The sequence below is a fragment of the Pseudomonas sp. B329 genome (assembly GCF_023127835.1).
GTDB classification, from domain to species: Bacteria; Pseudomonadota; Gammaproteobacteria; order Pseudomonadales; family Pseudomonadaceae; genus Aquipseudomonas; species Aquipseudomonas synxantha_A.
Genome location: NZ_SPKP01000007.1, coordinates 1 through 57,671, shown reverse-complemented (window position 1 = coordinate 57,671; position 57,671 = coordinate 1). Strand labels below are relative to the sequence as shown.

Genomic DNA, 57,671 nt, shown 5'->3' with positions numbered 1-57,671 from the left:
TGGCACCAGAATGAACCAGGGGTAATTGGCGTCATTGGACAGCAGCAGGCGACAGAGCGGGAAGTCCCCAATGGCCAAGGTGTCTTGTTGCAGGCGTTGATCTAAGGCGAACACGTGGGCACTCCGTTCGGCAGGTCGGGACAGGCGCCCAGCATACCTTTGAACGTCTGAGGCTTCACGGCCAATCCTGGCACTGTTGAGGCAGGCGGGTAAAAATGCACCTTTTGGAGGCAGAAAAACAGTTGATCTACGCTAGACCGGGCCTCAACAGCACGCACCAAAATGACCCACTGGTGCGTCAAAGGGATCCGCCAATTACCCACTGAGAGGGGTGAACCGGTAACGTTTTACCCAAGCGCAGGTTTTGCGTAGCACCAAAGAGTGGTAGCACCCTGGGCGCCGAGCCCAAACCAAACGGCGTAAAAGGCCCGTGCTTATGCGGTTTTTACATTCCCATCACGCCTTTCACGAAAAAATGACATTCGGTCGCCGGTTTGAGCACGCTTGTTGCATTCACCCCCGTATCGTCGGCAACGGCACCCGTCTGGAAGCAGGTGTTTCGCGATAAAAGTAGTGGCGTTTCAGTGTGTATCAAGGAAGTGTTCAAACTTTGAAAGAAGTCTGAAAACAGCATTGAAGTTGTCAGCCTGGATACATTTCTGGCTGTGAATTTGCGACATGGATCTAGCGATTTACGACAGCCTCGTAAAGAAGCTGAAAGGATAATTGAGTAAGTATCGTCAATAGAGCCTGCGTGAGATAACTTTGCGCCGGCAAAAAAAGAAAGAGCCGCCCAGATAAAAATACAGGTGGGACGGCAGTACTCTTCCTAAAACCAAAGGAGCAAATCACGATGCGCGTGATGAAGTGGAGCATGATCGCCCTGGCTGTTTCAGCAGGCACCTCGCAGTTCGCAATGGCGTCCGCCCAGGACGATTCCAAGGGCTTTATTGAGGACAGTACGGCCAGCATTCTGACTCGTACCCTTTATTTCAGCCGTGACTTCCGTAACAACGATTCCGGCCAGAGCCGTCGTGAAGAGACCGGCCTAGGTTTCCACGGCCTATTCAGCTCGGGCTACACCCAAGGCACCATCGGTGTCGGTGTCGATGTCATCGGCTTGATGGGCATCAAACTGGACAGCGGCAAGGGCCGCGCGAACACTGGACTGTTCCCTAACGGCTCCGATGGCCGCGCGCAGGATGAATACTCTAAAGGTGGCGCCGCAGTAAAATTTCGCATTTCTAACACAGTGCTGAAAGTCGGCGATCAATACACTACCGCCCCCGTCTTTGCCTCGGATGACAGCCGCTTGCTGCCGGAACTGCCGCAAGGCATCTCCATCACCAGCAACGAAATCAAAGACCTGAAACTGGAAGCCGGTCACTTCACGTCGATTGTTGCTCAGGACCAAACCTACAGGGACAGTATCTCCAGCTCCGAGCCAGGCTCAAGCCGCGGCCTGCGAGACGCCAATTTCGTGGGTGGCGTTTACGCCTGGACTCCAGAGTTCACCACCAGCCTCTACTACTCGAAGGTCGAAGACTACTGGAAGAAGCTCTACGCCAACGTGAACTGGACTCATGCGCTTAGCGATGACCAGTCCGTGGCGGTCGATTTCAACATCTACGACACCAAGAGCGACGGCGCAGGCCTGGTACGTGCTGATAAAGACGGTACTACCAAACTCGACAACCGTGCGTTCAGCTTGCAAGGTGCGTACACCATTGGCGCTCACACCTTTACCCTCGCAGCCCAAAAGGTCAGCGGCGACGGCCAGTATGGCTACGGCGTAGACGGCGGCGGCACGGTTTTCCTGGCCAACTCCATCGCCCGTTCCGACTTCAACGCTGAAGGCGAGAAGTCGTTTCAAGCTCGCTACGACATCAACATGGCGACCTTTGGTATTCCTGGCCTGAGCTTCATGACTCGTTACGTAACAGGTAGCGGCGCCAACACCAACCTCACTAGCAACGGCAAAGAGTGGGAGCGCGATATCGAGGCTAAATATGTGATCCAAAGCGGTGCGGCCAAAGATCTGAGCCTACGTCTACGTCAAGCGACTTATCGCTCCTCGGATAACGTCTACGGATCGCCGTCTCTGGACGAACTGCGTCTGATCGCACAGTACCCGCTGAACATCTTGTAATTGCCGGTTTAATTACAACGATGGCTTGAGGCTTCGGCCTTAAACAAAAAGCCGCTCCTGCGTTTAACAGGGAGCGGCTTTTTTATTGCAGTTTTGTTTCAAACAACAAAACAACTAGCAAGCTAAGTAACTAGTTTATCAAAGCTGACCTTTCGGCCAACTTCGATAGCAGTACGCCAAGTTATTTCGGCGCACTTTCCTGCATCACGCGAATAACCCGTTGTGGAACCGGAATATCAATCCCTGCCGCTTTCAAACGGTCACGTGCCAGTTCATTAAACATAAACACCACGTCCCAATAATCCGGGGTGTTGGTCCAGCAGCGCAGCGAAACGGTGATGGAGCTGTCGCCCAGGGTCGATACCACCGCTACAGGCGCAGGATCAGCCAGCACGCGGGGATCTTTGGCCAGCTCCAGCAACACTTCACGGGCTTTTTGCAGGTCGGCCTCGTAGTCCACGCCCACATCAAAAACCACCTTGCGGGTCGGCTGGCGGTTGGTATTGGTGATGATGCCGTTGGACAGGATGCCGTTCGGCACGATCACTGTCTTGTTGTCACCGGTACGGATCACGGTGTGGAAGATCTGGATGCTATCGACGGTACCCGAGGTGCCCTGCGCTTCGATCCAGTCACCGATGCGGAACGGACGAAACAGCAGAATCAGCACACCACCAGCGAAGTTCGCCAGGCTGCCCTGCAATGCCAGGCCGATCGCCAGGGTTGCCGCACCGATGGCAGCGACGAACGAGGTGGTTGCCACGCCGATCATCGAAGCCACGCTGACGATCAGCATGACTTTCAGTGCGATGTTCGCCAGGCTGGTGACGAAGTGCTGCAGCGCCAGGTCGGCGTTGCGCACGGCCAGCAAACGGCCTACACGATGGGTAAAGACATTGATCAGCCACCAGCCAATGGCCAGGGTGATCACTGCCAGTAATACCCGGCTGCCATATTCCATGATCATGGGGATCCAAGACTGAGAGGTCTTGATCAGGTGATCCATTTCAGCGTTCAAATCCATCTACTTTCTCCTGTGGTGCGGCGATAGGGCTCTATTGACTGCCTGAAAACGCAATTGAGCCCCGAAGGGCTCAATTGTAGGCACTGATTCTGGGGCGTGGGACGTCAAAAACACCCACAGGTTCCCCAAAGTGCCATCAGTCGCGGAAGTTATTGAACTGCAGCGGCATATCGAAAGTCTTGGCACGCAGGGCCGCAATAGCCTCTTGCAGATCATCGCGTTTCTTGCCGGTGACGCGAACCTGCTCGCCCTGAATGGCGGCCTGGACCTTGAGCTTGGCGTCCTTGATGTGGGCGACGATCTTCTTCGCCAGTTCCTTGTCGATGCCTTCCTTGAGCACGGCTTCCTGCTTCATCAGCTTGCCGGAAGCATAGGCGTCCTTGACTTCAAGGCACTGCACGTCGATCTTGCGCTTGACCAGGGCCAGCTTGAGGATCTCGATCATCGCTTCCAGCTGGAAATCGGCTTCAGCGGTCAGGTTGACGGTCAGTTCCTTTTCCTTGAATTCGAAGCTGCCCTTGCCTTTCAGGTCATAGCGACGGTCCAGTTCCTTGACGGCGTTCTCGACGGCGTTGGTGACTTCGTGTTTGTCCAGTTCAGATACCACGTCGAACGAAGGCATGTGATTTCTCCAATATAAGGGGCGGGCTCAGTAGAGATGGAGCGCGCCCGAGCTAAAATTCCGGGGCATTATAGCGGTTCTTTCGCGCCGTTCACCGCTGGCGACCTTATGGAGCACACACTGATGTCGACCCCCTGGCATATTCTTGGCGCCGGCAGCCTGGGCACCCTGTGGGCCACGCGGCTGGCGCGCGCGGGGGTGCCCGTCAGGCTGATCCTGCGCAATGAGGCACGCCTTGCCGACTATCGAGCTGGCCAAGGGCTGACCCTGGTCGAGCACGGTGTGGAACAGACTTACCCGGTAGTCGGCGAAGCGCCTGACAGCCTGGAGCCGATTCATCGCCTGCTGGTCGCATGCAAAGCCTACGACGCCCAAAGCGCTATCGCCCAGTTGCAACATCGACTGGCGCCCGACGCCGAACTGATCCTGCTGCAAAATGGCCTCGGCAGCCAGGACGCAGTGGCTGCACAAGTGCCGTCGGCCCGCTGTATCTTTGCCTCGAGTACTGAAGGTGCGTTTCGCGAAGGCGACTGGCGGGTGGTGTTTGCCGGGCATGGCTACACCTGGCTGGGGGATGCGAGCCACCCCACGCCACCGCTGTGGCTGGACGACCTGCAAGCAGCCGGCATTCCCCACGATTGGGCCAGCGATATCCTCACGCGCCTGTGGCGCAAGCTGGCGCTCAATTGCGCCATCAACCCACTGACCGTGCTGTATCACTGCCGCAACGGCGGTTTGAGCGCCCACCACTGCGAGGTCGCCACGCTCTGCGCCGAGCTGGCCGAACTGCTGGAGCGCTGCGGCCAGCCTGCGGCTGCACAGGACTTGCACAGCGAAGTCGAGCGAGTGATCCAGGCCACCGCCGCCAACTATTCCTCCATGTACCAGGACGTCGCCAACGCCCGACGTACCGAGATCAGCTACCTGCTGGGCTACGCTTGCCAGGCCGCGGCCCGCCATCAGTTGGCAGTGCCGCATCTGCAACAGGTGCACACGCGCCTGGTGACGCATTTGCTCGCACGCGGATTGGCCAGCGACTGAGGCACGCGCTACCCTGCCTACCTGTCTATCACCTGGGAAAACCCTGATGCCATTGCGCCAGCGTCTTGAAAATCTACCGGTAGGACAGAAACTGCTGGCGGCCCTGCTAGTACTGTTGACCACCGTATTGCTGGTGGCCAACCTGACGTTTATCAGCGCTGCTTACTGGATCTCCCAGGAAAGCATGGCCCCCCAGGCCTTGCAGGCCATCGGTCGGCTGGTGTCCAACCCGTCGCTTGCCGCACAGGCGCTTGAATCCCCGGCCAAGGCCGAGGCACTGCTCAACGAACTGACCAGCTATTCACCGTTGCGCGCCGCCGCCCTGTATGACGGCGAAGGCAACCGCCTGGCGCAGATGCAACACGGCGACCGCCTGCACCTGCCGGACCACTACCGGCATATTGAAGCGTGGCGTGTTACCGAGTTTCGCAGCAACCAGGTCATCACCCTGCCCCGTGGCAACCAGCCTTCCGGGCATTTGTTGCTGGTGGCCACAAGTGAGCTGCCGATGGCCTTCTATACCGGCACGCTGACCGCGAGCCTGGGCATCCTGATCTTCAGTGTGTTGCTGTGGCTGGTCATCGCCCGGCAGATCAAACGCCTGATTACCCGCCCCATCCATGAACTGGAAGAGCTTTCGCGCCAGGTCACCCGCGAAGAGAACTACGCCCTGCGCGCAGGGCCCGGCAACCATGATGAAATCGGCAGCCTGGCCGAAGCCTTCAACACCATGCTGTCGCGTATCGAAGCCCGCGAGCAGCAACTCAAGCGCGCCCGCGACGACTCCCAGGCCGCCTACGACCAGGCCCAGGGTTTGGCCGAAGAAACCCGGCATACCAACCGCAAGCTCGAACTGGAAGTTCAGGTGCGCAGCAAGATCGAGAAAAAACTCACCGGTTTCCAGAACTACCTCAACAGCATCATCGACTCGATGCCCTCGGCGCTGATCGCCCTGGATGAACAGCTCTACGTCACTCAGTGGAACCAGGAAGCCACTGCTCTCTCCGGCACGCGCCTGGACGAAGCCCTGAACCAGCCGATCTTTCTGGCCTTCCAGCCCCTCAAGCCGTACCTGCCACAAATCAAGGCAACGGTGGAGCAACACTCGGTGGAGCGGATAGAACGGGTCACCTGGATCAAGGACGACGAGCCCAAGCATTACGCCCTGACGTTCTATCCATTGATGGGCGGTGCCGGGCGCGGCGTGGTGATCCGGATCGACGACATCACCCAGCGCCTGTCCCTGGAAGAAATGATGGTGCAATCTGAGAAGATGCTCTCGGTCGGCGGCCTCGCAGCCGGTATGGCCCATGAGATCAACAACCCTCTGGGCGCCATCCTGCATAACGTGCAGAACATTCGCCGCCGCCTGTCCCCCGACCTGCCCAAGAACCTGGAGCTCGCCGAACAAGTGGGGATTGAACTGGACACGGTCAATCGCTACCTGCAAGGCCGCGAAGTCCCGCAGTTGCTCGACGGCATCCAGCAAGCTGGCGCCCGCGCCGCGAAAATCGTCACCCACATGCTCAGCTTCAGCCGGCGCAGTAATCGCCAGATGGCCCCCTGCGACTTGCCGGCCTTGATCGACCAGGCCGTGGAAATTGCCGGCAACGATTTCGACCTCACCATCGGCTTCGACTTCAAGGGCCAAGCGATCATCCGCCAGTTCGACCCGCAACTGGGCCCCGTGCCCGGCACCGCCAACGAGCTGGAACAAGTGCTGCTCAATTTGCTGAAGAACGCCGCCCAGGCCATTCACCTGCGTGAAGACGACAGCGAACCGGGGCGCATTATCCTGCGCACCCGCCTCAACCCGCCGTGGGCAGAAATCCAGGTGGAAGACAACGGCATCGGCATGAGCGAAAACGTGCGCAAACGCACGTTCGAGCCGTTCTTCACCACCAAGGAAATCGGCCAGGGCACCGGGCTTGGGCTGTCGGTGTCGTATTTCATCATTACCAACAACCACAAGGGCCAGATGGAAGTGCATTCCACCCTGGGCCAGGGCACGTGCTTTACCTTGCGCCTGCCGCTTGCCGGCAGCCAATTGCCCCCCACTGAACTTACCCAACTGGAGCACTGACCATGGGCTTTCGCCTGTCGAAGATCTACACCCGTACCGGCGACAAGGGCGAGACCGGCCTCGGCGACGGCCGCCGCGTGCCCAAGGACCACCCACGCGTGGAGGCGATTGGCGAGGTGGATACGCTGAACAGCCAGTTGGGCTTGCTGCTGGCCAACCTTGAAGAGCAAAGCGGTAAGCATCCGGCGCTAATGGATGTGATTGAGGTGCTCACACCTTGCCAACATCGCCTTTTCGACCTGGGCGGCGAGCTGGCGATGCCGGTGTACAAGGCATTGAATGCGGCGGAAGTGGATCGGCTGGAAGCGGCGATTGATCGCTGGAATGAGGAGGTTGGGCCGCTGGAGAACTTCATCCTGCCTGGCGGCTCGGCGTTGATCGCCCAAGCCCATGTGTGTCGTAGCCTGGCGCGCAGTGCGGAGCGGCGGTGTCAGCACCTGAATGCGCTGGAGCCGCTGGAAGGCGTGGGATTGGCGTATATCAATCGGTTGTCGGACTTGCTGTTTGTGGCGGCCAGGGTGATTGCCCGGCGCCAAGGTGTTGCTGAAGTGTTGTGGCAGGCGGCTGCCAAGCCACACTGAGATTTATCGGGTGACTGGCAAGACCTCATCGGGAGCAAGCCCCCTCCCACATTTTGAATTGTGAATACATTCAAGTGTGGGAGGGGGCTTGCTCCCGATAGGGCCCGTCAGCGCAACATCAAACCTGCGGCCAGAACGCCCGAATCCCAGCCACGCCTTGCGCCCCGGCTTCCCAGGCCTGCTCCCGCTGCGCAGGCCCAACCCCGCCCAGCAGAAACACCGGCTTACTGAACCCGGCGATCAACTGCGCCGCCTGCTCCCAACCTAAAGGCTGCGCATCCGGATGCGTCTGGGTCGGCTGTACCGGCGACAGCGTGACAAAGTCCACGTCCATCATCTCTGCCAGTGCCAGCTCTTCGGCGTTGTGGCAAGAAGCCGCCAACCAGCGATCCTTCGGCAGCGGCCGGCCTTTGCTCGCATACTTACGCAGTTGCGCCGAGGTCATGTGCCAGCCGGCGGCAGGGAAATCCCCCAGCCATTCGAACGGCCCTTTAAGCATCAGTTGTGCCTTGCCGGCACACAAGCCAACCGCATCCACCGCCAGATCGCGGTATTTGGGGTCATAACCGTTGGGCGCACGCAGTTGAACCAGCTTGATGCCACCAGCGATGGCCTGCTGGATACCGCGCAACAACATCGGGGTTTCCAGCTCACCGGGGGTGATCAGGTACTCGGCCGGCAGGCGCGCAGCAGCAACAATCGGCGCATTCGCCGCCGGGAACTCGTAGTTGAGCAAGTCCCGCGGCGACACCCATTCCAACGGCTGCCCTTCGGCCCCATGAGGCTCGCCGGTAAACGCCGAGACTTCCCAGACATCCAGCAATACCTGCTTGTCCGGGTAGTCGTGCTGCACCTTGATCAGCGGCCGCGCCGTGGTGACCTGGATGCCCAGCTCTTCCTGCAATTCACGGGACAAGGCCGTGGAGACCGACTCATCGGCCTCCACCTTGCCGCCGGGAAATTCCCAGAGGCCGCCTTGATGCTGGGTATCGGCACGGCGCGCCAACAGGATCCTGCCGTCGACACCGCGGATCACCGCTGCTGCTACATGCACTCGTTTCACCACCAGTTTCCTCTTGGTATCAGGTACGGTATTCCGCGTTGATCTTCACGTACTCGTGGGACAGGTCGGTAGTCCAGATGGTTTCGCTGCACTCGCCGCGGCCCAGTTCGATGCGGATGGTGATTTCTTCCTGCTGCATCACCGCCGAGCCCTGGGCTTCGGTGTAGGTTTCGGCACGGGCACCGCGGCTGGCGATGCATACATCGCCCAGGAACACGTCGATCTTGCTCACGTCCAGGTCCGGCACGCCGGCACGGCCAACGGCGGCCAGGATACGCCCCCAGTTCGGGTCCGATGCAAACAGTGCGGTCTTGATCAGCGGCGAGTGAGCCACGGTGTAACCCACATCCAGGCATTCCTGATGGTTGCCGCCGCCATTGACTTCAACCGTGACGAACTTGGTCGCGCCCTCGCCGTCGCGCACGATGGCCTGGGCCACCTCCATGCACACTTCAAACACGGCCTGTTTCAACGCCGCGAACAGCGGGCCTTCGGTGGACGTGATTTCCGGCAGATTGGCCTGGCCAGTGGCGATCAGCATGCAGCAGTCGTTGGTGGAGGTGTCGCCGTCGATGGTGATGCGGTTGAACGACTTGTTGGCGCCATCGAGCATCAGGCGCTGCAGCACATCGCGGGAGACTTTGGCGTCGGTGGCGATATAACCGAGCATGGTGGCCATGTTCGGACGGATCATGCCTGCGCCCTTGCTGATACCGGTCACGGTGACGGTCACGCCGTCATGCACGAACTGGCGGCTCGCGCCTTTTGGCAAGGTGTCCGTGGTCATGATGCCGGTGGCCGCAGCCGCCCAGTTATCCACAGACAGGTCATCCAGCGCAGCCTGAAGGGCGCCTTCGATTTTTTCCACTGGCAGCGGCTCACCGATCACGCCGGTGGAGTACGGCAGCACTTGGCTGGCGTCCACGCCGGCCAGTTGCGCCAGCTTGGCGCAGGTGCGCGCAGCCGCCACCAGGCCAGGCTCGCCGGTGCCGGCGTTGGCGTTACCGGTATTGGTCAGCAGGTAGCGAATCGACCCGGCCACCCGTTGCTTGGCCAGGATCACTGGCGCGGCGCAAAAAGCGTTGAGGGTGAATACACCTGCCACGGTCGAGCCTTCGGCACAGCGCATCACTACCACATCCTTGCGCCCCGGGCGCTTGATGCCGGCCGAAGCGATACCGAGTTCAAAACCGGCGACCGGGTGCAATGTGGGCAAAGGACCAAGACCAACAGCCATGTATGCGCTCCTTGAAATAGATGATGTCTGTGCCGTCGCTATCGACGGTGGGAATTAATGGCAAAACGCCGCGACGGCTGGTGCCGGTCGCGGCGCAGGGGTGTTGCAGCGTCAGGCGAAAATCTTATTCGATCTGGCCGTGGCAGTGTTTGTATTTCTTGCCCGAACCGCAGAAGCACAGCTCGTTGCGGCCCAGTTTCTGATCATTGCGAACCGGGCTTTGAGCCAGGGCCACGTCGACTTCTTCGCCCAACGCTTCAGGCGCGTCCAGGCCCGGAGCCTCGTCATGCTGGAACTGCATGCGCGCAGCCAGCGCCTCGGCTTCCTGACGCAGGCGTGCCTCTTCCTCGATCGGGTCTTCGCGACGCACCTGAACGTGGGACAGCACGCGAATCGAATCGCGCTTGATCGAATCCAGCAGCTCGGAGAACAGCGTGAACGACTCGCGCTTGTACTCCTGCTTCGGGTTCTTCTGGGCGTAACCGCGCAGGTGGATGCCGTGACGCAGGTGGTCCATGGTCGACAGGTGGTCTTTCCACAGGTCGTCCAGCACGCGCAGCACGATTTGCTTCTCGAAGGTGCGCAGTGCTTCGGCACTCGCCTGCTCTTCTTTCTCGTTGTACGCGGCCAGCAGTTCGGCCATCAGTTTTTCGCGCAGGGTTTCTTCGTACAGGTGGTCGTCTTCGTCCAGCCATTGCTGAACCGGCAAGTCGACACCGAAGTCGCTCTTCAACGCCGCTTCCAGGCCGGCAACATCCCACTGTTCAGGCAGGGACTGTGGCGGGATATGGGCGCTGACGGTAGCGTTGAGCACGTCCTGACGGAAGTCAGCGATGGTCTCGCCAATATTGTCGGCGGCCAGCAACGTGTTACGCATGTGATAGATCACTTTACGCTGTTCGTTGTTGACGTCATCGAACTCGAGCAGTTGCTTGCGAATGTCGAAGTTGCGGCCTTCGACCTTGCGCTGGGCTTTCTCGATGGCGTTGGTCACCATGCGGTGCTCGATCGCTTCACCGGACTGCATGCCCAGGGCCTTCATGAAGTTCTTCACCCGATCAGAGGCGAAGATGCGCATCAGGCTGTCTTCCAGCGACAGGTAGAAACGGCTGGAACCGGCGTCCCCCTGACGGCCGGCACGGCCACGCAGCTGGTTGTCGATACGGCGCGATTCGTGACGCTCGGAGGCGATCACCTGCAAGCCACCGGATTCCAGCACGGCCTGGTGGCGCTTCTGCCAGTCAGCCTTGATCTGGGCGATCTGCTCAGGGGTCGGGTTGTCGAGCGAGGCCACTTCCACTTCCCAGTTGCCGCCCAACAGGATGTCGGTACCACGACCGGCCATGTTGGTAGCGATGGTCAGCGCGCCAGGGCGACCGGCCTGGGCAATGATCTCGGCTTCCTTTTCGTGGAACTTGGCGTTGAGTACCTTGTGCTCGATGCCTTCCTTGTTAAGCAGGTTGGACACGTGCTCGGAAGTTTCGATAGTGGCGGTACCCACCAGGATCGGGCGGCCCTTGGCCATGCCGTCCTTGATGTCGTTGATGATCGCCGCGTATTTCTCTTCGGCAGTCAGGAACACCAGGTCGTTGTAGTCTTTACGCGCCAACGGTTTGTTCGGCGGAATGACCATCACGGCCAGGTTGTAGATCTGGTGGAACTCGAACGCTTCAGTGTCGGCCGTACCGGTCATGCCGGACAGTTTGTTGTACAGACGGAAGTAGTTCTGGAAGGTGGTGGACGCCAACGTCTGGCTTTCGGCCTGGATGTTGAGGTGTTCCTTCGCTTCGATGGCCTGGTGCAGGCCTTCGGACAGACGGCGACCGGGCATGGTACGACCGGTGTGTTCGTCAACCAGCACGACCTGGCCGTCCTGCACGATGTATTCGACGTTGCGATGGAACAGCTTGTGGGCGCGCAGGCCGGCGTACACGTGGGTCAACAGGCCCAGGTTGTGCGCGGAGTACAGGCTCTCACCCTCGGCCAGCTCGCCGATCTGGGTCAGCATCTCTTCGACGAACTGGTGACCGGCTTCGTTGAGTTCGACCTGGCGGGTCTTCTCGTCGATGCTGAAGTGACCTTCTTTGGTCACCACGCCTTCGACTTCCTCGATGTGCTGCTCCAGGCGCGGGATCAACTTGTTGATCTCGGTGTACAGGCGCGAGCTGTCTTCGGCCTGACCGGAGATGATCAGCGGCGTACGGGCTTCGTCGATGAGGATGGAGTCGACTTCGTCGATCACGGCAAAGTTGAGTTCACGCTGGAATTTTTCTTCCATGCTGAACGCCATGTTGTCGCGCAGGTAGTCGAAACCGAATTCGTTGTTGGTGCCGTAGGTGATATCGGCGGCGTAGGCAGCGCGTTTCTCTTCCGGCGGCTGGAACGGCGTTACCACGCCGACGGTCAGGCCGAGGAATTCATACAGCGGGCGCATCCAGTTGGCGTCCCGGCGGGCCAGGTAGTCGTTCACCGTCACAACGTGCACGCCCTTGCCGGACAGTGCGTTGAGGTAAACGCCCAGGGTTGCCACCAGGGTCTTGCCTTCACCGGTACGCATTTCGGCAATCATGCCTTCATGCAAGGTCATGCCGCCGATCAACTGGACGTCGAAGTGGCGCATGCCCATAACGCGCTTACCGGCTTCGCGGGCGACCGCGAAGGCTTCGGGCAGCAGCTTGTCGAGGGTTTCACCTTTGGCTATGCGGGCCTTGAACTCTTGGGTCTTGGCGCGCAATTGCTCGTCCGACAGAGCAACCATCTGCTCCTCGAAGGCATTGACCAGCTGCACCGTCTTGAGCATGCGTTTGACTTCGCGCTCATTCTTGCTTCCAAAAAGTTTCTTTAACAAAGGCGCAAACATATCGGCAGGTTCTTCCACACATAGGGATGGAGGGCGCACCGTGAGTGGCCCGAGCAGCCCTCACGGCCGCATTGCGAACGCGCATTCTACCCGGAATCGTGGGTGAGGAAAGTAACGTTGTTTCCCGATGCAGGCGCGGCGCTATGAGAGGGCTTGTTTAAAATAAGGGCTTTTGCGCGAACTTCAACCCATAGAGCGCAGAAGTTACTTATTGATTTCATGGGTAAAGCCCAGCCAAGGCATGGCCGCGGGGCGTACCGGCGCTTTCTGGTAAGATAACCGCTCTGTTACCTAAGGTGTCTAAACATGGCATTTCGCCCTCTTACAGCCCGCGCTCCCGGCGTGTTGCTTCGCGAAGCCAAGCCGTTGAAAGCCATCTTTGGCCATGCGCAACGCTTGGGCCGTTTGCAGCGCCTGCTTGAAAGCCAGTTGCAACCGGCCGCACGTGAGCATTGTCATGTGGCGTCCTGGCGAGAAGGCAATCTGCTATTAATTGTCACTGATGGCCATTGGGCCACACGCTTGCGCTATCAGCAAAAACGCTTGCAGCGCCAGTTGATGGTCTTTGACGAGTTCGCCGGTTTGACGCGCATTCAGTTCAAGGTACAGCCGCCCACCGTGCCGCAAGGCGCAGTGGGGCATACGATGGACCTGTCGGAAAATGCGGCCGAAACCCTGCAGGCAACCGCCGAAGGGATCAGCGACCCAGGCTTGCGCGCAGCCCTGGAACGGCTGGCCGCCCATGCCCGGCCCAAAGCCTGAACACTACTTGCGTTTGCTGCCGCCCAGCAACGAGCCCAACAGGCCACGCACCAACTGGCGCCCCATTTGATTGGCCGCCTGCTGCATGGCTGACTTCAGCGCCTTGCCGGCAGTAGTCCCCAGGAATGCACCGGCCTTGTCGGTAAAGCTCGGTTCTTCGGCGGTCGGTGCGGTTTCCTCGGTGGGCCCAAGTTCCTTGCGAGCCATCAGCACTTCATAGGCCGACTCCCGGTCAACCGGCTTGTCATAGCGGCCCAACAGCGGCGAACTGGCGACCAACGCCGCACGCTCTGCTGCGCTGAGCGGCCCGATCCGCGATTGCGGGGGAGCAACCAGTACGCGCTGGACCACTTCCGGGGTGCCCTTTTCCTGCAAGGTTCCCACCAACGCCTCACCCGTCCCCAACTCTGTGAGCACCGACAAGGTATCGAAGGTCGGGTTGGGCCGGAAACCGTCGGCCACCGCCCGCAGGGATTTCTGCTCTTTGGCGGTGAACGCACGCAAACCATGCTGAATGCGCAAACCCAGTTGCGCCAGCACCGTATCCGGCAAGTCGCCCGGCGATTGGGTGACAAAGTACACGCCGACGCCTTTGGAGCGGATCAAGCGTACGACTTGCTCCAGACGTTCCTGCAAGGCTTTTGGCGTATCCGCGAACAGCAAATGCGCCTCGTCGAAAAACAGCGCCAGCAGCGGTTTGTCGGCATCGCCACGCTCCGGCAATTGCTCGAACAACTCTGCCAGCAGCCACAACAGGAAGGTCGCGTAGACCTTCGGCGCTTCATGCACCAGCCGGCTGGCATCGAGCAGATGAATGCGCCCGCGGCCATCGCTGGCCGGTTGCAGAATATCTTCCAGTTGCAGGGCCGGCTCGCCAAACAAGGCTTCGGCGCCCTGCTGCTCCAGCACCGCCAGGCGCCGCAACAGCGCCTGGCTGGAACCGGTGGTCATCAACGCCGCGTCGTCACCCAGCAGCTCCGGGTGATAGCGCAGGTGATTGAGCAGTGCCTTGAGATCCTTGAGATCCAGCAGCAACAGACCTTCGCGGTCGGCCACCTTGAAGGTCGCATAGAGCGCCGATTGCTGGCTGTCAGTCAGCTCCAACAAGCTGCCGAGCAACAACGGGCCCATTTCGCTGATGGTGGTGCGCAGCGGATGGCCGGACTGCCCGTGGATATCCCACAGGGTGACCGGATACGCCTGGGCCGTGTAATCCAGGAACGGCATACCGGCAATGCGCTCGGCCACTTTGCCCTGAGGGTTGGCGGCGGCGCCCAGGCCACAGAGGTCGCCCTTGATGTCAGCGGCGAACACCGCCACGCCCGCATCACTGAAGGCTTCGGCCAGGCGCTGCAAGGTGACGGTCTTGCCGGTGCCGGTGGCGCCGGCGATCAACCCGTGACGGTTGGCCAGGCGCATGGACTGGGCGATGGGCTGGCCGTCAAGGCCGGCACCGATAAGCAGTTGTGTGGAGTCAGGCATTTCGTCACCTATGGTTAATCTTTAGTGCCGCGAGGTCGATATAGACGGATGTAAGCCCGACAAAGACTAAAAAATGGTCAGATAATTCCGATATGGACCAACGGAGCTATCACCAGAAATACCACACCTTTTTTAACGCTGCCATTTTGCGCCTCCCCTATAGGACGCGCCTCGGATATTAAGACCTTAGCGGACCCTACAAGCCATGAATAAAAATCTGCGCTTCAGCCACAAGATCCTGCTTGCAGCCTCCCTTATCGTCATCGCCGCCTTCGCGTTGTTTACCCTTTACAACGACTACCTGCAGCGCAATGCGATTCGTGACGACCTCAATAACTACCTGCACGAAATGGGCGACGTTACCGCCAGCAATATCCAGACCTGGCTCACCGGGCGTATCGCCCTGGTGGAAAACGCTGCGCAAAACATTGCCATCAATCCTGAACCGTCCGTGGTTGCCAGCCTGCTGGAACAGAAAGCGCTGACGTCTTCGTTCATGGCGACCTACGTGGGTGACAGCCAGGGCACCTTCACCATTCGCCCTGACACCAAGATGCCCGACGGCTTCGACCCGCGTGTTCGCCCCTGGTACAAGGGCGCCCAGGCCAGCAATGGCTCAACCCTGACCGAACCTTATATAGACGCGGCCACCGGGCAACTGATCATCTCCGTGGCCACCCCCAGCGCCAAGGGCGGCCAAAGTATCGGTGTGGTAGGCGGCGACCTGAGCCTGCAAACCCTGGTGGATAACATTGGCGCGCTGGATTTCGGCGGCATGGGTTATGCCTTCCTGGTCAGTGCCGACGGCAAGGTGCTGGTGCACCCGGACAAAACCCTGGTGATGAAGACCCTGGCTGACGTGTATCCAAAGGACACGCCGAAGATCAGCAGCGACTTCAGCGAAGTACAAGCCAACGGCAAAACCAACATCGTGACCTTCACCCCGATCAAGGGCCTGCCATCGGTGAACTGGTACCTGGGTGTGTCGGTGGATAAAGCCAAGTCGTTCGCCATGCTCAGTGAGTTCCGCACATCAGCCGTGATCGCCACGATCATCGCGGTGGTGATCATCATCGCCTTGCTGGGCATGTTGATCCGCGTGCTGCTACAGCCGTTGCACCTGATGACCCGGGCCATGCAGGACATCGCCGACGGCGAGGGCGACCTGACCCGGCGCCTGATCATCCAGAACAACGATGAGTTCGGCACCCTGGGTACGGCCTTCAACCGCTTCGTGGAGCGCATCCACACCTCGATTCGCGAAGTCTCGTCAGCCACCGAGCAGGTCAATGAAGTGGCGCTGCGCGTGGTCAGCGCCTCCAATTCGTCGATGGTCAACTCCGACGAACAGGCCAACCGCACCAACAGCGTCGCCGCCGCCATCAACCAACTGGGTGCCGCCGCCCAAGAGATCGCGCGCAACGCTGCGCAAGCCTCCAATCAGGCCAGCGACGCCCGGCATTTGGCTGAAGACGGCCAGCAAGTGGTTGAGCGCAATATCAAGGCAATGACGCAGTTATCGAGCATGATCAGCGCCTCCAGCAGCAATATCGAAGCACTTAACAACAAAACAGTGAATATCGGCCAGATCCTGGAAGTGATCACCAGCATTTCCCAGCAAACCAACCTGCTGGCGCTCAACGCCGCCATCGAAGCGGCGCGCGCCGGGGAAGCCGGGCGTGGCTTTGCGGTGGTGGCCGATGAAGTGCGCAACCTGGCCCATCGCACTCAGGAATCGGCGCAACAGGTGCAAACGATGATCGAGGAGCTACAAGTGGGCGCGCGCGATTCGGTCAGTACCATGAGTGAAAGCCAGCGTCACAGCCTGGACAGCGTTGAAATCGCCAACCTGGCCGGTGAGCGCTTGAACAGCGTGACCCAGCGCATTGGCGAGATCGACGGCATGAACCAGTCGGTCGCCACCGCCACTGAAGAACAGACCTCGGTAGTGGAGTCGATCAACATGGACATCACCGAGATCAACACCCTCAATCAGGAAGGGGTGGAAAACCTGCAATCGACGCTGCGCGCCTGCTCGGACCTGGAACAACAGGCCTCGCGCCTGAAGCAATTGGTGGGTAGCTTCCGGATCTGAGGTCCCCCACCTTAATCCACCTGTAGGAGCGAGCAAGCTCGCTCCTACACAGTGCATTTTTCCGCTCCCGCCACCTTCATCCTGCGAATCTAAACCGAACATCTATCCTTACCTCAGGTCCATCTAGGGAGAGCAATGGATCGGAGGGATGTTCATCGTGCATATCGCTGACATAACCATGTTCTACGCCCCGGCAAGCGGTGGCGTACGCACTTACCTCGATGCCAAGCATCGACGTCTGGCGCTCAAGCCCGGGATTCGCCATAGCCTGTTGATCCCCGGCGCGCACTTGAGCGAACAGGACGGGGTCTTCAAAGTACCGGCCCCTGCCCTGCCCTTTGGCAAGGGTTACCGCTTCCCCCTTCGCCTGGCGCCCTGGCGAAATGTCCTGCACGATTTACAGCCCGATCTGATCGAAGTCGGCGATCCATACCTGACTGCCTGGGCAGCGCTGGATGCCCGGCGTCAGTTGGATGTGCCGGTCATCGGCTTCTACCACTCCGACCTGCCGCTGCTGGTGAGCAACCGCATGGGGCCCTGGTTTACTCCCAACGTTGAAGCCTATGTCAGCAAACTCTATGGGAATTTTGACCGGGTGCTCGCCCCCAGCCAGGTAATGGCCGACAAACTCAGTGGACTCGGGGTAAAAAACGTCTTCGTCCAACCTCTGGGGGTTGACCTGCACACCTTCACCCCGGATGCGCGCGACCCCGGCCTGCGTGCCGAACTGGGAATTGGCCAAGATACACGGCTGTTGATCTTCGCCGGACGCGGTTCCAAGGAGAAGAACCTGCCGGTACTGCTCAACTGCATGAAGCGCCTGGGCGAGGGCTACCACTTGTTGCTGGTGGGCTCCGGTATGCCAGCCAGCGTGCCGGACAATGTAACTGTGATAGATGGTTTCCGCCCCGCTCACCATGTCGCCCGGCTGATGGCCAGCGCCGACGCCTTGTTGCATGGCGGCGACCAGGAAACCTTCGGTCTGGTGATTCTGGAAGCCATGGCCAGTGGCATCCCGGTCGTCGCCGTCGCGGCCGGGGCCTTTACCGAGATTGTCGATGAGCGCTGTGGCCTGCTGTGTGCCCCCAACGACCCCAAGGCGATGGCCGATTCGGTGCGCGAACTGTTCAGCACCGACAGCCGGCGTTTGGGCGCCCAGGCTCGGCGCCATGTCGAGCAGCATTACGCGTGGGACACGGTGGTTGACAGCCTGCTGGGGCATTACCACGCGGTGCTGGGCAGTCATAAGCCGATGCTCGCCCATGGCTGAACCTGCGCTGATGCTGGTGCTGCACGACGTGGCACCGAGCACCTGGGCCGACTACCGGCCCTTTGTGGACGCCGTCGATGCCTTGGGCAACGTGCCCATCACCTGGCTGGTGGTGCCGGACTTCCATCACCATGATGCCCTGGCAGCCCACCGCGATTTTCGCCAGCTGCTCGACAGCCGCGTCGCCAAGGGCGACGAACTCGCCTTGCACGGCTATTACCACTGCGACGACCAACCTGCGCCGCGTTCGCCGAAAGAGTGGTTCATGCGGCGCATCTACACCCATGAAGGCGAGTTTTACCAGTTGTCCGAGGCCGAGGCGTTGCGGCGTCTTACTGCCGGCATCGAAATATTCCAGCGCAATGACTGGCCGTTGCACGGCTTTGTCGCCCCGGCCTGGTTGATGAGCGAAGGCACCCGCCAGGCGTTGCGCCAGTTACCGCTTTGCTACACCAGCGACCCGCAGCATCTTTATCGCCTGCCTGACTTCACCCCTATCGATGCCCCGGGTCTGGTCTGGAGTGCCCGCAGCGCCTGGCGCCGCAGGCTGTCCAAAGTGCTCAGCGACCGGCGCGAACAGCGCTGGCGCGAGGCCCCGCTGATCCGATTGGGATTGCACCCGGTGGACATGCGCCACGAGTTTTCCCGTCGTTACTGGCTGCAAACCCTGCAACGCCTGCTCAACGCGGGTCGTCGCCCCCACACCAAGGCCGCCTGGCTGAAGACGCAGTCATGGGCCGATTGATCTGGCTGCTGTTGGCCCTCTTGGTCGCACTGTTGATACCCGTATGGCTGGGCGGCGGCGAAACGGTTGCGCGCCTGCGGCAGTTTCCCTTGCCCCAACTAGTGGGGATGTTTGCCATGATTATCGGCTGCTGGCTGATCAACAGCCTGCGTCTGCGCCTGTTGCTGGGCGAGCAAGGCAGCCAACTGGGACGGCTCAAAAGCCTGGGGGCAGTGATATCGACCGAGTTCGCCATGTGCGCCACGCCCGGCGGCAGCGGCGGACCGCTGACCCTGATGGCGTTGTTGGCGCGCAATGGCATACGCCCTGCCCGTGCGAGCGCGGTATTCGCCATGGACCAGTTGAGCGATTTGCTGTTTTTTCTGTGCGCCTTGGCGGGAATCGTTTTGTATGCGCTGTTCCATAGCCTCAACCCGCGCCTGGAATGGTTGCTGGGGCTCAGTGTCATATCGATGATCGGCGGGATCATCAGTGGCCTGGCGGTGGTGCGTTTTCATCGTCGTCTGATTCGCCTGGCCGGCGCGATGCTCAAGGCCATTAGGGTAAGGGCCCCCACCCGTCGGCGCTGGGCTCGCAGGTTGCTGCGTTTTCTCGCGGCGTTCACTGCCACACTGAAATTACCCTGGCCCTTGTTGCTCGGTGTGTTCGCGCTGACCAGCCTGCATTGGTTGTTGCGCTACAGCGTGTTGTACCTGGCGCTGCGCGGTTTGGGCGGGGATGTGCAGTGGGCCTTGAGCTTCCTGATCCAGATGCTGTCCCTGACGGCGGGGCAGTTCAGTCTGTTGCCGGGCGGGGCGGGAGCGGCAGAGCTGACATCAGCGGCCTTACTGGCCCCCATGGTCGGCAAGTCCACTGCGGCAGCGGCAATCCTGATCTGGCGGGCGGTCACCTATTACTTCTATCTGCTGGCCGGCGCCCCGGTCTTTGTGCTGATGGTCGGCAAACCGCTGTTCAAGCGTCTTTTACAGGATCGACAGGCGGCTCGTCCTGCGCCTGCAGCTGTTCCCACAAACGGGCCGCATCGGGAAACTCAGTACCATCCTCGGCGCCCAGCGCCTGCGGGTCGTAGCGACTCAGACAACCCTCGCCCACCGTAGCGGGCGCCCTGGAGGTGGCTTTATCGAGTGGATCGGTCATAGAGGCCTCCTTGATAGCAGGAATAAAAAAGGGCCTGAGGAGTTTTACTCCCAGGCCCCTGCTTATTCAACCAAACCCGAACGATCAGAACACCACGGTCTTGTTGCCGTGTACCAATACCCGATCTTCCAGGTGGTAACGCAGGCCACGGGCCAGCACCATCTTCTCGACGTCCCGGCCAAACCGCACCATGTCTTCGATGCTGTCACTGTGGCTGACACGCACCACGTCCTGTTCGATGATCGGGCCGGCGTCCAGCTCTTCGGTGACGTAGTGGCACGTCGCGCCAATCAATTTCACGCCGCGCAGGGAAGCCTGGTGATACGGCTTGGCCCCAACAAACGATGGCAAGAAACTGTGATGGATATTGATCACCTTGCCGGCGTATTCGCGGCACAGTTCAGGTGGCAGGATCTGCATATAGCGCGCCAGCACCACCACATCCGCTTCGTGCTGCTTGACCAGGCGCGACACCTCGGCGAATGCCGGCTCCTTGTCTTGCGGGTTGACCGGTACGTGGTAATACGGGATGCCATGCCACTCGACCATGCTGCGCAGGTCGTCATGGTTGGAGATCACGCAGGCGATCTCGCAGTCCAGCTCGTCGCTGTGCCAGCGGTGCAGTAGATCTGCCAGGCAGTGGGATTCGCGGCTGGCCATCAGCACCACGCGTTTTTTCTGTTCCGTGTCGGTGATGTGCCAGGTCATCGAAAACTCTTCAGCGATGGGCGCAAACGCCTCGCGGAAAGCTTCCAGGCCAAAGGGCAGCGTATCGGCACGAATTTCGTGACGCATGAAAAACCAACCGCTGAGATCGTCCGAGTGATGGCTCGCCTCGGTGATCCAACCATTGTGGGAAGCCAGAAAGTTACTGACCTTGGCAACGATGCCAACCCGGTCCGGGCAAGCAATCACCAGCCGAAAAGTGCGCATTAGGGGGAAACTCCAGAACTTCGCAAAGGCCGCTATTCTAGCGATTGCGCAGAAAAACTGCAGTATTCCTTGCGCCTTATTCTGCAGCCGCCTGGTGGCAACAGCCCTTAATAGCGTAAGGCTTTACCATCGCTATATGACCGTACAACGGCACGCCCAGACAGTTAGCGAAAAATTAAGGTATTTATCTTTCGGCGTAACGGCTGCCAATTAACACTTTTGCATCGCTTTGCCACAAACATTCAATCTGCTTCACATAAATATTTTCTTAAATGTTTACTTGGTGAAATTGCCTGACTATTATTAGGCCACTCACCCTGTCAATCAGCGTTCTACATAAGGTAGTCCACATGTCCCTGATCAACGAATACCGCGCCACCGAAGAAGCAATCAAAGAGCTGCAAGCCCGTTTGAAGAACCTGTCCCAAGACGACAAGCTGCAAACCGAGCTGGAATTCGAAGGCAAACTGCGCACCCTGATGGGTGAATACTCCAAATCCCTGCGTGACATCATCGCGCTGCTGGATCCAGAGTCGAAAGTTAAAGCGCCGCGCGGCGCTGTAAAAACTACCGGCACCAAGCGTGCTCGCAAAGTCAAGCAATACAAAAACCCGCACAACGGCGAAGTGATTGAAACCAAAGGTGGCAACCACAAAACTCTGAAAGAGTGGAAAGCCAAGTGGGGCGGTGACGTAGTTGAAGGTTGGGCGACTCTGCTGGGCTAAGCCTGGTCGGACGTTCACCCGATACGCTACACATTAAAAACGCCAGCTTGCTGGCGTTTTTTATTGTCTGAATACTCAGCAATTACCGGCCTACAGGCTCAGGCGGGCCGCTAAAGAATCGGCATACTCCTGCCATTGATCCAGCACCTGGCACTGAAATGAGGTGGCACTAAGCGCCAACTCCTCGCGCGCCTGCTTAAATGCCATCAGGGTATTCGGTGCTCCCCACTGCGGATCTGACAAACGTTGCTGACAGAAAAGTCTCCAGCGTTGTTGTTCCTCTGTATTCAAGGTTTCAGGGAAGTTACGTGCGCGATAGCGAAATAATAATTCCGGCAAACGATGATCATCGAACGGCCACGATTGATGTGCTAATTGGGCGGGCTCTGCCATGCGAACTTGTTCACATAACCGGCGATCCCGATCGCCAATAAAACCATCGTAGAGCTGCTGCTCCGGGTCTGCATTCGAGGCAAAGTCTTCCTCGGCGTAAATGGCCGCCAACTTGTCGCGCCAAACTTCCTGTGCGTCAGTTAGCCGCAGCGCCCGCGCCTGATAGGTGTTCATATCCAGTTGCAGACGCTCGCGGTCTTGCGCACGCAACACCTTCAACGGTGCTACCACCGGGCAGCGGTTGATATGCAACAACTTGAGGGGCACCGGCAGTTCACCGTCCGCCAACTCATCACGGCGCGTATAGAGGCGCTCGCGCAAGGTCTGTGCATCCAGGTCCAGCAACCCCTGTGGGTCGAGCCCAAGGTCGCAGACGATCAACGCATTGCGGTTGCGCGGGTGCCAGGCCAGGGGCAAGACCACGCCCAGGTAATGGCGCTCGGCGGAAAAACGCCCGGAGATATGCACCATTGGTTGCAACAACCGCACCTCATCCATAACTCGCTGCTTGCTGCGCAGTTGAAATAACCACTCGTACAGCCTGGGCTGCTTTTGCCGAACCAATCGCGCCAGGGCGATGGTTGCACGCACATCAGATAACGCATCGTGTGCCTGACCATGGTCGATACCATTGGCGTGGGTCAGCCGCTCCAGCTTGAGCGTCACGCGCCCGTCCTGCTCAGGCCAGATAATGCCCTCCGGCCGCAGCGCATAGGCAGTGCGCATCACGTCGATCAAATCCCAACGGCTGTTACCGCCCTGCCACTCGCGCGCGTAAGGGTCGAAAAAATTGCGGTACAGGCTGTAGCGCGTCATTTCATCGTCAAACCGCAGCGTGTTGTAACCGGCGCCGCAGGTGCCTGGCGCGGCCAACTCGGCGTGCACCCGGGTCATGAAGTCGGCTTCGGCAAGGCCCTTCTGTGCCAGGACGCCTGGCGTGATACCGGTGATCGCGCACGCAGCCGGATGGGGCAGAATATCGTCGCCGGGCTGACAATAAAGATTGATCGGCGCACCGACCTCGTTGAGTTCGAGATCGGTGCGGATACCAGCTACCTGGAGTGGGCGATCGTTGCGCGGGTTGATACCGGTGGTTTCATAGTCGTACCAGAAAATCGAGGTCACGGGCTATTCCTGTGCTGAAGACCGACAAAGTCTAGGCGCTGCAAGGCGTCTGGGGCCAGCGATACCTTTACTGTATAAATATCCAGCAAAACCTTGAGTGGTTGCTTCCAGCGTCGACACTGCTAGCATCCGTGTCTCCTAACCGCTTTGCACTGCCAGGGATCGCAATGCCGCCAGCTCCTTTGGATACCCATTACCAAATCGAGACCCCGGAGGGGATCGACCTGCCCTTGCGCCCTGCCGGCCTGCCATCCCGGGCATTGGCTTTTGCATTCGACCTGGGTGTGCGTGGCATAATCATGGGCATCCTGCTGGTGCCCCTGGCGCTGCTGGGCAATATTGGCATCGGGCTGGGGTCGCTGCTGCTGTTCCTGGTGAGCTGGTGGTACATGGTGCTGTTTGAAGTGCTCAACCAGGGCTGCTCGCCGGGCAAGCAGGTCATGGGCCTGCGGGTGGTCCAGGATGACGGCACACCCATTGGCTGGTCGGCGTCGCTGATCCGCAACCTGCTGCGCTTTGTCGACATGCTGCCTTTTGGTTATTTCCTCGGTGCGATCAGCTGCCTGCAACACCCGCATTTCAAGCGTCTGGGCGATCTGGCCGCCGGTACACTGGTGGTCTACCGCGAACTACCGCTGGTGCGCCCGCGTATCCCTCAAGCCGCCGCGCTGCGGCTGCCCTTTGCACTGGAGTTGAGCGAACAGCGGGCCATCCTCGGTTTTGCCGAGCGCCAGGCGGAGCTGTCTGCCGAACGCGTGCATGAACTGGCGGCGATCCTCGCCACGCCCCTGCAAGTGCCTCCGGCACGCGCCGTGGAGCAACTCAACGGTGTGGCCCGTGGCTTATTGGGGCCGACATGAAGCAGAGTCTTTTTGAAAGCCGCCACCAGCAGCAATGGCAAACCTTCGCGCAGCAACTTGAGCAGTTGGAGCAAGGCAAAGCCAAGGCTGGCGGAGTGGCTGACTTCCCTCACCAGTATCGACGCCTGTGCCAACACCTGGCCCTGGCCCAACAGCGTGGCTACAGCAGCTACCTGGTAGACCGGCTGCAGCAACTGGCGCTGCGCGGCCATCAACAATTGTATCGCCATCGCAGCCAACTGGCGGCCAAGATGCTGGCGTTCCTGCTCGCCGATTTCCCATGCCTGGTACGTGAACAGTGGCGCTTCGTACTGATCGCCGGTCTGCTGTTCTTCGGCAGCCTGGTGGGCATTGCACTGCTGGTCTACCTGTTCCCCGACCTGATCTACAGCATCGTCAGCGCCCAACAGGTGGCCGAGATGCAGGGCATGTACGACCCCGCCGCCAGTCGTCTGGGGCGCGCTGCCGAGCGTGCAGCCAGCGAGGACTGGATGATGTTTGGCTATTACGTGATGCACAACATCGGCATCGCCTTCCAGACGTTTGCCGCCGGCCTGTTGTTTGGCCTGGGCAGCGTGTTCTTCCTGATTTTCAACGGCTTGGTCATCGGCGCTGTCTCAGGGCACCTGACCGACATTGGCTATGGTCAAACCTTCTGGTCATTCGTCATCGGTCATGGCGCATTCGAATTGAGCGCCATTGCGCTGGCCGGTGCCGCGGGTTTGCAATTGGGTTGGTCACTGATCGCTCCCGGGCGGCTGGCACGTAGCGAGGCCTTGCGCCTGGCAGCCCACAAAAGTGTGCGGATACTCTGCGGCGTCATGGTGTTTCTGCTGATCGCGGCGTTCATCGAAGCCTATTGGTCCTCCACCACCCACATCGAGCCCTGGCTCAAATACCTGGTAGGCACCGCGCTCTGGCTGCTGGTGGCCGTTTATCTGATCTTCGCCGGACGGACTCGCCATGCGCCTGACTGACGCCAGCGTGGTGATTCGCCCGCGTACTTCCTGGGAAGCCATGGACCTGGGCGTACTGATGGCCAGGGAACATCGTTTGCTGCTGATGGGCAGTTGGGCAATGGTGAGCCTGCCGGTGTTTATCTCGCTGACCGTGCTGCTGTGGAATTACCCGTCGCTGGCCATGTTTCTGTTCTGGTGGCTCAAGCCGGCCTTTGACCGCTTGCCGCTGTACATTCTTTCCAAAGCCCTGTTTGGCGAGCCCCCCCGTCTCAAACAGGCCGTTCGCCAGTGGCCGCAACTGCTCAAGGGCCAACTGTTCGCCAGCCTGACCTGGCGACGCCTGAGCATGAGCCGCAGCTTTACGTTGCCGGTAGGTCAACTTGAAGGCCTCGAGGGTCAGGCGCGGCAACAGCGCCTGGGGATATTGCTGCAACGTAACGCTGGTGCCGCCCGCTGGCTGACCATTATCGGCGTACACCTGGAAATCGGCCTGTGGTTCGGCGCCATGGCGCTGTTCTATTTATTCATCCCGCAGCAGCTGGAAATGGATTGGGACTGGCAACGCCTGGCACTGGCAACCAGCCCGAACGTGCTGTGGCTGGAGCACCTGGGCAATGCCTTTTACGCGCTGATCCTGGTGTTCTGGGAACCCATCTACGTTGCCTGTGGTTTCAGCCTGTACCTCAATCGGCGTACGGCTCTGGAAGCCTGGGACCTGGAGTTGGTATTGCGCCGTTTGCGTCAGCGCCTGAGCAGTGCTGCGTCGCTGTTGTTGCTGGTCGTCGGGCTGACGCTCATACCGTTCAGCCCACCCGCCATGGCCGATGAATCAACGGGCCATAAGCCACTCAATACCCAGGCTGCCAGTCAGTCCATCAAGGCACTGCTGGACAAGCCGCCCTTCAAGAATCCGGAAACCGTCACCCGTTATCGGTTTGGTGAAGAAAAAACACCGGTTAAAAGCACAGCCCGTGGCGACGGTAAATTACCCGGTTGGCTCCAGGCCTTACTCGACAACCTCAACAGCGATACCTTCAAGCCCCTCGCCAAAACCCTGGAAATACTATTGTGGAGCCTGGTGATTGGTGGGCTGGCCCTGGTGGTGTGGCGTTACCGTGAGTGGCTACGCACCTTTGTCAGCCGCAGCCGGCGCGCCCGCCCTGCGACCGCCACACCTACCCCCGCTCAGTTGTTCGGGCTTGAGCTGGGGCTCGATACATTGCCGCAAGACATCGCCAGCGCCGCCGAACAACTATGGCCCACTCAGCCAAGGCAAGCCCTTGGCCTGCTGTATCGCGGCCTGCTCAGCCGGCTGCTGCATGAATTCGACCTGCCGCTCAAAAGCGCCGACACCGAAGGCCAGGTGCTGGAGCGCGTTCGACACTTGCAACAACCGCAGTTGCTGGCGTTCAGTGACGAACTGACGCGTCACTGGCAAAACCTCGCCTATGGTCATCGCCTGCCGCCCTCCTCGACCCAACAAAAGCTGTGCAGCGATTGGCGCGCTCTGTTCAATGACGGAGCCAGCCAATGAACCGGCCATTATTGTGGGTGGCGCTGCTGCTGGTGTGCCTGCTGGGCATGGGTGGCTTGTACGCCTGGCACAAGGCAATCCCCTATGACGAAGTGGTGGATCGCGGCCCATCGCCGGATGCACTCGCCAATCCTTATCTGGCCGCCGAGCATTTCCTGCACCAGCAAGGCCTGGTGGTGGAACGCGCCAACGGCCTTGAACGGCTCGCGGACCTACCCGCCAAAGGTCATAGCCTGTTGCTGCTGGGGGAACGCAGCAACATGACCCCGCGCCAGGTCGAGCAACTGCTGGGTTGGACAAACGCCGGCGGGCACTTGCTGCTGGTCGCCGAGGCATTGTGGGACGAGGAGACCAGCAAGAGCGGCGACCTGCTGCTTGATCGCCTTGATATCCACCAGGCTTTGAGCGAAACCTTCGACGAACCGGCGCCTGCCCGTAAAAAGCCTGCGGCAGACTTGACCAGGCTTTATGTCGACAACGAAACCGCCCCGGCGTATTTCATTTTTGACACCGACTTCAACCTCATCGACCCCAAACACCTGGCGCAGTTTTCCGCCAACAGCGCCCATTCAAGCCACCTGATGCAACTCAACCTGGGGCACGGCCGCGTCACTGTGATTACCGATAGCGACCTGTGGAAAACCCCAAGCATCGGCCAACACGATAACGCCTGGTTACTGTGGTACCTGACCCAGGAGACTGACGTCACCTTGCTGTTCAACAGTGAAACGGACGATCTGTTTACCCTGTTGATTCGATATTTCCCACAGGCCCTCGTCGCCCTTGCGGCACTGCTTGCCCTGGCGCTATGGCAGGCCGCCATGCGCCAGGGCCCGATCCAGGCACCGACGCCCAAGGCACGTCGGCAGCTCCAGGAACATTTGAAGGCCAGCGCCGATTTCCTGCTGCGCCGCAGCGGCCAGGGCACCTTGCTGCAAGCCTTGCAGCACGACATCCTGCGCGCCGCCCGGCGACGCCATCCAGGCTTTGAGCATCTCGATACAGCAGAGCAGTGGCAGGTGCTGGAACACCTGACGCGACAACCCCCTCACATCATCAGCCAGGCACTCGAACCACTGACGCAGAAACGGCTCTCCAGCGCCGACTTCAGCCGACAGGTTGCGTGCCTGCAAACCCTCAGGAATGCCTTATGAGCGACTCTCCAATGGCCACCGCCCTGACCGCCGAGAACCTGCAACGTGCCAGCCAGCAAGCCCAGGCCCTGCGTGTGGAATTGCGCAAGGCAGTGATTGGCCAGGATCAGGTGATTGACGATGTACTCACCGCCTTGATCGCAGGCGGCCATGTACTGCTCGAAGGCGTACCCGGGCTCGGCAAGACCTTGCTGGTACGTGCCCTGTCCCGATGCTTTGGCGGTGATTTCGCCCGTATCCAGTTCACCCCGGACCTGATGCCCAGCGATGTCACCGGCCACGCCGTGTACGACCTGCAGACCGAACAGTTCAAACTGCGCAAGGGGCCATTGTTTACCCACCTGTTGCTGGCCGACGAAATCAATCGCGCCCCGGCCAAGACCCAGGCAGCGTTGCTCGAAGCCATGCAGGAACGCCAAGTCACCCTTGAGGGCGAGGCATTGCCCATCGGCGAGCCCTTCATGGTGCTGGCGACCCAGAACCCCATCGAGCAGGAAGGCACCTACCCGTTGCCCGAGGCCGAGTTGGACCGGTTCATGCTCAAGGTCCGCATGGACTACCCCGACGCCCAACAAGAACTGGACATGGTCCGCGAAGTGACGCGCTCATCCAGGGCAGACATGCTGGATGTGCAGCCGTTGCGCACTGTGCTGCAGGCCGAGGATGTGGTGCTGATGCAGCAGATCGCCAGTGACGTGCCCCTGGATGAACAGGTGCTCGATTACGCTGTGCGCCTGGCGCGCGCCACACGCAGTTGGCCAGGACTGACCATCGGTGCCGGGCCCAGGGCCTCTATCGCCCTGGTACGCGGCGGCCGGGCTCGGGCGCTGTTGCGTGGTGCAGAATTCGTGACACCCGATGACATCAAGGGCTGTGCCCTGGCAGTGCTGCGGCATAGGGTACGCATCGCGCCGGAACTGGACATCGACGGCCTGGAGGTGGATCAGGTGCTCAAGCAGTTGCTGGATCAAGTAGCGGCGCCAAGGCAATGACACGCCCATGAAACCGACCCGTCTGCTCCTGATCTGGCTGGGTGTGCTGCTTGGCCTGAACACCTTGTTGGGCGCTTCCGTCGCGTTGCAGCTCAAGGTACCTGAAACCTTGCATTCAGTGGCCTGGGGCCTGCTGCTGGCTTTGCTGCTGCTGGCGCTGCTGGATGCCGCACGCTTGCACCGTCGCCCCACGGTGCGCGTCCACAGGAAACTGCCCGGCAGCCTGGCGCTGGGCCGCTGGGAAGAAGTGCGCCTGAGCCTGGAGCACGACTTTCCTCAGCTACTGACCGTGCAGGTATTCGATCACGTGCCCGATGGCCTGAGTGTGGATAACCTGCCTCAATCCATTGAATTGCGCCCTGGCGAGCGCGGCGAGTTGGGCTATCGCGTTCGTCCCTTGCGACGCGGGCATTTCAGCTTCAGTCGCTGCGAACTTTGGCTGCCCAGCCCATTGGGGCTGTGGTCGGCACGGCGATGCATCGAAACCCACGACGCCACCCGGGTCTACCCGGATTTCGCCCGCTTGTATGGCGCGCAGTTGCTGGGTGTGGATAACTGGCTGAGCCAGTTGGGCGTGCGCCAACATCAACGCCGGGGATTAGGCCTGGAATTTCATCAACTGCGCGAGTTTCGTGAAGGCGACAGCCTGCGCCAGATCGACTGGAAAGCCACCGCCCGTCAACGCACACCGATCGCCCGGGAATACCAGGACGAGCGCGACCAGCAAATCGTATTCATGCTCGATTGCGGCCAGCGCATGCGCAGCCAGGATGCCGAGCTATCTCATTTCGACCACGCCCTCAACGCCTGCCTGCTCTTGAGCTACGTCGCCCTGAGACAGGGCGACGCCGTGGGGTTGTGCACCTTTGCCAGCGACCAACCGCGCTACCTGAAGCCGGTCAAGGGCAGTGGCCAGTTGAACACTTTGCTCAATGCTGTCTACGATCTGGAGGCCACCCGAAACACCGCCGACTATGAGGCTGCCGCCCATCAATTGCTGGCACGCCAAAAACGCCGGGCACTGGTGATCATCATTACCAACCTGCGGGACGAGGATGATGAAGCGCTGATGAGCGCCGTCAAACGAATCGGTAGGCAACACCGCGTACTGGTGGCCAGCCTGCGAGAGGAAATCCTCGATCAACTGCGCCAGGCCCCTGTGCAAACATTGCCCGAAGCACTGGCCTACAGTGGCACCGTCGATTACCTCAACAGCCGAAACCAACTCCATGATCGCTTGAGCGCTCATGGGCTTTCAGTATTGGACACGTTGCCTTCAGAAATGGGCGCCACGCTGGTGACGCGCTACCTGGGATGGAAAAAAGCCGGGGTTTTCTAACTGCTGTGTTCAGACGGAAGCCTGTTGAGGATCAAAGCTGAAGTACTGCAACAGGGCATCAATCAATTGCCTGTACTCTTCGGATGCATTCTGCACCCGGAACCCGGAGTCATAGTGCTGAGGATTGACATCCTCATGACTCCATAAACAGGTCGCTGTGAGATCAATCGTCTGAAATTCGCCTTGTGCCGTTGGTACTTTCAGGCACAGCTCAAAATCCACATTGATCATCATGGGTAATTGGCTGATCAACATCAGCCCGTTTTCAGACACATTGCCCAAAAAACCGATTGGTTTGTCGGTGATACGGTTGAACACCTGCAAAAAGTAAGGCAATTGATGCCGTTCGATCCGTCGCGCAGTAAACATGATGAAAGTCGCCATCCAATAGCCAAAAGTCTGACTGTGCCAGTGATTCGGAGCGAGCAACCGCTCGCTCTCCCTGGATCCCGGTTTGACAACAGGTACCGCTCGTCACCAGACAGCTGCCAAATCCGGGCCTTGCATCCGTTCGAATGAAAACTTATACAAACAGACCTTCAAAGAATAGCCCAAGACTGGCAACGGGCCAGCCATGAAATGACAAATTTCATTACAACGACGCTGGCCGTGGTTTTGCGACGCCACCGCCCTGGTAATGCCCCAACTGCTGCAAGGTATCGAGCCGGGCGCGAGCGCGGTAGGCATACTCGCTCGACGGGTATTGGCTGATGATGAACTGATAGGTTTGTGCGGCATCGACAAACAGTTTCTGCCGCTCCAGGCACTGCCCGCGCAACATCGAAACCTCCGGTTGCACATAGCGACGGGTACGGCTTTCGCGATCGACCTGGGACAACTCCAGGGTGACACGTGCGCAGTCGCCCACCCCATAGGCACGGTAGGCGTTGTTCAAATGGTGGTCCATCGACCAGCGGGTACAGCCGACAACACTGACGGCCAGGGCAGCAACAAGCAAAATTCGCATGGGGGTTCTCCTGTCTTGTGCAGTGTATCGACCCCCGGGCGAAAATCTTCAAGGCTGTTTGCCCATCCAACTGCAGCAAAAACAAAGGCAATCGTCGATAAGTAGTGCAAACGAACAATGACTACAACGAAAGAGCATAGTAGCCTTCCCCAGCGCTTGAACTCAGGAGTCTGTGCATGTCCGTCCGTCGTACCAAAATCGTCGCCACCCTTGGCCCGGCCAGCAACTCGCCGGAAGTCCTCGAACAGCTGATTCTGGCTGGTTTGGACGTCGCCCGTCTGAACTTCTCCCACGGCACCCCGGACGAGCACAAGGCTCGCGCCAAGCTGGTGCGTGACCTTGCCGCCAAGCATGGCCGCTTCGTCGCATTGCTGGGTGACCTGCAAGGCCCGAAAATCCGTATCGCCAAATTCGCCAACAAGCGGATCGAGCTGAAGATCGGTGACAAGTTCACCTTCTCCACCAGCCACCCGCTGACCGAAGGCACCCAGGACGTTGTCGGTATCGACTACCCCGACCTGGTCAAGGATTGCGGCGTCGGTGACGAACTGCTGCTGGACGACGGTCGCGTGGTCATGCGCGTCGACACTGCGACCCCGACCGAGTTGCACTGCACCGTGATCATCGGTGGCCCGCTGTCCGACCATAAAGGCATCAACCGCCGCGGTGGCGGCCTGACAGCGCCGGCCCTGACTGAAAAAGACAAGGCCGACATCAAGCTCGCCGCCGAAATGGAAGTCGACTACCTCGCGGTGTCCTTCCCTCGCGACGCCGCCGACATGGAATACGCCCGTAAACTGCGCGACGAAGCCGGCGGTACCGCCTGGCTGGTAGCGAAGATCGAACGTGCCGAAGCCGTGGCCGACGACGAAACCCTCGACGGTCTGATCAAGGCTTCCGACGCCGTGATGGTTGCCCGTGGCGACCTGGGTGTGGAAATCGGTGACGCCGAGCTGATCGGTATCCAGAAGAAGATCATCCTGCACGCACGCCGCCACAACAAGGCGGTGATCGTCGCGACCCAGATGATGGAGTCGATGATCCAGAACCCGATGCCGACCCGCGCCGAAGTGTCCGACGTGGCCAACGCCGTGCTCGACTACACCGACGCCGTGATGCTCTCGGCTGAAAGTGCCGCCGGCCCGTACCCGCTGGAAGCCGTCCAGGCCATGGCACGCATCTGCGTCGGCGCGGAAAAGCACCCGACCAGCAAGACCTCCAGCCACCGCATTGGCAAGGTCTTCGAAAGCTGCGACCAGAGCATCGCCCTGGCAGCCATGTACACCGCCAACCACTTCCCGGGCGTTAAAGCGATCATCGCCTTGACCGAAAGTGGCTACACGCCGTTGATCATGTCGCGCATTCGCTCCTCGGTGCCAATCTACGCGTTCACCCCGCACCGCGAAGCCCAGGCCCGCGCGGCCATGTTCCGTGGCGTATACACCATCCCGTTCGACCCGGCATCGCTGGCACCGAACGAAGTCAGCCAGAAGGCTATCGACGAATTGGTCAAGCGCGGCGTCGTGGAGAAAGGCGACTGGGTCATCCTGACCAAGGGCGACAGCTACCACACCACCGGTGGCACCAATGGCATGAAGATCCTGCATGTGGGCGACCCACAGGTCTGAGTGACAGGCTGAAAAAACAAAAGCCCCGCCATGAGAATGGCGGGGCTTTTTGCATTTCAAATGCCGGCTGAGGTGTTGAACCGTCGGGCCTCATCGGGAGCAAGCCCCCTCTCACAGTTAACCGCGTACACCCGCAAAGCCTGTACTCGACAGTCAGCACTCAACCACGGGGCAGGAACACATCGGCCAACAGTTGATTACGCGGCAGCCCCGCCAGAAACAAGCGCTTGGAAAAGGCTTCGACGCTGGCAGGATGCCCGCAGACCAAGGCCAGGGTTTGTCGCGAAGCAAGCCGCAGTTGCCCCAATGCCTGGGCCAACTCATCTGCAGTCCATAACTCCACCACAAGGTTCTGATGCTGCGCGGCCAGCGCCGCCAGGGGTTCGGCCAGGTAGTGAGCCTGGGCATCATGGGCCAGGTGAATGACGCGGATGGCACCCTGGTGATCCTGGCGCAGCGCTTCGCGCAATACCCCCCACAACGGACCCAGCCCAGTGCCGGAGGCCAGCAGCCACAAGGGCCGGGCTTGCCAGTCAGGGTCGTAGTGCAACGCCCCGCCGCGCAACTCGCCCAAGCGTAACGGCTCACCGACCTTGAAGTGGCGAGCAGCATCGCTGAATTCCCCGGGTTGACGGCAATCGATATGAAACTCCAGGTACGGGTCCTGCTGGGGCACGCTCGCCAGGGAATAGGGGCGCGCCACCTGCCCTGCCCACAACACCAGATGCTGCCCGGCGCGGTACCGCAGGCCACGCTCGGGTTGAAGGCGCAGGCGCAGCACCGTCGGACTCAGCCAATCGGCACCCTCCACCCGCGCAGGCAGGCCATCACGCAACGGATCAAACGCCTCGACCCTCAGATCAGCGCTGATCCGGCACTGACACGCCAGGCGCCACCCGTCCTGGCGTTGCGCCGAGCTCAGCGCGTCAGGCTGCTGGTCGTCGACTTCGCCCTGGCAACGCACCAGGCACGCATGGCAACTGCCGGCCCGGCAACTGTAGGGCACGGCCACACCTGCCTGATTCAAGGCATCCAGCAGGTTGCTGCCGGTGGTGACCGGCCAGTGGCGTTCGCCGACGTACAGTTCAGGCATATCAGGGTCTCAAGCATAAGGAGCGCGCACAGGGAATCATGCCTGCGACAGTTTGACCATAGTCGGGTGTATCGGCCACCGTGCCGGGTTATACTGCCGCGCCTTTTTAGCGTCGCGCCTGCACCACTTTGGCGTGCCTTGGAAAGGTGGGCTCAGCCGACCGATGCAGCACTGAACCCACCTTTATTGAATGTTCCCTTATAGAGGAGCGCGACTCATGACCGTGATCAAGCAAGACGACCTGATTCAGAGCGTTGCAGACGCCCTGCAATTCATTTCCTACTACCACCCCGTTGATTTCATCCAGGCCATGCACGAAGCCTACCTGCGCGAAGAATCGCCGGCGGCCCGTGACTCCATCGCCCAGATCCTGATCAACTCGCGCATGTGCGCCACCGGCCATCGCCCGATCTGCCAGGACACCGGTATCGTCACCGTGTTCGTGCGCGTAGGCATGGATGTTCGCTGGGACGGCGCCACCATGGGCCTGGACGACATGATCAACGAAGGCGTGCGTCGCGCCTACAACCTGCCGGAAAACGTTCTGCGTGCCTCGATCCTCGCCGACCCGGCAGGCGCGCGCAAGAACACCAAGGACAACACCCCTGCGGTGATCCACTACTCCATCGTCCCGGGTAACACCGTGGAAGTGGACGTGGCGGCCAAGGGCGGCGGTTCCGAGAACAAGTCGAAAATGGCTATGCTCAACCCGTCCGACTCGATCGTCGATTGGGTGCTCAAGACCGTTCCGACCATGGGTGCCGGCTGGTGCCCACCAGGTATGCTCGGCATCGGCATCGGCGGCACTGCCGAGAAAGCCGCGGTAATGGCCAAGGAAGTGTTGATGGAATCCATCGATATCCACGAGCTGAAAAAGCGCGGCCCGCAGAACCGTATCGAAGAGATGCGCCTGGAGCTGTTCGAGAAGGTCAACCAACTGGGCATCGGCGCCCAGGGCCTGGGTGGCCTGACCACCGTGCTCGACGTGAAGATCATGGACTACCCGACTCACGCCGCCTCCCTGCCGGTGTGCATGATCCCCAACTGCGCCGCCACCCGTCACGCGCACTTCGTGCTCGACGGTTCGGGCCCGGCGTCGCTGGAAGCGCCATCGCTGGACGCCTACCCGGAAATCGTCTGGGAAGCCGGCCCATCGGCCCGCCGCGTCAACCTCGACACCCTGACCCCGGAAGAAGTGCAGAGCTGGAAGCCGGGCGAAACCGTATTGCTCAACGGCAAGATGCTCACCGGTCGCGACGCGGCGCACAAGCGCATGGTCGAGATGCTGAACAAGGGCGAAACCCTGCCGGTGGACCTCAAGGGCCGCTTTATCTACTACGTCGGCCCGGTTGATCCGGTGCGCGAGGAAGTGGTTGGCCCAGCGGGCCCGACCACCGCGACGCGGATGGACAAGTTCACCCGTCAGATCCTCGAGCAGACCGGTCTGTTGGGCATGATCGGCAAGTCCGAGCGCGGCCCTACCGCTATCGAAGCGATCAAGGACCATAAGGCCGTGTACCTGATGGCCGTGGGCGGCGCCGCCTACCTGGTGGCCCAAGCGATCAAGAAGTCCCGCGTGGTGGCGTTCGCCGAGCTGGGCATGGAAGCCATCTACGAGTTCGACGTGAAAGACATGCCGGTCACCGTTGCAGTCGATAGCAACGGCGAATCGGTACACATCACCGGTCCTGCCATCTGGCAGAAAAAGATCAGTGAAAGCCTGGCGGTGGAAGTGCAATAAGCACCTCCTCCCAAGGATAAAGGCGACTGCGGCCCCATGGCCCAGTCGCCTTTTTTATACCTGAAGCGATTGCCATGGCGAACGCTGTCAAATGTGGGAGCTGGCTTGCCTGCGATGACATCAATTCGGTGTGACTGAAGCACCGAGGTGTCTGCATCGCAGGCAAGCCAGCTCCCACACAAGCTCGTTCGCCACAAGATCCAGACAGCTCATGCTATGGTGCTCGCCCCTCACTGTGCCTGCTCATCATCGTATGATCGTGATCCCTCGCCCTCTGCGTCTGACGTTTTACTCGTTGCTGATCATCGCCGGCGCAGTGCTGGCCGCCGCCTTGGCCACCCGCCATGCCGAGCGCCAGGCCCTGGTGGATGAAGCCGCTCGAGCCAATCAACAGCTGGCGTTGTATGCCAACTCGCTGCATACCTTGATCGAACGCTACCGCGCCCTCCCCGCCGTGCTGGCGCTGGATTCGGAAATGATCAGCGCGCTGAAGGGCCCACTCGATAGCGCCACCCAGGATGTACTCAATCGCAAGCTCGAACGCATCAACGGCGCCGCCCAGTCCTCCACTCTGGAGCTGATGGACCGCACCGGCCTGGCGGTAGCCGCCAGCAACTGGAATTTGCCCAGCAGCTATGTCGGCCACAATTACGCGTTCCGCCCGTATTTCAGCCAGACCTTGAGCCAAGGCACCGGGCGCTTTTACGCGGTGGGGGTGACGACCGGCATTCCGGGGTATTTCCTGTCCAGCGCGGTGGTCGATGAACACGAGCAGTTCCTCGGCGCCATGGTGGTCAAGCTGGAGTTTCCCGAACTGGAACGCGAATGGGCTCAGGGCAATGACTTGCTGCTGGTCAGCGATGCACGCGGCATTGTGTTTATCGCCAACCAGCCGGGCTGGCGTTATCGCAACCTGCGGCCGCTATCAGAGAGTGACCTGGCGGAACTCAAGGCCACTCGCCAATACGACAAGAAGCAGCTGCAACCATTGGAGACCCAGACCCTGCAGCGCTTCGACGACAACAGCCACCTGATGCGCGTCAACGGCCCGGACGGCAGCGCCAACTACATCTGGGAATCCCTGCCGCTGAAAGCCGAAGGCTGGACCCTGCACCTGCTGCGCAAACCGCAGTTCCCGTTTGAAGACCAACGCAATGCCGGCCTCGCCGCCGCCGGGTCCTGGCTGGCGCTGGTGTTTCTTGTGCTGTTCCTGAGTCAACGCTGGCGCCTGGCTCGCCTTCGCCAACGCAGCCGCGAAGAACTCGAACACTTGGTAGAAGAACGCACCCAGGCCCTGCGCACCGCCCAGGATGGCCTGGTTCAATCAGCCAAACTGGCGGCGCTGGGGCAGATGTCCGCCGCCCTTGCCCATGAGATCAATCAACCGCTGACCGCACAACGCATGCAGCTGGCCACCCTGCGGCTGTTGCTCGACCATGGCCGTGTGGACGACGCCTACAAGGCGCTCACGCCGTTGGATGACATGCTGACGCGCATGGCCGCGCTGACCGGCCACCTCAAGACCTTCGCACGCAAAAGCCCCAGCGGCCTGCGCGAACGCCTGGATCTGGCCACCGTGGTCGACCAGTCCCTGCACCTGCTTGACGCGCGCCTACGCGATGAGGCCATCGGCGTGGTGCTGGACCTGGCCCGCCCGGCTTGGGTACGCGGCGATGCGATTCGCTTGGAACAGGTGCTGATCAACCTACTGCGCAACGCCCTGGACGCCATGGCCGACAAGCCGCACAAACGCCTGGAAATCCGTCTGCACGCCGATCAGCAGCTGTGGCAGTTGAGCGTCAGCGACAGCGGTGGCGGGATTGCCGAAGAACATTTGAACAACGTATTCGACCCGTTCTTCACCACCAAACCGGTGGGTGACGGGCTCGGCTTGGGCCTGGCGGTGTCCTACGCTATCGTGCATGAATTGGGCGGGCGCCTGATCGCCGGCAATCTTGGCGACGGCGCAGTCTTTACCCTGACCCTGCCCGTCGCGCTGGAGACACCTGACCTATGTTGAACGCAGTGATTGTGGTGGATGACGAAGCCAGCATTCGTACGGCCGTCGAGCAGTGGCTGAGCCTGTCGGGGTTTGACGTTCAGTTGTACAGCCGTGCCGAGGAATGCCTGGCGCACCTGCCGAAGGACTTCCCCGGGGTGATCTTGAGCGATGTGCGTATGCCCGGGCTCAGTGGCCTTGAATTGCTGGCCGAGGTACAGCGGCGCGATGCTGACTTGCCGGTGATTTTGCTCACCGGCCATGGTGACGTGCCGATGGCCGTCGAAGCCATGCGCGACGGCGCCTACGACTTCCTGGAAAAACCCTTCAGCCCGGATGCCCTGCTCAACAGCCTGCGTCGGGCGCTGGACAAGCGCGGCCTGATCCTGGAAAACCGTCGCCTGCACCAACAGGCCGATCACCGTGCACAACTGGAATCCAGCCTGTTGGGGGTGTCCAAGGGCCTGCAAACCCTGCGTCGCCAGGTGCTGGACCTGGCGACACTGCCGGTCAATGTGTTGATCCGTGGCGAGACCGGCAGCGGTAAAGAACTGGTTGCCCGCTGCCTGCATGATTTCGGCCCACGAGCCAAAAAGCCGTTTGTGGCGCTCAATTGCGCGGCTATCCCCGAGCAATTATTTGAAGCCGAGCTGTTCGGCCACGAAAGCGGCGCCTTCACCGGCGCCCAAGGCAAGCGTATCGGCAAGCTGGAGTACGCCCATGGCGGCACCGTGTTCCTCGACGAAATTGAAAGCATGCCCCTGGCGCAACAGGTAAAACTGCTGCGCGTGTTGCAAGAGCAGAAGTTGGAGCGATTGGGTTCCAACCAGAGCATCAATGTCGACCTGCGCATCATCGCCGCTACCAAGCCGGACCTGCTCGAAGAAGCACGCGCCGGGCGTTTTCGCGAGGACCTGGCTTATCGCCTGAACGTCGCACAACTGCGCCTGCCGCCCCTGCGCGAGCGTCGCGAAGACATTCCGTTGTTGTATGAGCATTTCGCCCAAAGCGCTGCCGAACGTTTGGGCCGCCATCTTGAGCCATTGAGTGGGCCGCAGCTGAGTCGCCTGCTCAGCCATGACTGGCCGGGCAACGTACGTGAACTGGCCAACGTCGCCGAGCGCCAGGTGCTGGGGCTTGGAGAGCCTGAACCTGAAGGTATTGAACCTGGGCAATCGCTGGCGGCGCAGCAGGAGGCTTTCGAGGCGCATTGCCTGAAAGCCGCGCTGACCCGGCATAAAGGCGATATCAAAGCGGTGCTGGCCGAGCTGCAACTGCCGCGACGGACCCTCAATGAAAAGATGCAGCGGCATGGGTTGGTGCGGGAAATGTTCCTCTGATCCTGCTTATGTAGCGATTGCAAGGACGTCTTCGCGAGCAAACCATAAGCGGATTTCCGCTCATCCCGCAAAAATAATCGGCAACTTTCCGCTCAAAAAAACCTCGCAACCCTTCTATTCCGGGCCTTCATCCACTTGGCACAGCTTCTGCTATAGCCCAAGCCAGGCAGTGCTCAAGCACGCTCCATAAAAACAACTAGATGAAGGATCCTTCAATGGATAACTCCAACTCCCTGCCTCTGGGATCGGCGTCTGCGCCGGCAAAAGAACGCACCACTTCCAGCCGCATCAAGTCGATCTTCAGTGGATCGGTCGGCAACATGGTCGAGTGGTACGACTGGTACGTCTACGCCGCCTTCTCGCTGTACTTCGCCAAGACGTTCTTCCCCAAAGGCGACACCACCGCCCAACTGCTCAACACCGCCGCGATCTTCGCCGTGGGCTTCCTGATGCGCCCTATCGGTGGTTGGCTGATGGGCCTGTATGCCGACAAGGTCGGGCGTAAAAAAGCCCTGATGGCCTCGGTCTACCTGATGTGCTTCGGCTCGCTGCTGATTGCCCTGAGCCCTGGCTATGAACTCATCGGTATCGGTGCGCCGATCCTGCTGGTGTTTGCCCGTTTGCTGCAGGGCCTGTCGGTCGGTGGCGAATACGGCACTTCCGCCACTTACCTCAGCGAGATGGCGACCAAGGAACGTCGTGGTTTCTACTCCAGCTTCCAATACGTGACCCTGATCTCCGGCCAACTCATCGCGCTGGCGGTGCTGATCGTGCTGCAACAACTGCTGACTACCGAACAGTTGTACGCATGGGGCTGGCGTATCCCGTTCGCCATCGGCGCCTTGTGTGCAGTGGTCGCGCTCTATCTGCGTCGTGGCATGGAAGAAACCGAGTCGTTCACCAAGAAGGAAAAGGCCAAGGAAAGCGCAATGCGCACCTTGATGCGCCACCCCAAGGAACTGATGACAGTGGTCGGCCTGACCATGGGCGGCACCCTGGCGTTCTACACCTACACCACCTATATGCAGAAATACCTGGTGAACACGGTCGGCATGAGCATCTCCGACTCCACCACCATTTCGGCAGCCACGCTGTTTCTGTTCATGTGCCTGCAGCCGATCATCGGCGGGCTTTCGGATAAAGTCGGCCGTCGCCCGATCCTGATTGCCTTCGGTGTCCTGGGTACCCTGTTCACCGTGCCGATCCTCACCACCCTGCACACCATCCAGAGCTGGTGGGGCGCGTTCTTCCTGATCATGGCAGCGCTGATCATCGTCAGCGGCTACACCTCGATCAACGCCGTGGTGAAAGCCGAACTGTTCCCCACCGAAATCCGCGCCCTGGGCGTGGGCCTGCCCTATGCGCTGACGGTGTCGATCTTCGGCGGTACCGCTGAATACATCGCGCTGTGGTTCAAGAGCATCGGTATGGAAACTGGCTACTACTGGTACGTGACCGCGTGTATCGCAGTGTCGCTGATGGTCTACGTGACCATGAAAGACACCCGCAAGCACTCGCGGATTACCACGGACTAAAAAATGTGGGAGGGGACAACCCCCCTCCCACATTGGATATGATGTGGGCCCCAGAATCGAGAGCAGAACAGGTCATGTCCGACGATATCCACTTCTACGAACCCGCCAACGGCCACGGCCTGCCCCATGACCCGTTCAATGCCATCGTCGGCCCACGCCCGATTGGCTGGATCTCCTCGCACGACAGCGAAGGCCGCCTGAACCTGGCGCCTTACAGCTTCTTCAATGCATTCAACTACATCCCACCGATCATTGGGTTTTCCAGTGTGGGGCGCAAAGACAGCTTGAATAACATTGAGCAGACCGGCGAGTTTGTGTGGAACCTGGCCACTCGCCCGTTGGCCGAGCAGATGAACCAGAGTTGCGCGGCGGTCTCACCGGATGTGAATGAATTCGAGTTGTCCGGCCTGACGCCGGTGGCTTCGAAAGTCGTCGCTGTACCCCGCGTCGGCGAGAGCCCGGTGTCGTTTGAATGCAAAGTGACGCAGATCATCCAACTGCAACGCGCCGACAAGGAGCTGGTGCCGAGTTGGCTGGTACTGGGCGAAGTGGTTGCGGTGCACATCGCCAAGTGGTTGCTAAAGGATGGGATCTACGACACTGCTGCCGCCGAGCCGATTTTGCGCGGCGGCGGCCCGGCGGATTACTTCCAGTTGGGGCCGCAAGCGCTGTTCAAGATGTACCGCCCAGGCGCCACAAAACCCTGACTGACATACAGTCAAATTGTGGGAGGGGGCTTGCTCCCGATGGCTATGTATCAGCTAAAAATTTGCTGGCTGATACACCGCTATCGGGAGCAAGCCCCCTCCCACATTTGATCGGCAGCGTTCGTTAGTTGGAAGCCGTTGCCCAAGTCAGTTGACCTTCCGCGTCCACGTCGACCAGGTCCTCTAGCTGCACAGTGGCCGCATCATCGGCATCCGAAGCCGTCTTGAACTTCTGCCCGTCAAGGATCTTGTGGAACTTGGGGGCGCCCATGCCATCCAGTGCCTTGACGGCGATGGCAGCGCTATAGCCACCCTCTTCTTCACGCACCAAGGCGGAAACGGCTTCGTGGTGGGCAAATTGTTTACGTGCCATGTTGCAGGTCCTGGCCAATGGAAAAGTCGGCCATTGTAAACCGGTTCAACCGGCCAGTTGCAGGTACTCGCCGTAGGCGTTGACGGCAGATGCATCGGTGAAGGTCTGGAAGTCCATGCTGCGCACGACCATGTCGTTGAGCAACTCCGTAAAAATCATCAAGGTCGGTGAGCTGAAGTAGGCACTCATGGCCTCCTCGCTGCTCCAAAAACCTGATACCAGCCATATATCAGGATCGACCTGGGAATGCTGCAACGAAAATTGCAGGCAACCTGGGGCTTGGCGGCCCGGTTCGATCAAACTGCTCAAGCGTGCACCGAGTTCGGTGCTGCACCCGCTACGGGCGCGGATAAAGGCCATGTGGCTCGCGGGAATGGGGGTGGACATGTTCGACTCTCCCGTTGAGAAGTGATGCTCGGCAAGCACGGTGAGGGTGTGTTGCCACAGGATCAAAGATAGCGGCCCAGCTGTGGATGCGGTTAGTCGATTCCTGCAGGCTTATTGCACAATCCTGCGAGAAACATAGAGAGGACGTTTGGCCCCCGGGATTTATTCCATGCACCGGCCCAGTGTTTCAGGGAGATGACAGGCGGCCTGCTTGCCTGATTCACTACCTATCGCAGGATCAGGCAAGGATCCTGCAGAATCGACGTAACACTTTTTGAAAAGCTGCCGCTAAGCTGAGCCCATCAAAGCAGCGTGTAGAGGACGCCCCATGTCGTCGCCCGAACCAAAGCCCATCCCCGTCGATGCCGAGATGGAGAAACAACGCGCCGAGCTGGCCAGTATCGTGCACCGCCACACCTGGGAAGATGGCTCCTACGGCACGGCGATCACCTCGCTGTATCTGAACCGCCACAACACGCCACGCGATTTCATGCCGGTGCTGGTGGAACCTGCGCTGTGCATCCTCGCCAGCGGCAGCAAGGAAGTGCGCCTGGCCGACGAAATCTTTGCCTACGACCCGCTCAATTATCTGGTGTTCTCGGTCGCCATGCCGGTAGCCGGTAGAATCATCGATGCCACCCCGCAAGACCCCAACCTGTCGGTGCGCATCAATATCGATCCGGCCCAGCTCACCGCGCTGATTGCCGAAGCCGGGCCTATGGGGGTGCCGTCGCGTCCCACCTCTCGCGGCATGTATGTGGACCGCATCGACACCCCGTTGCTCGACGCCGTGCTGCGCCTGGCCCGCCTGCTGGACACGCCCAAAGACATCGCCATGCTCGCGCCGTTGATCAACCGTGAAATTCTCTATCGCTTGCTGCGGGGCCCACAGGGTTATCGCCTGTATGAAATTGCCGTAGCCAACAGCCAGAGCCATCGCGTCAGCCAGGCGATCAAGTGGTTGAACGGCAACTACGAACAACCGCTGCGCATCGACGACCTGGCCAAGGAAGTGAACCTGAGCGTCTCGACCTTGCACCATCGCTTCAAGGCGATTACGGCCATGAGCCCGCTGCAGTACCAGAAACAGCTGCGCTTGCAGGAAGCCAGGCGTTTGATGATTGCCGAAGGACTGGAAGCCTCGGCCGCGGGGTATCGGGTGGGGTATGAAAGCCCGTCGCAATTCAGCCGGGAATACAGTCGGTTGTTTGGAGCGCCACCGCTGCGCGACCTGGCCCGGTTGCGCCAAAGCATCTGATGTACGCAGCTCAGGTGTTTGTTAGTCCAAGGTTCTTGGTAGTTGCAGGGTGACGCGCAGGCCGCCTTCGCGCAGGTTCTGCAAACTCACTTCACCCCCATGGCTATGGGCAATGTTGCGCGCGATCCCCAGCCCCAGGCCATACCCCTGCTGCTGGCCGGCCAGGCGAAAGTGCGGTTCGAACACCTGCTCCAGACGCTGCTCCGGCACACCGGGGCCTTCGTCATCCACATGCAGGACGAACTGCACACCATCGTCCTCGATATGCAGATGCGCGTTCTGCCCGTACTTCAAGGCGTTGTCGATCAGGTTACCGATGCAACGCTTGAGCGCCAGCGGCTTGCCCGGGTAGGCCGCCAGGGCCGCGCCTTCAAGGGTTACCCGCCCGTTGCCGTTGGGCGCCAGGTACGGTTCCACCAGGCATTCGAGTACATGATTGAGGTCAACCGGCTGGATGTTTTCGTGGATGTCGGTGTCTTTCACGCATTGCAGCGCGCCTTTGACCAGCAGTTCCAGCTCATCCAGATCGCGGCCGAATTTGGTTTGCAGGTTCTCGTCTTCGAGCAATTCCACACGCAACCGCAGGCGGGTAATCGGGGTGCGCAAGTCGTGGGAAATTGCGCTGAACAACTGGCTGCGTTCGGTCAGGTAACGGCTGATGCGTTCGCGCATTGCGTTGAATGCGCGGCCCACCTCCACTACTTCACTGCCGCCGCCTTCGGCCACCGGTTCTACATCGGCGCCCAGGGACATATCCCGCGCTGCCCGCGCCAGGCGCTTGAGCGGCCGGCTTTGCCAATGCACCAGCAAACCGATAAACAGCAGCAAAAAACCACTGGTCAGCACGATAAACCACACCTGCTGGGACGGCAGGCCCTGTTCTTCAAGGCTGGTGTACGGCTCTGGCAACAGCGAGGCGATGTACAGCCATTCGCCGGGAGCCAGTTGAATTTGGGTGACCAATACCGGTGGGTTAACCGGCTCCAGGGTTAACGCGTAATGAGCCCAGGAGCGTGGCAGTTCGTCGAGCTTGAGGCCGGCATTGAAGATGCGCAGGTCTTCGGCGCTGACGAACTCCACCGAGATATGCACATCGGCGCCCAGGGTTTGGCGTAGCACCTCGTCGACCGCCTCCAGCACCGCTTGCTTGCGTGGCGTCTGCGGCAGGATCGCCATATCCAGCGGGCGATCATTGAGGGTCACTACAAAGCGGGTACCGCCCATGCTGCGCAACTGATCAAGAACCAAAGGCCGATAGGCCACCGGCAGCGAACGGAAATAACTCACGCTGGCGGTCATCGAGTGCGCCAGGCTACGGGCGCTGGTCACCAGGCCCTCAAGCTGGGTGGCGCGCAATTGCGACACCCAGATCACGCTGGACAGCGCCTGGGCGAACAGCACGGCGAGCAAGGTCAGCAGCAACATGCGCCCCAGCAGCGAGCGTGGCACCGGAAAGCGGCGGCGGCGCTCGATCAAAGGTTCAGTGGGCATTGCCGGCAACCACGCTGGCTGCCAGTTGATAACCGCTGCCGCGCACGGTGCGGATCAGCCTCGGGGGTTTTTCGGTATCGCGCAGGCGTTGGCGCAGACGGCTGACGGCCATGTCGACGATACGGTCAAGCGGCATCAGGTCACGGCCGCGGGTAGCGTTGCCGATAGTGTCGCGGTCGAGGATCTGTTGCGGGTGATCAAGAAACAACTTGAGCAAGGCAAAGTCAGCGCCGGAAAGGATGACCTCTTCGCCATCAACGTGAAACAAGCGGTGGCTGATCATGTCCAGGCGCCATTCATCGAAGACCAGCACATCACCGCCAGTGCTGCGCTCCTGGCCGAATTGGCAACGGCGCAGCAGCGCCTTGATCCGCGCCTGCAACTCGCGAGGGCTGAACGGCTTGCCGATATAGTCGTCAGCGCCCAGTTCCAGGCCGATCACGCGGTCGGCTTCGTCGGAACTGGCGGTGAGCATGATGATCGGTACCTGCGCCTGGCGCGGGTGCTGGCGGATCCAGCGGCACAGACTGAACCCGTCTTCATCCGGCAACATCACATCGAGGATGACCAGGTCGCACGGCGCCTCGTTCATCGCCTGGCGGAACCCCGCACCATCGGCCACGCCACGGACCTGGAAGCCGGCGCGACTGAGGTAGGTTTGCAGCAATTCGCGGATCTCCTGATCGTCGTCGACGAGGAGAATGGATTTACTGATTACGCTCACGGGGGCCTCCTTGTTGTTATGGGGTGTTCTGTAGGGCCTCATCAGGGGCAAGCCCCCTCCCACATTTGCCTGCATTCCAGAGTTGGAACGCGGCCAAATGTGGAAGCGGGCTTGCTCGCTAAGAGGCCATCACAGCCTATGCAAAAGCCTGCTCAAGCGCCACGCCAGCCCCGGTCAGCCCCGAATACGGCGCTGTCACCAACCACACCGGAATACCTTTGAAGTAGTCGCTCATGCAGCCTTTATCCGCAAAACTTTTGGCGAAACCGCTGGCGATAAAGAAGTCGGCAAACCTGGGTATCACCCCACCCACGATGTACACGCCACCGCGCCCACCGGTGGTCAAGACGTTATTGCCCGCGACCCGCCCCAGCCAGATGCTGAACTGGTCCAGCACTTCCATGGCGACCGCGTCACCGGCCAGGCCCGCTGCGGTGATGGCTTCGGGCGTATCCAGCACCGGCTCGTGCCCGTCCACCGCACAAATAGCGCGATACAGACGCGGCAACCCGCCGCCGCTCAATACGGTCTCGGCGCTGACATGGCCGATCTCCGTGTAAATATGCTGCCACAGCTGGGTTTCCCGCGGGCTGCTCAGGGGCAGGTCGACGTGCCCGCCCTCCCCCGGCAATGCCGCGAAACGCCCGGCGCCAAGGTCCAGCAAGGTGCCAACGCCCAGGCCAGTGCCCGGGCCGATCACCACCGCTGGGCGCAAAGGCTCCGGCGTGCCTTCGCAGACCACGCGGAACTCGTCGGGCTTAAGACGCGTCATGCCCAGGGCCATGGCCGAGAAATCATTGACCAGCAGCAGTTCATCCACTTGCAGGGCTTGGCAAAACGCCGTCTTGCTCAGGCGCCAGTGATTGTTGGTGAACTTGAACTCCTCGCCACTCACCGGCCCGGCCACCGACAGGCACACCGCACCGATGTCCCCGATTTCCAGGCCTTCCTCTGCGAGATAGACCTTGATCGCTTCTTCAGGGCTTTGGTGATCCGCTGTGGCATGCACGCGGATCGAATGCAGCTCCTGATCTCGCCATAACGCAAAACGGGCGTTGGTACCCCCGATATCACCGACCAGCGCAAGCTTCACTTAAGCGTCTCCAAGGCAGAGGTAAAGGCGCTGGCGCCCTGCTCTGCGGAGCTTGCGGCCAAGCGCATGAATGCAAACAGCTCGCGACCTGCTCCCACGTTATTGCCCAACAGGCCCGTGGCAGGCGTGCGCGCTGCAAATACTTCGGCGTCCACTTTAAGCTCCAGGGTGCCGGTGACGCCATCGACGCGGATGATATCGCCATCCTGGACCCGCGCCAGCGGCCCGCCGCTCTGGGCTTCGGGGTTGACGTGGATCGCGGCAGGGATCTTACCCGAGGCGCCGGACATTCGCCCATCTGTTACCAACGCCACTTTGAAACCACGGTCCTGCAACACGCCGAGAAACGGGGTCATCTTGTGCAATTCCGGCATACCGTTGGAACGTGGCCCCTGAAAGCGCATCACCGCAACGAAGTCTTTTTCCAGCTGGCCCGCCTTGAAGGCGTCGGCCAGGTCTTGCTGGTCCTGGAACACCACCGCCGGCGCTTCAACCACCTGATGCTCGGGCGCGACAGCCGAAACTTTCATCACGCCACGGCCAAGGTTGCCTTCCATCACGCGCAAGCCGCCTTCCGGCGAAAACGCACGGGCCACGGGGCGCAGGATGGTTTCGTCGAGGCTCTCGATCGGGCCATCGCGCCAGACCAGTTCGCCGTCCACCAGGAACGGCTCCTGGATATAGCGGCTCAAGCCCTTGCCGGCCACGGTGTTGACGTCTTCGTGAAGCAGGCCGGCTTCGAGCAGTTCGCGGATCAGGAACGACATACCACCCGCCGCCTGGAAGTGATTGATGTCGGCCTTGCCGTTTGGGTACACGTGGGACAGGGTCGGCACCACCTCGGAGAGGTCGGCCATGTCTTGCCAGGTCAGGATGATGCCCGCCGACATGGCAATGGCCGGCATGTGCAGCGTATGGTTGGTGGAACCGCCGGTAGCGTTTAGCGCAACGATGGAGTTGACGATGGATTTCTCGTCGACGATCTCGCCGATCGGCGTGAAGTTGCCATTGGCCTTGGTCAAGCGCGTGACCTGGTGCGCCGCTTCGCGGGTCAACGCGTCACGCAGCGGCGTGTACGGATTGACGAATGACGCGCCCGGCAAATGCAGGCCCATCACTTCCATCAACAACTGGTTGGTGTTGGCGGTGCCGTAGAAGGTACAGGTACCGGGGCTGTGGTAGGACTTCATCTCCGATTCCAGCAGCTCTTCGCGGCTGGCCTTGCCTTCGGCGTAGCGCTGGCGCACATCGGCTTTCTGCTTGTTGGAGATACCCGACGGCATCGGGCCGCCCGGCACAAAGATCATCGGCAGATGGCCGTAGCGCAGCGCGCCCATCATCAGGCCGGGGACGATCTTGTCGCAGATCCCCAGCATCAGCGCGGCGTCGAACATGTTGTGGGACAGCGCTACCGCCGTGGACATGGCGATGACTTCACGGCTGAGCAGGCTCAGTTCCATGCCCGGCTCGCCCTGGGTCACACCGTCGCACATGGCGGGGGTGCCGCCGGCGAACTGGCCGACCGAGCCCACTTCACGCAGGGCTTTCTTTATTTGTTCAGGGAAATGTTCGTAGGGCTGATGCGCCGAGAGCATGTCGTTATAAGAAGAAACAATTGCCACGTTGGCGGCATTCATCATGCGCAGGCTGTTTTTGTCTTCGGTGCCGCAACCGGCCACGCCGTGGGCGAAGTTGGCGCATTGCAGCTTGCCGCGCATCGGACCGTCGCTGGCTGCGCCGCGGATGAGCGCAAGGTAAGCCTCGCGGGTGGCGCGGCTGCGGGCGATAAGCCGTTCGGTGACCTCAAGAACGCGGGGATGCATGTATAGAACTCCAGGCTAACGGATGTGGCGACCTGAGTGTCTATGCTGATCAAACGCCCACAGCTCATGGGATGGCAGGGGGTCGTTTGGATCATCGGACCAGTTGATTCAGGTCACTCGTTGTAGATTGAACAAAATATTGCCACTAAAAAGGCTTGTTTTCTATTTTTATGCGAATAATCTTGTAATTCTTACAACAAATCGACGACAGGCACTTTTCCAATGACTCTACGTATCGCAATCAATGGTTTTGGCCGTATCGGCCGTAATGTCCTGCGCGCACTGTATACCCAAGGCTATCGCCAGGATTTGCAGATCGTCGCCATCAATGATTTGGGCGACAGTTCGATCAACGCCCACCTGCTCAAGTACGACACCGTACACGGCACTTTCGATGCAGAGGTCGCCCACGATCAGGAAAGCCTGACCGTCAATGGTGACCGGATTGCCGTCAGTGCCATTCGCAACCCCGCCGACCTGCCGTGGGCTGCGCACAAGATCGACGTGGTGTTCGAATGCACCGGCCTGTTCACCGACCGTGACAAGGCTGCCGCCCATATTACCGCCGGCGCGCGCAAGGTGATCATCTCGGCTCCGGCCAAGGGCGCGGATGCCACTGTGGTTTATGGCGTAAACCATGACATTTTGCGTCAATCCCACCAGATCATCTCCAACGCGTCGTGCACCACCAACTGCCTGGCGCCGGTCGCGCAGGTGCTGCACCGTGAGCTGGGTATCGAAAGCGGCCTGATGACCACCATTCACGCCTACACCAACGACCAGAACCTGACCGACGTCTACCACACCGACCCGTACCGCGCGCGCTCGGCCACCCAGAACATGATCCCGAGCAAAACCGGCGCGGCTGAAGCCGTTGGCCTGGTGCTGCCGGAACTGGCGGGCAAGCTGACCGGCATGGCGGTGCGGGTACCGGTGATCAACGTGTCTCTGGTGGACCTGACTGTGCAGTTGAAGAAAGAAGCCACGGCCGATGAAGTCAACGCCCTGCTGAAACAGGCCAGCCAGCACTCGAAGATCCTCGGTTACAACACCCTGCCGCTGGTTTCCAGTGACTTCAACCATAACCCGCTGTCGTCGATCTTCGATGCCAATCACACCAAGGTCAGCGGCAAGCTGCTCAAGGTGCTGGCCTGGTACGACAACGAGTGGGGCTTCTCCAACCGTATGCTGGATAACTGCCTGGCGCTGTGCAACGCCGAGTAATCCCACCTGTGGGAGGGAGCAAGCCCCCTCCCACAGTTACATTTTGTCCAGAGTAGGTTCAGGGAAATAGCCACTTGCCATTTCAGTTGATGATAAGCATTATCATTCGCTGCAAATCGGTCTGGTATCACTGTGAGCCAATCTCGCTTCAACCAAGTCTTTCTCACCCAACGGGTGATTCTGTTACGCACCTTGCAGCGGATGGTGAATAACCACAGCACTGCCGAGGACCTGTTGCAGGAAACCTACCTGCGCGTCACTCGGGCCCTGAGCGAGCGGCCGATCGACCACCTTGAACCCTTTGTGTACCAGACCGCGCGCAACCTGGCGCTGGATCACCTGCGCTCGCGCCGGATCCAGGCCCGCACGTTGCAGGAAGACGTCCCGCTGGACGTGCTGCAAAGCGTCGCCGCCCCTGCCAGCACGCCTGAAGAAGCCATTCAGGCCGAGCAACTGCTGGAGCATCTGAGCGTCAGCCTCGGCCAGTTGAGCGCTCGTCAGCAGCGGATTTTCATCCTCAGCCGCCTGCACGGTTGCAGCTACCAGGAGATTGCCGATCAGTTGAACGTGTCCTTGAGCACCGTACAAAAGGAACTGAAATTGATCATGGCCATCTGTGTAGGTGTGGCCGAACGGCTGGATCAGCCTTAAGCTCCATCCGACAGAGCTATCGATCCACGCTGTACGAAAAAATGAATAGAACGTGGCGAAGACCCGAGGAACACCGTGACGGACCCGAATAAACTGCGCCCCCATGAGTTGGCTCATGAGGTGCTGCAAGACACGGCCATGGACCAAGCCCTCGATTGGCTGATCGCCTTGCAGTGCCCGCAACCCGGGCAGCAGGCCGAGTTCGACGCCTGGCTGGCCGCGGACCCGGCGCATGTCCACGCGTTCAGCAAGGCCCAGGCGGCCTGGGCAGGTGCACCGGTACACAGCGCCGCCGTGGCCCTGGCGGTGCCACGCAAGCCAAGCGGCTGGCGCCGGATCAAACCGCACTGGAAGCCCTTGGCCACCGCGGCCGTGCTGTTGATCGGTCTGTTCAGCTTCAGCAACTTGCCGATGCGCTTGCAGGCCGATCACCTCACCGTGGTCGGCGAGCGCCAGCGCCTGCAACTGGACGATGGGTCCAAGGTGCTGCTCAACACCAACTCGGCATTTTCCAGCCGCATCACCGACCACCAGCGCATTGCGCGCCTGTACCAGGGCGAAGCGTTCTTCGACATAGCCCCCAGCCGTGGCCTGGCCCTGGAAATCGACGCCGGCCCCGTGCGCGCCAGCGTGCGCGACACCGCCTTCGCCGTGCGCTACCTCGATGGCGAGGCCCAGGTACAGGTGCAGCGTGGCGATGTCGACCTGAGCAACAGCTTCGACGATGCCCGCGTACGCCTGAGTGCCGGGCAAAGCATCCGCATCGGCCCCAAGGGTTTCGGCCAACCGGCCAAGCTCGATGTCGGCAAGGATCTGGCCTGGGTGCAGGGTCGGCTGGTGTTCGAAAATTGCCCGCTGAGCGAAGTCCTGGCTGAACTGCGCCGCTATTACCCTGGCTGGATCGTCAACAACAATGAGCAACTGGCCAGCGTCGCCGTCACCGGCAACTATCGTCTCGACCAGCCCCTGGACGTGGTGCGCTCCCTGGCCCACATCACCTCGGCCAAGCTGTCGGAATACCCAGCGCTGGTGATTCTGAACTAAATGAGAATTATTTTTACTCGATGTTAACCGGCGATACGTCTCGTTATAGCCAATGCAACTGATTCCTATTTGGTTCAGTTCGCAACTATAAGATTCGTATCCCGGAGCGCTCTCGATGTCCTCTCGTTTCAACCGCCGGTGTTCTTCGCCCGTTTTGTCTTTGCTGACCGCTGCGATCCTGCTGGCTGGCGCGCCCGTCATGAGCGCCACCGCCGCCGAACCCGCCCCTCGCAGCCACGGTAATTACAACTTCAGCATCGAGCAGCAACCGCTGGTGTCGGCGCTCAACGCCTTTACCGCGGTGACCGGCTGGCAAGTCGGCCTGCCGGCAGAGCTGGGCCAGGGAGTGTCGTCCCCTGGTGTGCGCGGCCCGCTGTCGCCGGAAAAAGCCCTGGAGCGGTTGTTGGTGGGGACCAACCTGAGCTACCGCAAACTGGGTAATAACAACATCGTGCTGGAGAAACGCGCCGCGGGCGGCGCCCTCGCCCTGCAACAGGTGACCATCAGCGCCACCCGTAACGAACAGGATGTGAACAGCGTACCCAGCACCGTCAGCGTGCACGACCGCGAGGAACTGGACCGCCAGAACACCAACAACATCCGCGAACTGGTGCGCTACGAGCCCGGTGTCTCCGTCGGCGGCGCCGGCACCCGCTCAGGCAACGCGGGCTATAACATCCGTGGTATCGACGGCGACCGCATCCTCACCCAGGTGGACGGCGTCGAAGTGCCCAACAACTTCTTCAACGGCCCCTACGCCAAGACCCGTCGCAACTACGTAGACCCGGAAATCGTCAAGCGCGTGGAGATCCTGCGCGGCCCGGCCTCGGCCCTGTACGGCAGCAACGCCATCGGCGGCGCGGTGAGCTATTTCACCCTCGACCCGGACGACATCATCAAGCCCGGCAAGGACGTCGGCGCCCGCCTGAAAACCGGCTACAGCTCCGCCGACGAGAGCTGGCTGACCTCCGGCACCTTCGCAGGGCGGGTACAGGACTTCGATGGCTTGCTGCACCTGAGCCAGCGCAATGGTCATGAAACCGAATCCTACGACGGCAACAACGCCACCGGCCTGGCCCGCACCGGCGCCAACCCGGAAGATGCGCGCACCACCAACGTACTGGCCAAGCTGGGCTGGAACTATGGTGATGAAAACCGCCTGGGCCTGACCTACGAGAAGTTCAAGGATGACCGCGACGTCAACCTGAAGAATGCCGTAGGCGGCCCGTTCATCGGCGGTCGAGGCATGAACCTCTACCGTGCCCGCTCGGGCAACGACACCATCACCCGCGAGCGCTTCGGCCTGGAAAACACCTTTGCCCTGGAGTCGCCGATCGCTGATCGCATCAAGACCAGCCTCAACTACCAGATCGCCAAGACCGACCAGACCACCGCCGAGATCTACCAGGCTGGTCGCCGCGTACTGCGTACCCGCGACACCCTTTACGAAGAAAAACAGTGGGTCTTCGACGCTCAACTGGACAAGGCGTTCAGCGTCGGCGAAACCGACCACCAGGTGACCTACGGCACCACCCTCAAGCAGCAGAAAGTCACCGGCTCGCGCGAAGGCTCCGCCTCGTGCCTGGCCATTGGTGGCGGCTGCACCGCCATCGGCGCGCCCAGCCCGCAAGCAAGCGACAGCGTGAAGAAGGCCAGCGACTTCCCCGACCCGACCATCAACACTTACTCGTTGTTTGCCCAGGACCAGATCAGCTGGGATAAATGGACCTTCCTGCCCGCCGTGCGGTATGACTACACCCGGCTCAAGCCCAAGCTGACCCAGGAGTTCCTCAACACCGTCAACCCGACCGGCGAATATGCCGTCGATGGCAAGGACAAAACCTGGCACCGCGTCACGCCAAAGTTCGGCCTGACCTACGCCCTGACCGATAACTACACCTGGTTCGGCCAATACGCCGAAGGCTTCCGCACTCCCTCGGCGAAGGCCCTGTATGGCCGCTTCGAAAACCTCAACATTGGCTACACCGTCGAACCCAACCCCGACCTCAAGCCGGAAACCAGCAAAGGCATCGAGACCGGGATACGCGGCAAGTTTGACGAAGGCTCCTTCGACATCGCGGTGTACTACAACAAGTACCGCGACTTTATCGACGAAGACAACGCCGTGGTCGGCGGCACCGTGGAGCAGTTCCAGGCCGTCAATATCAAGCGCGCCACCATCAAGGGCGTGGAAGCCAAGGGCCGCCTGAACCTGGATGCGTTCGGCGCGCCGAAGGGTCTGTACACCCAGGGTTCGATTGCCTACGCCCACGGTCGCAACGACGACAATGGCGAACCATTGAACAGCGTCAACCCGCTCAAGGGCGTGTTTGGCCTGGGCTACGACCAGGACAATTACGGCGGCCTGCTGAGCTGGACCCTGGTGAAAAAACAGAACCGCGTCGACAGCACCACCTTCCACGCTCCCGACGGCAGCACCGACGGCCCGTTCAAGACCCCGGGCTTCGGCATCCTCGACCTGACCGCCTACTACAAGGTCACCAACGACGTGACCATCAACGGTGGCCTCTACAACCTCACCGACAAGAAGTACTGGAACTGGGATGACGTGCGCAGTTACGACAGCGTCGGCGAAGCTGGCGTAACCGGCCCGGCCAACCTCGACCGCCTGACCCAGCCCGGACGCAACTTTGCGATCAACCTGATCTGGGACATCTGATCCACCCACCTCACCTCGCCGGAATCCATCAGCGGCGGGGGGAGGATTTTTTACTGTGCCACGTCTTCTTGTTCGTCTAGTTGATAACAGCTCTCTTTAAGGGCACCCAGGCGCTCCCTCTTTCAAGGACTTTTTACATGACCGCTTCTCCTACCGCAGAACGCCCAAGCCTGCGCTCCCAGCGCCTGAACCAGATCACCAATGAACCGCACACCAAGCTGGATGCGTTGGTGAAGGCTCATGCGCCGTTCGAAACCCAAGCCAACTTCGCCCGCTTCGTGGTGGCCCAGTACCTGTTCCAGTCGGAACTGGTGGCGCTGTACAACGATGCCGCGCTGAACACGATCATTCCCGACCTGGCCGCCCGCTGCCGCGCCGAAGCCGCCAAGCTCGACCTGGCTGACCTGGACACCGACGTTCCGGCTCCGGTCGCCGGCGCGGTGAAAAACCCAAGCCAGGCCGAAGCCCTGGGTTGGCTGTTCGTGTCCGAAGGCTCCAAGCTGGGCGCCGCGTTTCTGATCAAGCGCGCCGTCGGCCTGGGCCTGAGCGAAACCTTCGGGGCCCGCCACCTGGGCGAACCGGCCGGTGGCCGCGCCGAAGGCTGGAAAAGCTTCACCCGCACCCTCGACAGCCTGGAGTTCAGCGCCGAAGAAGAAGCTGCGGTAGAAAAAGGCGCGATCGATGCGTTTGTGCGCTTCACCGTGTTGCTGGAACAGGCGTACGCTAGCGCCCCAGAAATGGCGTAAATGTTCCGGTAGACATCGGTTCAATGTGGGAGCAGGCAAGCCAGCTCCCACATTTGAGTGCATTTCATGGCAGATAATGTGTAAACCCTCCCACCAGAAAACTGCAGCATGACCGGCAAAACCCAATCCTCCTCAAAGATCGCCCAACTTCTCTATGGCCTGCTGGCCTACGTCAGCCTGGGGATCGGTTTGGTCGCGATTGTCATACCGGGTTTGCCGACCACCGAATTCATCCTGCTGGCCGCCTGGGCCGCCACCAAAAGCTCACCGCGCTTAAGCGCCTGGCTGGAAAACCACCGCCTGTTCGGGCCGATCCTGTTCAACTGGCGCAACGGCAAGATCATTGCGCGCCGGGCCAAGGTCAGCGCCACCGTAAGCATGTTGCTGTGTGCCGTGTTGATGCTGGTGATGCTTGATCATGGCTGGCCCGTGTACCTGGCAATCGCCGGGATGAGCCTGGGCAATCTGTGGATCTGGTCCCGCCCCGAGCAGCTCGCACGGCCCGTATAACGCCCGGCGTAGGCATTTTCCTACCGCTCATCGCCTATTACTCATGAATTGATTTGTGACGCCGATGTTTCAGGAACGGCGCCGAATGGACTTGGCTCTGCTGCGTGCATACCCACAAGTCCATTCGTGAGTGAACCTATGTTCGACACCCTTTCTATCCGCTTGAAAATCGTGCTGCTGTCCGGCCTCTGCCTGCTGGGAGTGATCGCACTGGTGGTCGGCATCAATATCTACAACACCAACCAGAACGATCGGTTGGTCAGTGATTCAAGCTCACGAATGCTCACCGCCAGCGTGGAACAGCTGCTGCAAGCCAAGGCCGCCGAACAGGCCGGGCACTTGCAAAAGACCTTCGGTGAAAACCTGCTGGCGGTTACCGCCCTCGCCGACCAGATCAAGGACCTGCGTCAGTTGGGGACCAAGCGCTCCATTGAAGCCGGCGCCCTGCGCGAAGAAATCAACCAGAGCGTGAAAACCGCGTTCGAGCGCAACACCAAGGTACTGGGCATCTGGCTGTCGTTCGAGCCCAACGGCCTGGATGGCAAGGACAGTGAATTCGTTGACGACAAGGCACGCGTCTCCAACGAAAAAGGTCGCTTTTCCAGCTACTGGAGCCGTGCCGGCGGCGAAAGCCTGAACACCATCATGGTCGAGGATGACCTGACCAAGACCACCCTCAACCTCAGCGGCACGCCTTACAACATTTGGTATACCTGCCCACGCGACACCCGCAGCACCTGCCTGCTGGACCCGTATGAAGACACGGTGGCCGGCAAACCTGTGCTGATGACCACCATTTCCCTGCCTCTGATCGTCGACGGCAAAGTCATCGGCGTCGTGGGTGTCGATATCGCCCTCACTGCCCTGCAAGCCACCACCGATGCGGCACAAAAGGACGTGTTCAACGGGGCTGCTCACCTGGAAATCCTGTCCAGCACCGGCCTGATTGCAGCCTACAGCGGCGAACCGGCCAGGGTCGGCAAGAACCTGGTCGACACCCTCGGCGCCGAAGGCAAGGAGATCGTGCAACTGCTGGGCAATGATCGGCCCATGATCCGCGAACAGAACGACACGATTCGCGCCGTGTACCCGGTCAAGCCGATTGCCGATGCCAAATCCTGGGGTGTGGTGATCAAACTGCCTAAAAGTGTGATGCTGGCTGATAACGAAAAGCTGCAAGCCGTGCTCGACGAAGCCCAGGCTACCGGCACCCTCAAAGCCTTGCTGGTGGCAGCCGCCGCCGGCTTGCTGGGCTTGTTGCTGATCTGGCTGACCGCCACCGGCGTGACCCGTCCGATCAACAGCGTGGCGGCCATGCTCAAGGACATTGCCAGCGGCGACGGCGACCTCACCCAACGCCTGGCCTACACCAAGAAAGACGAACTGGGCGAGCTGGTGAATTGGTTCAACCGCTTCCTCGACAAGCTGCAACCGACCATCGCCCAGATCAAACAAAGCATCACCGAAGCCCGAGGTACGGCGGATCAATCCTCGGCCATTGCACGCCAGACCAGCGAAGGTATGCAGGTGCAGTTCCGTGAAATCGACCAGGTCGCCACCGCGTCGAATGAAATGAGCGCCACCGCCCACGACGTCGCCAACAGCGCCTCCAATGCCGCCAGCGCGGCACGCGGCGCCGATCAGTCGGCCCGCGAAGGCATGTCGATCATCGAGCAGAGCACCCGCGACATCACCACCCTTGCCGAGGAAGTCAGCAAGGCCGTGACCGAAGTTGAAGCCCTGGCAGTCAACAGCGAGCAAATCGGTTCAGTCCTGGAAGTGATCCGCAGCATTGCCGAACAGACCAACCTGCTGGCATTGAACGCCGCGATCGAAGCGGCACGCGCCGGCGAAAGCGGGCGCGGGTTTGCGGTAGTGGCCGACGAAGTACGCAACCTGGCCAAACGCACCCAGGATTCGGTCGAGGAAATCCGCGTGGTGATCGAGCGCATCCAAAGCGGTACCCGTGGGGTAGTGGCGACCATGCACTCCAGTCAGCACCAGGCCCAGAGCAATGCCGGGCAGATCCATCAGGCGGTGCAGGCGCTGGGCAAGATCAGTGACGCGGTCACGGTGATCAGCGACATGAACCTGCAAATCGCCAGCGCTGCCGAAGAGCAGAGCGCGGTGGCCGAAGAGGTCAACCGCAACGTCTCGGCGATTCGCACCGTGACCGAAACCCTCACCGGCCAGGCTACCGAGTCGGCGGCGATCAGCAGCCAGCTCAACGCGCTGGCCAGCCAGCAGATGAAGTTGATGGATCAGTTCAGGGTGTAATTCACACCACAGGTCCAATGTGGGAGGGGGCTGCGCGACAGCCCCACGTTGACGATGTGACCGGGTGGTTGGGTGGTTGGGTGGTTGGGTGGTTGGGCCGAGTACATATCCGTTATTTAGGTAACGGCCACTATAGGTTCCGCTCTTACAGCGGGTCACTTTCGAAAAGCGTGTACGGACCGGACACATGGTTGACGGGTGTGCGGGGACATGGT

48 protein-coding genes (1 of these 48 running past the window's edge) are annotated in these 57,671 nt (G+C 60.4%); 30 read left to right on the top strand and 18 right to left on the bottom strand.

The window, feature by feature from the left end:
- A protein-coding gene (locus tag E4P00_RS04600; protein WP_248130785.1) for an HIT domain-containing protein crosses the window boundary here: on the bottom strand, window positions 1-114 show its 5' end (the start). The gene continues 312 nt to the left of window position 1, outside the view; the window shows 114 of its 426 coding nt (coding positions 1-114); its start codon is at window positions 112-114; its stop codon lies beyond the left edge, outside the window.
- Between the two features lie 739 nt (window positions 115-853).
- On the opposite strand from E4P00_RS04600, the gene E4P00_RS04595 reads away from it, so the two are divergent.
- On the top strand, window positions 854-2,149 hold the full coding sequence (locus tag E4P00_RS04595; protein WP_032879697.1) for an OprD family porin: 1,296 nt from the start codon (window positions 854-856) through the stop codon (window positions 2,147-2,149).
- A 181-nt stretch (window positions 2,150-2,330) separates the two neighbouring features.
- On the opposite strand, the gene E4P00_RS04590 is transcribed toward E4P00_RS04595, so the two are convergent.
- Together E4P00_RS04590 and E4P00_RS04585 are read right to left on the bottom strand one after the other, a co-directional pair.
- Complete coding sequence (locus E4P00_RS04590) at window positions 2,331-3,173, bottom strand: mechanosensitive ion channel family protein (protein ID WP_248130782.1); 843 nt, start codon at window positions 3,171-3,173, stop codon at window positions 2,331-2,333.
- A gap of 136 nt (window positions 3,174-3,309) precedes the next feature.
- The gene (locus E4P00_RS04585) at window positions 3,310-3,795 is read right to left on the bottom strand and encodes a YajQ family cyclic di-GMP-binding protein (RefSeq protein ID WP_003193880.1); all 486 of its coding nucleotides are present in this window, start codon (window positions 3,793-3,795) and stop codon (window positions 3,310-3,312) included.
- A 123-nt stretch (window positions 3,796-3,918) separates the two neighbouring features.
- On the opposite strand from E4P00_RS04585, the gene E4P00_RS04580 reads away from it, so the two are divergent.
- From E4P00_RS04580 to E4P00_RS04570, 3 genes are read left to right on the top strand one after another with little or no spacing between them, the layout of a single operon-like run.
- Window positions 3,919-4,836 carry a putative 2-dehydropantoate 2-reductase gene (locus E4P00_RS04580; protein WP_216092043.1) on the top strand — a complete coding sequence of 306 codons (918 nt, stop codon included), beginning with the start codon at window positions 3,919-3,921 and terminating at the stop codon, window positions 4,834-4,836.
- Between the two features lie 46 nt (window positions 4,837-4,882).
- Entirely contained in the window at window positions 4,883-6,919 is a 2,037-nt protein-coding gene (locus E4P00_RS04575) for an ATP-binding protein (protein ID WP_216092044.1), read from the top strand.
- A gap of 2 nt (window positions 6,920-6,921) precedes the next feature.
- A complete protein-coding gene (locus E4P00_RS04570) occupies window positions 6,922-7,500 on the top strand; it encodes a cob(I)yrinic acid a,c-diamide adenosyltransferase (protein ID WP_005790941.1) in 579 nt (192 codons plus the stop codon).
- Between the two features lie 118 nt (window positions 7,501-7,618).
- Here the strand turns inward: E4P00_RS04570 and E4P00_RS04565 are convergent, their stop codons facing one another.
- The 3 genes from E4P00_RS04565 to secA form a co-directional block, all read right to left on the bottom strand.
- A complete protein-coding gene (locus E4P00_RS04565) occupies window positions 7,619-8,563 on the bottom strand; it encodes a Nudix family hydrolase (RefSeq protein WP_078822309.1) in 945 nt (314 codons plus the stop codon).
- A gap of 19 nt (window positions 8,564-8,582) precedes the next feature.
- Window positions 8,583-9,800, bottom strand: coding sequence for a bifunctional glutamate N-acetyltransferase/amino-acid acetyltransferase ArgJ (gene argJ / locus E4P00_RS04560; protein ID WP_005790945.1), 1,218 nt, complete (start codon window positions 9,798-9,800; stop codon window positions 8,583-8,585).
- A 124-nt stretch (window positions 9,801-9,924) separates the two neighbouring features.
- Window positions 9,925-12,660: a preprotein translocase subunit SecA gene (gene secA / locus E4P00_RS04555; protein ID WP_248130780.1), complete on the bottom strand. Its 2,736-nt coding sequence runs from the start codon at window positions 12,658-12,660 to the stop codon at window positions 9,925-9,927.
- 306 nt (window positions 12,661-12,966) lie between these two features.
- Between secA and E4P00_RS04550 the strand changes: the two genes are divergently transcribed.
- A complete protein-coding gene (locus E4P00_RS04550) occupies window positions 12,967-13,422 on the top strand; it encodes a DciA family protein (RefSeq protein ID WP_005790949.1) in 456 nt (151 codons plus the stop codon).
- Window positions 13,423-13,425: 3 nt separating this feature from the next.
- Here the strand turns inward: E4P00_RS04550 and E4P00_RS04545 are convergent, their stop codons facing one another.
- The gene (locus E4P00_RS04545; protein ID WP_005790951.1) at window positions 13,426-14,904 is read right to left on the bottom strand and encodes a helicase HerA-like domain-containing protein; all 1,479 of its coding nucleotides are present in this window, start codon (window positions 14,902-14,904) and stop codon (window positions 13,426-13,428) included.
- Between the two features lie 205 nt (window positions 14,905-15,109).
- On the opposite strand from E4P00_RS04545, the gene E4P00_RS04540 reads away from it, so the two are divergent.
- From E4P00_RS04540 to E4P00_RS04525, 4 genes are all read left to right on the top strand, one after another.
- Window positions 15,110-16,999, top strand: coding sequence for a methyl-accepting chemotaxis protein (locus E4P00_RS04540; protein ID WP_103734708.1), 1,890 nt, complete (start codon window positions 15,110-15,112; stop codon window positions 16,997-16,999).
- A gap of 148 nt (window positions 17,000-17,147) precedes the next feature.
- Window positions 17,148-18,269, top strand: coding sequence for a glycosyltransferase family 1 protein (locus tag E4P00_RS04535; RefSeq protein WP_248130778.1), 1,122 nt, complete (start codon window positions 17,148-17,150; stop codon window positions 18,267-18,269).
- Complete coding sequence (locus tag E4P00_RS04530; RefSeq protein WP_248130776.1) at window positions 18,262-19,014, top strand: polysaccharide deacetylase family protein; 753 nt, start codon at window positions 18,262-18,264, stop codon at window positions 19,012-19,014. The genes E4P00_RS04535 and E4P00_RS04530 overlap by 8 nt, the downstream gene beginning before the upstream one ends.
- On the top strand, window positions 19,002-20,111 hold the full coding sequence (locus E4P00_RS04525) for a lysylphosphatidylglycerol synthase transmembrane domain-containing protein (RefSeq protein WP_248130774.1): 1,110 nt from the start codon (window positions 19,002-19,004) through the stop codon (window positions 20,109-20,111). The genes E4P00_RS04530 and E4P00_RS04525 overlap by 13 nt, the downstream gene beginning before the upstream one ends.
- Window positions 20,112-20,235: 124 nt before the next feature.
- Here the strand turns inward: E4P00_RS04525 and purU are convergent, their stop codons facing one another.
- Window positions 20,236-21,084, bottom strand: a complete 849-nt coding sequence (gene purU / locus E4P00_RS04520) for a formyltetrahydrofolate deformylase (RefSeq protein WP_005790961.1) — start codon at window positions 21,082-21,084, stop codon at window positions 20,236-20,238.
- A 350-nt stretch (window positions 21,085-21,434) separates the two neighbouring features.
- Between purU and mvaT the strand changes: the two genes are divergently transcribed.
- On the top strand, window positions 21,435-21,809 hold the full coding sequence (mvaT, locus tag E4P00_RS04515; protein ID WP_005790963.1) for a histone-like nucleoid-structuring protein MvaT: 375 nt from the start codon (window positions 21,435-21,437) through the stop codon (window positions 21,807-21,809).
- 90 nt (window positions 21,810-21,899) lie between these two features.
- On the opposite strand, the gene sbcB is transcribed toward mvaT, so the two are convergent.
- Window positions 21,900-23,327 (bottom strand): exodeoxyribonuclease I, encoded by a 1,428-nt coding sequence (gene sbcB / locus E4P00_RS04510; protein WP_248130772.1) that lies wholly within the window; start codon window positions 23,325-23,327, stop codon window positions 21,900-21,902.
- Between the two features lie 167 nt (window positions 23,328-23,494).
- Between sbcB and E4P00_RS04505 the strand changes: the two genes are divergently transcribed.
- From E4P00_RS04505 to E4P00_RS04480, 6 genes are read left to right on the top strand one after another with little or no spacing between them, the layout of a single operon-like run.
- Window positions 23,495-24,187, top strand: coding sequence for an RDD family protein (locus tag E4P00_RS04505; RefSeq protein WP_032879683.1), 693 nt, complete (start codon window positions 23,495-23,497; stop codon window positions 24,185-24,187).
- Window positions 24,184-25,164 (top strand): stage II sporulation protein M, encoded by a 981-nt coding sequence (locus E4P00_RS04500; RefSeq protein WP_148852635.1) that lies wholly within the window; start codon window positions 24,184-24,186, stop codon window positions 25,162-25,164. Before E4P00_RS04505 ends, E4P00_RS04500 begins: the two co-directional genes overlap by 4 nt.
- Window positions 25,151-26,680: a DUF4129 domain-containing protein gene (locus E4P00_RS04495; RefSeq protein ID WP_032879680.1), complete on the top strand. Its 1,530-nt coding sequence runs from the start codon at window positions 25,151-25,153 to the stop codon at window positions 26,678-26,680. Before E4P00_RS04500 ends, E4P00_RS04495 begins: the two co-directional genes overlap by 14 nt.
- Window positions 26,677-27,834: a DUF4350 domain-containing protein gene (locus E4P00_RS04490; RefSeq protein WP_216092051.1), complete on the top strand. Its 1,158-nt coding sequence runs from the start codon at window positions 26,677-26,679 to the stop codon at window positions 27,832-27,834. The genes E4P00_RS04495 and E4P00_RS04490 overlap by 4 nt, the downstream gene beginning before the upstream one ends.
- A complete protein-coding gene (locus E4P00_RS04485; RefSeq protein ID WP_078822203.1) occupies window positions 27,831-28,826 on the top strand; it encodes a MoxR family ATPase in 996 nt (331 codons plus the stop codon). Before E4P00_RS04490 ends, E4P00_RS04485 begins: the two co-directional genes overlap by 4 nt.
- A gap of 7 nt (window positions 28,827-28,833) precedes the next feature.
- The gene (locus tag E4P00_RS04480) at window positions 28,834-30,165 is read left to right on the top strand and encodes a DUF58 domain-containing protein (RefSeq protein WP_248130770.1); all 1,332 of its coding nucleotides are present in this window, start codon (window positions 28,834-28,836) and stop codon (window positions 30,163-30,165) included.
- 9 nt (window positions 30,166-30,174) lie between these two features.
- On the opposite strand, the gene E4P00_RS04475 is transcribed toward E4P00_RS04480, so the two are convergent.
- Window positions 30,175-30,534 carry a PilZ domain-containing protein gene (locus E4P00_RS04475; RefSeq protein WP_032881230.1) on the bottom strand — a complete coding sequence of 120 codons (360 nt, stop codon included), beginning with the start codon at window positions 30,532-30,534 and terminating at the stop codon, window positions 30,175-30,177.
- Window positions 30,535-30,757: 223 nt separating this feature from the next.
- Window positions 30,758-31,132, bottom strand: a complete 375-nt coding sequence (locus tag E4P00_RS04470; protein ID WP_103734699.1) for a hypothetical protein — start codon at window positions 31,130-31,132, stop codon at window positions 30,758-30,760.
- A 176-nt stretch (window positions 31,133-31,308) separates the two neighbouring features.
- Between E4P00_RS04470 and pyk the strand changes: the two genes are divergently transcribed.
- Window positions 31,309-32,760 carry a pyruvate kinase gene (gene pyk / locus E4P00_RS04465; RefSeq protein WP_005790976.1) on the top strand — a complete coding sequence of 484 codons (1,452 nt, stop codon included), beginning with the start codon at window positions 31,309-31,311 and terminating at the stop codon, window positions 32,758-32,760.
- Between the two features lie 160 nt (window positions 32,761-32,920).
- Here pyk and E4P00_RS04460 read toward each other — a convergent pair whose 3' ends face one another.
- Window positions 32,921-33,853 carry an iron-sulfur-binding ferredoxin reductase gene (locus E4P00_RS04460; RefSeq protein ID WP_248092580.1) on the bottom strand — a complete coding sequence of 311 codons (933 nt, stop codon included), beginning with the start codon at window positions 33,851-33,853 and terminating at the stop codon, window positions 32,921-32,923.
- A gap of 217 nt (window positions 33,854-34,070) precedes the next feature.
- Here E4P00_RS04460 and E4P00_RS04455 point away from each other — a divergent pair, with 217 nt between their 5' ends.
- The 5 genes from E4P00_RS04455 to E4P00_RS04435 all read left to right on the top strand — a co-directional run bounded on the left by E4P00_RS04455 (window position 34,071) and on the right by E4P00_RS04435 (window position 41,175).
- Window positions 34,071-35,594: a fumarate hydratase gene (locus E4P00_RS04455; RefSeq protein ID WP_032879675.1), complete on the top strand. Its 1,524-nt coding sequence runs from the start codon at window positions 34,071-34,073 to the stop codon at window positions 35,592-35,594.
- Between the two features lie 253 nt (window positions 35,595-35,847).
- Entirely contained in the window at window positions 35,848-37,614 is a 1,767-nt protein-coding gene (locus E4P00_RS04450; RefSeq protein ID WP_248130768.1) for an ATP-binding protein, read from the top strand.
- Window positions 37,608-38,933 (top strand): sigma-54 dependent transcriptional regulator, encoded by a 1,326-nt coding sequence (locus E4P00_RS04445; RefSeq protein WP_078822208.1) that lies wholly within the window; start codon window positions 37,608-37,610, stop codon window positions 38,931-38,933. The genes E4P00_RS04450 and E4P00_RS04445 overlap by 7 nt, the downstream gene beginning before the upstream one ends.
- A 215-nt stretch (window positions 38,934-39,148) precedes the next feature.
- On the top strand, window positions 39,149-40,468 hold the full coding sequence (locus E4P00_RS04440) for an MFS transporter (protein WP_005790985.1): 1,320 nt from the start codon (window positions 39,149-39,151) through the stop codon (window positions 40,466-40,468).
- A 74-nt stretch (window positions 40,469-40,542) separates the two neighbouring features.
- Window positions 40,543-41,175, top strand: coding sequence for a flavin reductase family protein (locus tag E4P00_RS04435; RefSeq protein ID WP_032879672.1), 633 nt, complete (start codon window positions 40,543-40,545; stop codon window positions 41,173-41,175).
- Window positions 41,176-41,299: 124 nt separating this feature from the next.
- Here the strand turns inward: E4P00_RS04435 and E4P00_RS04430 are convergent, their stop codons facing one another.
- A complete protein-coding gene (locus E4P00_RS04430; RefSeq protein ID WP_032879671.1) occupies window positions 41,300-41,548 on the bottom strand; it encodes a hypothetical protein in 249 nt (82 codons plus the stop codon).
- Window positions 41,549-41,593: 45 nt separating this feature from the next.
- Window positions 41,594-41,935, bottom strand: coding sequence for an antibiotic biosynthesis monooxygenase family protein (locus E4P00_RS04425; protein WP_032879670.1), 342 nt, complete (start codon window positions 41,933-41,935; stop codon window positions 41,594-41,596).
- 328 nt (window positions 41,936-42,263) lie between these two features.
- Here E4P00_RS04425 and E4P00_RS04420 point away from each other — a divergent pair, with 328 nt between their 5' ends.
- Window positions 42,264-43,193, top strand: a complete 930-nt coding sequence (locus E4P00_RS04420) for an AraC family transcriptional regulator (protein WP_032879669.1) — start codon at window positions 42,264-42,266, stop codon at window positions 43,191-43,193.
- Window positions 43,194-43,214: 21 nt separating this feature from the next.
- Here the strand turns inward: E4P00_RS04420 and E4P00_RS04415 are convergent, their stop codons facing one another.
- From E4P00_RS04415 to edd, 4 genes are all read right to left on the bottom strand, one after another.
- On the bottom strand, window positions 43,215-44,684 hold the full coding sequence (locus E4P00_RS04415) for an ATP-binding protein (RefSeq protein ID WP_282443036.1): 1,470 nt from the start codon (window positions 44,682-44,684) through the stop codon (window positions 43,215-43,217).
- Window positions 44,674-45,408, bottom strand: a complete 735-nt coding sequence (locus tag E4P00_RS04410; RefSeq protein ID WP_005790997.1) for a response regulator transcription factor — start codon at window positions 45,406-45,408, stop codon at window positions 44,674-44,676. Before E4P00_RS04410 ends, E4P00_RS04415 begins: the two co-directional genes overlap by 11 nt.
- A gap of 136 nt (window positions 45,409-45,544) precedes the next feature.
- Complete coding sequence (locus E4P00_RS04405; RefSeq protein ID WP_078822212.1) at window positions 45,545-46,501, bottom strand: glucokinase; 957 nt, start codon at window positions 46,499-46,501, stop codon at window positions 45,545-45,547.
- Complete coding sequence (gene edd, locus E4P00_RS04400) at window positions 46,498-48,324, bottom strand: phosphogluconate dehydratase (protein ID WP_005791001.1); 1,827 nt, start codon at window positions 48,322-48,324, stop codon at window positions 46,498-46,500. Before edd ends, E4P00_RS04405 begins: the two co-directional genes overlap by 4 nt.
- A 222-nt stretch (window positions 48,325-48,546) precedes the next feature.
- Here edd and gap point away from each other — a divergent pair, with 222 nt between their 5' ends.
- The 7 genes from gap (at window position 48,547) to E4P00_RS04365 (ending at window position 57,456) form a co-directional block, all read left to right on the top strand.
- The gene (gap, locus tag E4P00_RS04395; RefSeq protein WP_005791003.1) at window positions 48,547-49,548 is read left to right on the top strand and encodes a type I glyceraldehyde-3-phosphate dehydrogenase; all 1,002 of its coding nucleotides are present in this window, start codon (window positions 48,547-48,549) and stop codon (window positions 49,546-49,548) included.
- Between the two features lie 132 nt (window positions 49,549-49,680).
- Window positions 49,681-50,199 carry a sigma-70 family RNA polymerase sigma factor gene (locus E4P00_RS04390; RefSeq protein ID WP_005791005.1) on the top strand — a complete coding sequence of 173 codons (519 nt, stop codon included), beginning with the start codon at window positions 49,681-49,683 and terminating at the stop codon, window positions 50,197-50,199.
- A gap of 75 nt (window positions 50,200-50,274) precedes the next feature.
- The gene (locus E4P00_RS04385) at window positions 50,275-51,243 is read left to right on the top strand and encodes a FecR domain-containing protein (protein ID WP_248130766.1); all 969 of its coding nucleotides are present in this window, start codon (window positions 50,275-50,277) and stop codon (window positions 51,241-51,243) included.
- A gap of 115 nt (window positions 51,244-51,358) precedes the next feature.
- A complete protein-coding gene (locus tag E4P00_RS04380) occupies window positions 51,359-53,923 on the top strand; it encodes a TonB-dependent receptor (RefSeq protein WP_078822214.1) in 2,565 nt (854 codons plus the stop codon).
- A gap of 137 nt (window positions 53,924-54,060) precedes the next feature.
- On the top strand, window positions 54,061-54,669 hold the full coding sequence (locus E4P00_RS04375; RefSeq protein WP_078822215.1) for a biliverdin-producing heme oxygenase: 609 nt from the start codon (window positions 54,061-54,063) through the stop codon (window positions 54,667-54,669).
- A gap of 108 nt (window positions 54,670-54,777) precedes the next feature.
- Window positions 54,778-55,179, top strand: a complete 402-nt coding sequence (locus E4P00_RS04370) for a YbaN family protein (protein WP_078822216.1) — start codon at window positions 54,778-54,780, stop codon at window positions 55,177-55,179.
- 138 nt (window positions 55,180-55,317) lie between these two features.
- Window positions 55,318-57,456, top strand: coding sequence for a methyl-accepting chemotaxis protein (locus tag E4P00_RS04365; RefSeq protein ID WP_078822217.1), 2,139 nt, complete (start codon window positions 55,318-55,320; stop codon window positions 57,454-57,456).
- Window positions 57,457-57,671 lie beyond the last annotated feature (215 nt).

What these genes read in the sequence shown, in the direction of transcription:
- E4P00_RS04595 (WP_032879697.1), top strand. Translation starts at nt 854, where the DNA reads ATGCGCGTGATGAAGTGGAGCATGATCGCCCTGGCTGTTTCAGCAGGC.
- E4P00_RS04590 (WP_248130782.1), bottom strand. Translation starts at nt 3,173, where the DNA reads ATGGATTTGAACGCTGAAATGGATCACCTGATCAAGACCTCTCAGTCT.
- E4P00_RS04585 (WP_003193880.1), bottom strand. Translation starts at nt 3,795, where the DNA reads ATGCCTTCGTTCGACGTGGTATCTGAACTGGACAAACACGAAGTCACC.
- E4P00_RS04580 (WP_216092043.1), top strand. Translation starts at nt 3,919, where the DNA reads ATGTCGACCCCCTGGCATATTCTTGGCGCCGGCAGCCTGGGCACCCTG.
- E4P00_RS04575 (WP_216092044.1), top strand. Translation starts at nt 4,883, where the DNA reads ATGCCATTGCGCCAGCGTCTTGAAAATCTACCGGTAGGACAGAAACTG.
- E4P00_RS04570 (WP_005790941.1), top strand. Translation starts at nt 6,922, where the DNA reads ATGGGCTTTCGCCTGTCGAAGATCTACACCCGTACCGGCGACAAGGGC.
- argJ (WP_005790945.1), bottom strand. Translation starts at nt 9,800, where the DNA reads ATGGCTGTTGGTCTTGGTCCTTTGCCCACATTGCACCCGGTCGCCGGT.
- secA (WP_248130780.1), bottom strand. Translation starts at nt 12,660, where the DNA reads ATGTTTGCGCCTTTGTTAAAGAAACTTTTTGGAAGCAAGAATGAGCGC.
- E4P00_RS04550 (WP_005790949.1), top strand. Translation starts at nt 12,967, where the DNA reads ATGGCATTTCGCCCTCTTACAGCCCGCGCTCCCGGCGTGTTGCTTCGC.
- E4P00_RS04545 (WP_005790951.1), bottom strand. Translation starts at nt 14,904, where the DNA reads ATGCCTGACTCCACACAACTGCTTATCGGTGCCGGCCTTGACGGCCAG.
- E4P00_RS04540 (WP_103734708.1), top strand. Translation starts at nt 15,110, where the DNA reads ATGAATAAAAATCTGCGCTTCAGCCACAAGATCCTGCTTGCAGCCTCC.
- E4P00_RS04535 (WP_248130778.1), top strand. Translation starts at nt 17,148, where the DNA reads ATGTTCATCGTGCATATCGCTGACATAACCATGTTCTACGCCCCGGCA.
- E4P00_RS04530 (WP_248130776.1), top strand. Translation starts at nt 18,262, where the DNA reads ATGGCTGAACCTGCGCTGATGCTGGTGCTGCACGACGTGGCACCGAGC.
- E4P00_RS04525 (WP_248130774.1), top strand. Translation starts at nt 19,002, where the DNA reads ATGGGCCGATTGATCTGGCTGCTGTTGGCCCTCTTGGTCGCACTGTTG.
- purU (WP_005790961.1), bottom strand. Translation starts at nt 21,084, where the DNA reads ATGCGCACTTTTCGGCTGGTGATTGCTTGCCCGGACCGGGTTGGCATC.
- mvaT (WP_005790963.1), top strand. Translation starts at nt 21,435, where the DNA reads ATGTCCCTGATCAACGAATACCGCGCCACCGAAGAAGCAATCAAAGAG.
- E4P00_RS04505 (WP_032879683.1), top strand. Translation starts at nt 23,495, where the DNA reads ATGCCGCCAGCTCCTTTGGATACCCATTACCAAATCGAGACCCCGGAG.
- E4P00_RS04500 (WP_148852635.1), top strand. Translation starts at nt 24,184, where the DNA reads ATGAAGCAGAGTCTTTTTGAAAGCCGCCACCAGCAGCAATGGCAAACC.
- E4P00_RS04495 (WP_032879680.1), top strand. Translation starts at nt 25,151, where the DNA reads ATGCGCCTGACTGACGCCAGCGTGGTGATTCGCCCGCGTACTTCCTGG.
- E4P00_RS04490 (WP_216092051.1), top strand. Translation starts at nt 26,677, where the DNA reads ATGAACCGGCCATTATTGTGGGTGGCGCTGCTGCTGGTGTGCCTGCTG.
- E4P00_RS04485 (WP_078822203.1), top strand. Translation starts at nt 27,831, where the DNA reads ATGAGCGACTCTCCAATGGCCACCGCCCTGACCGCCGAGAACCTGCAA.
- E4P00_RS04480 (WP_248130770.1), top strand. Translation starts at nt 28,834, where the DNA reads ATGAAACCGACCCGTCTGCTCCTGATCTGGCTGGGTGTGCTGCTTGGC.
- E4P00_RS04475 (WP_032881230.1), bottom strand. Translation starts at nt 30,534, where the DNA reads ATGTTTACTGCGCGACGGATCGAACGGCATCAATTGCCTTACTTTTTG.
- E4P00_RS04470 (WP_103734699.1), bottom strand. Translation starts at nt 31,132, where the DNA reads ATGCGAATTTTGCTTGTTGCTGCCCTGGCCGTCAGTGTTGTCGGCTGT.
- pyk (WP_005790976.1), top strand. Translation starts at nt 31,309, where the DNA reads ATGTCCGTCCGTCGTACCAAAATCGTCGCCACCCTTGGCCCGGCCAGC.
- E4P00_RS04460 (WP_248092580.1), bottom strand. Translation starts at nt 33,853, where the DNA reads ATGCCTGAACTGTACGTCGGCGAACGCCACTGGCCGGTCACCACCGGC.
- E4P00_RS04455 (WP_032879675.1), top strand. Translation starts at nt 34,071, where the DNA reads ATGACCGTGATCAAGCAAGACGACCTGATTCAGAGCGTTGCAGACGCC.
- E4P00_RS04450 (WP_248130768.1), top strand. Translation starts at nt 35,848, where the DNA reads ATGATCGTGATCCCTCGCCCTCTGCGTCTGACGTTTTACTCGTTGCTG.
- E4P00_RS04445 (WP_078822208.1), top strand. Translation starts at nt 37,608, where the DNA reads ATGTTGAACGCAGTGATTGTGGTGGATGACGAAGCCAGCATTCGTACG.
- E4P00_RS04440 (WP_005790985.1), top strand. Translation starts at nt 39,149, where the DNA reads ATGGATAACTCCAACTCCCTGCCTCTGGGATCGGCGTCTGCGCCGGCA.
- E4P00_RS04435 (WP_032879672.1), top strand. Translation starts at nt 40,543, where the DNA reads ATGTCCGACGATATCCACTTCTACGAACCCGCCAACGGCCACGGCCTG.
- E4P00_RS04430 (WP_032879671.1), bottom strand. Translation starts at nt 41,548, where the DNA reads ATGGCACGTAAACAATTTGCCCACCACGAAGCCGTTTCCGCCTTGGTG.
- E4P00_RS04425 (WP_032879670.1), bottom strand. Translation starts at nt 41,935, where the DNA reads ATGTCCACCCCCATTCCCGCGAGCCACATGGCCTTTATCCGCGCCCGT.
- E4P00_RS04420 (WP_032879669.1), top strand. Translation starts at nt 42,264, where the DNA reads ATGTCGTCGCCCGAACCAAAGCCCATCCCCGTCGATGCCGAGATGGAG.
- E4P00_RS04415 (WP_282443036.1), bottom strand. Translation starts at nt 44,684, where the DNA reads ATGCCCACTGAACCTTTGATCGAGCGCCGCCGCCGCTTTCCGGTGCCA.
- edd (WP_005791001.1), bottom strand. Translation starts at nt 48,324, where the DNA reads ATGCATCCCCGCGTTCTTGAGGTCACCGAACGGCTTATCGCCCGCAGC.
- gap (WP_005791003.1), top strand. Translation starts at nt 48,547, where the DNA reads ATGACTCTACGTATCGCAATCAATGGTTTTGGCCGTATCGGCCGTAAT.
- E4P00_RS04380 (WP_078822214.1), top strand. Translation starts at nt 51,359, where the DNA reads ATGTCCTCTCGTTTCAACCGCCGGTGTTCTTCGCCCGTTTTGTCTTTG.
- E4P00_RS04375 (WP_078822215.1), top strand. Translation starts at nt 54,061, where the DNA reads ATGACCGCTTCTCCTACCGCAGAACGCCCAAGCCTGCGCTCCCAGCGC.
- E4P00_RS04370 (WP_078822216.1), top strand. Translation starts at nt 54,778, where the DNA reads ATGACCGGCAAAACCCAATCCTCCTCAAAGATCGCCCAACTTCTCTAT.
- E4P00_RS04365 (WP_078822217.1), top strand. Translation starts at nt 55,318, where the DNA reads ATGTTCGACACCCTTTCTATCCGCTTGAAAATCGTGCTGCTGTCCGGC.